Source organism: Pseudomonas sp. SW-3 (genome assembly GCF_016615645.1).
Classification (GTDB): Bacteria; Pseudomonadota; Gammaproteobacteria; order Pseudomonadales; family Pseudomonadaceae; genus Aquipseudomonas; species Aquipseudomonas mandelii.
Window position 1 is genome coordinate 458,049 of the sequence record NZ_CP067098.1, and the last position, 57,671, is coordinate 515,719.

A 57,671-nucleotide genomic window follows, 5' to 3' on the forward strand; every position below is an offset into this window, starting at 1 on the left:
TCCTCGGCGCTGAAAGCTTCGGCTTCGGCACCGCGCCAATGATCGCGTTGGGCTGCAAATACCTGCGCATCTGCCACCTGAACAACTGCGCCACCGGCGTTGCCACTCAGAACGAGAAGCTGCGCAAGGATCACTACATCGGGACCGTTGACATGGTGGTGAATTTCTTCACCTACGTCGCCGAAGAAACCCGCGAGTGGCTGGCCAAGCTGGGCGTGCGCTCCCTCGAAGAGCTGATCGGTCGTACCGATTTGCTGGATATCCTCGAAGGCCAGACCGCCAAGCAGCAACACCTGGACCTGACCCCGTTGCTCGGCAGCGATCACATCCCGGCAGACAAGCCCCAATTCTGCCAGGTCGACCGCAACCCGCCGTTCGACAAGGGCCTGCTGGCCGAGAAAATGGTCGACATGGCCACCTCGGCCATCAACGACATGAGCGGCGCTGATTTCGCCCTGGATATCTGCAACTGCGACCGTTCGATCGGCGCGCGGATCTCCGGTGAAATCGCCCGCAAACACGGCAACCAAGGCATGGCGAACGCGCCGATCACCTTCCGCTTCAAAGGGACGGCCGGTCAGAGCTTCGGCGTGTGGAACGCCGGCGGCCTGAACATGTACCTGGAAGGCGACGCCAACGACTACGTCGGCAAAGGCATGACTGGCGGCAAGCTGGTTATCGTTCCGCCGAAGGGCAGCGTCTACAAGACTCAGGACAGTGCCATCATCGGCAACACCTGCCTGTACGGCGCCACGGGCGGCAAGTTGTTTGCCGCCGGCACCGCGGGTGAGCGGTTTGCCGTGCGTAACTCCGGTGCTCACACCGTGGTCGAAGGCACGGGCGATCACTGCTGCGAGTACATGACCGGTGGTTTCGTCTGCGTCCTGGGCAAGACCGGCTACAACTTCGGCTCAGGCATGACCGGTGGTTTCGCCTACGTGCTCGACCAGGACAACAGCTTCGTTGACCGGGTCAACCACGAACTGGTGGAAATCCAGCGGATCAGCGGTGAGGCGATGGAAGCCTATCGCAGCCACCTGCAACGCGTGCTGAACGAATACGTCGAGGAAACCGACAGCGAGTGGGGTCGTAACCTCGCTGAAAACCTCGATGACTATTTGCGTCGTTTCTGGCTCGTCAAACCTAAGGCGGCGAGTCTGAAATCTCTGCTCTCAAGTACTCGTGCGAGTCCGCAATAAACGACGCAGCGGCAAGTCGCAAGCTTCAAGCGCCAAGCTTGAAGCTTGCGCGGTGTGGCGGATTAATTTGATTTTCTTGCAGCTTGAAGCTTGTAGCTTGAAGCTGTCGTGTACGAGGTTTTGAAGATGGCCGAACGTCTCAGCAACGACTTCCAATTCATCGATGTCGGGCGCAAAGATCCGAAGAAGAAACTGTTGCGTCAACGCAAGAAAGAGTTCGTGGAGATCTACGAACCCTTCAAACCCCAGCATTCGGCCGATCAGGCCCACCGCTGCCTGGGTTGCGGTAACCCGTATTGCGAATGGAAGTGCCCGGTGCACAACTTCATTCCGAACTGGCTGAAACTGGTGGCCGAGGGCAACATCCTCCAGGCCGCCGAGCTGTCGCACCAGACCAACACCCTGCCGGAAGTCTGCGGCCGGGTGTGCCCGCAGGATCGTCTGTGCGAGGGTGCCTGCACCCTCAACGACGGCTTCGGCGCGGTGACCATTGGTTCGGTCGAGAAGTACATCACCGATACCGCGTTCGCCATGGGCTGGCGCCCGGACATGTCCAAGGTTATACCGACCGGCAAGCGTGTTGCGGTGATCGGTGCGGGCCCGGCAGGTTTGGGTTGTGCCGACGTGCTGGTACGCGGCGGTGTGACCCCGGTGGTGTTCGACAAGAACCCGGAAATCGGCGGTCTGCTGACCTTCGGTATCCCCGAGTTCAAGCTGGAAAAGACCGTGCTGAGCAATCGTCGCGAAGTCTTCACCGGCATGGGCATCGAGTTTCGCCTGAACACCGAAGTGGGCAAGGACGTGACGATCGAGCAGTTGCTCGAAGAGTACGATGCCGTGTTCATGGGCATGGGCACCTACACCTACATGAAGGGCGGCTTTGCCGGTGAGGATCTGCCGGGCGTGCATGACGCGCTCGACTTCCTGATCGCCAACGTCAACCGCAACCTGGGCTTTGAAAAGTCGCCGGAAGATTTCGTCGACATGAAAGGCAAGAAGGTTGTGGTGCTGGGCGGCGGCGACACGGCGATGGACTGCAACCGTACTTCGATCCGCCAGGGCGCCAAGTCGGTGACCTGCGCTTATCGTCGTGACGAAGCGAACATGCCGGGCTCGCGCAAAGAGGTGAAGAACGCCAAGGAAGAAGGGGTGAAATTCCTCTACAACCGCCAGCCGATCGCCATCGTCGGTGAAGACCGCGTCGAAGGCGTGAAGGTGGTCGAGACCCGTCTCGGCGAACCTGACGCCCGTGGCCGTCGCAGCCCCGAGCCGATCCCGGGCTCCGAAGAGATCATCCCGGCCGACGCCGTGGTCATCGCATTTGGTTTCCGTCCGAGCCCGGCGTCGTGGTTCGAGCAGTTCAGCATCCAGACCGACAGCCAGGGCCGCGTGGTGGCCCCGGAACAAGGTCAGTACAAGCACCAGACCAGCAACCCGAAAATCTTCGCCGGTGGCGATATGGTTCGCGGATCTGATCTCGTGGTAACGGCGATCTTCGAAGGCCGTAATGCGGCCGAAGGGATCCTGGATTACTTGGGCGTCTGACGACGCCAGCGACAAGTTTCAAGAGTTTAGCTGCAAGCTCAAAGCCACGGCGCTTGCGGCTTGCAGCTTGAAACTTACCGCTGCATCTGTGCGACAAATTGACCCGATAGACAAAAGGCTGACCTGCAACCGTGCCTTTTGTGTCGAGCTCTGAGAAAATGCCCGCACTTTTTTTCCGGATGCCGACATGACTGCCCTGAAGAACGACCGTTTCCTTCGCGCCCTGCTCAAGCAACCCGTAGACGTCACGCCGGTATGGATGATGCGTCAGGCCGGTCGCTACCTGCCGGAATACCGCGCCAGCCGTGCCAAGGCCGGTGACTTCATGAGCCTGTGCATGAACCCGGAGTTCGCTTGCGAAGTCACGATGCAGCCACTCGACCGCTATCCGCAACTGGACGCGGCGATCCTGTTCTCCGACATCCTCACCATCCCGGACGCCATGGGCCAAGGCCTGTACTTCGAAACCGGCGAAGGTCCACGCTTCAAGAAAGTCGTCAGCACGATGGCCGATATCGAAGCCCTACCGATTCCTGATCCGCACAAAGACCTTGGCTACGTCATGGACGCGGTCAGCACCATCCGCCGCGAACTCAACGGCCGCGTGCCGCTGATCGGCTTCTCCGGCAGCCCGTGGACCCTGGCCACTTACATGGTCGAAGGCGGTTCGTCGAAAGACTTCCGCAAGACCAAGGCCATGCTCTACGACAACCCGCAAGCCATGCACCTGCTGCTGGACAAGCTCGCGCAGTCGGTCACCAGCTACCTCAATGGCCAGATCATGGCCGGCGCGCAAGCGGTGCAGATTTTCGACACCTGGGGCGGTAACCTCTCGGCGGCGGCGTACCAGGAGTTTTCCCTGGCCTACATGCGCAAAATCGTCAGCGGCCTGATCCGCGAACACGAAGGCCGCAAAGTGCCGGTCATCCTGTTCACCAAGAACGGCGGCCTGTGGCTGGAAAGCATCGCCGACGCTGGCGCTGATGCGTTGGGCCTGGACTGGACCTGCGACATTGGCGAAGCCCGCCGACGCGTCGGCAACAAAGTCGCCCTGCAAGGCAACATGGACCCGACTGTGCTGTACGCCAAGCCAGAAGCCATCCGCACCGAAGTCGGTCGGATTCTCGCCAGCTACGGCAAAGGCAGTGGTCATGTGTTCAACCTCGGCCATGGCATCACACCGGAAGTTGATCCGGAACATGCGGGTGCGTTCATGCGCGCGGTACATGAGCTGTCGGCGCAATATCACGAGTGATCGTCGTCCAATAAAAAACGCCCGGCTTATGCCGGGCGTTTTTGTATAGAGATCTCAGGTCACACTCGGCCCCTGTGGGAGCGAGCCTGCTCGCGAAGAGGCCGGCACATCCAACAGTGATGTCTGTTGAAAGACCGCTTTCGCGAGCAGGCTCGCTCCCACACGGAGCGGTGTCAGGCTTTGACTCCGCCCAACGGCGGTAACTTCGCCAGCTTCAACGCCACCAGCAGCGCAATCACCAGCAACGCACCAATGAACAACCCGATCCCGTTCCACCCGCCCAGGTGCCAGAACACCCCGCCCGCGGTCCCTGCAATACTCGACCCGGCGTAATAGCTGAACAGGTACAGCGACGAAGCCTGCCCCTTGGCTTTCACCGCTCGCCGCCCTATCCAACTGCTGGCCACGGAATGCGCGCCAAAGAAGCCGAAGGTGAAGATCAACATGCCGATAATCACCAACGGCAGCGGCGTGAACATGGTCAGCGCAAGGCCTGCGAGCATCAGCACAATCGTCGCCCACAGCACTTTGCGCCGGCCCAGTTGGTCGGCCAATGAGCCGATTTTTGCCGAGCTGTAGATGCCCGACAGGTACACCACCGACAGCAGACCGACGAAGACCTGGTCCATGTGGTACGGCTCGGCCAGCAAGCGATAGCCGATGTAGTTGAATAGGGTGACAAACGCACCCATCAGCACGAAAGCTTCAAGGAACAGCAGCGGCAGGCCAGCGTCGCGAAAGTGCATGGTGAAGCCATCGAGCAGACTGCGCGGGTGCAGCGAGCGGGGGCGGAAGTTGCGTGATTCGGGGAGAATTTTCCAGAACACCGTCGCCGCGATCAGCGCCAGCCCGCCAATCACCAGCATTGCCGTGTGCCAGCTGACGAAGTCGATCAACACGCCGGTGATCAAGCGGCCGCTCATCCCGCCAATCGCATTGCCGGCGATGTACAAACCCATCGCCAGCCCGATGTGCTGCGGGTGGATCTCTTCGCTCAGATACGTCATGGCGACCGCCGCCAGGCCGCTCAACGACAAGCCGATCAACGCACGCATCACCAGCACGCCTTGCCAGCTCGGCATCATCGCGCTGGCCATGGTGCACAGTGCGGCGGCGAACAAGGCCGCGACCATCACCGGTTTGCGTCCGACACGGTCGGAGATCGGGCCGGTGATCAACAAGCCAATGGCGAGCATGCCGGTGGCCACCGAGAGGATCAGGCTGCTCTGCGCCGCATTGATCGAATACTCGTGGGACAGCAGCGGCATCATCGGCTGTACGCAGTAGAGCAGGGCGAAGGTCGCAAAGCCGCCGGAGAACAGCGCCAGTACCGTGCGCATGAACATCGGCGTGCCTTTCTCGATGTAGATCTCTTTCAATTCGCCGACAACATCGTCCACCGAGGTGGGCGGAACTTCGTGGGCAAGGGGGGCGACAGCAGTTTTCACTTCGGACCTCGGAGGGCGCAGCCGGTCAGGCAATGAAAAAAGCATATAGCTGCCTAATGATTCAATCCAATATATTGTTCGACCTGTTTGATAGGTTTTACGACCTAATGGAGTTTTCATGGAATTGCGTCACCTGCGCTACTTCATCGCCGTCGCCGAAGAATTGCACTTCGGCCGCGCCGCTCAGGTGCTGGGGATCTCGCAACCGCCGCTGAGCCAGCAGATTCAGGCGCTGGAACAGGAAGTCGGAGCACGGCTGTTCGAGAGAACCAATCGTCGGGTCGAGCTTAGCGAGGCCGGTCGGCTGTTTCTGGAAGAAGCGCGACTGGTGCTGGCGCAGGTGGACAAAGCGGCCGACGTGGCACGGCGTGCGCAGCTGGGTGAGTTGGGCGAACTGAAAATTGGTTTCACCTCATCGGCGCCGTTCAACTCGACCATTCCCCAGGCGATTTTCTCGTTCCGCCAGCGTTTCCCGGCGGTGCATTTGAATCTGCGGGAGATGAGCAGCACCCAAGTGGCCGACGCGCTGGTCGATGAGTCGATCGAAGTCGGCATCATGCGACCGCTTGGGCTGCCGGATTCCCTCAGCGTCGTGGAGTTGATGCGTGAGCCGCTGGTCGCGGTGCTCAGCTCCAAACATCCGCTAGTGAACGACAGCGAAGAGGGTTTGTTCCTCTCGGCATTGGCCCTCGAACCGTTCGTTTTCTTCCCACGCAGCTATGGCAGCGGCCTGTATGCACAGTTGCTCAGCCTGGCCCGCGATGCCGGTTTCAGCCCGCACTTCGCGCAAGAGGCAGGCGAGGCAATGACCATTATCGGGTTGGTGGCGGCGGGGCTGGGCGTGTCGGTGCTGCCGGCCTCTTATCAGCGGATGCGCATTGACGGCGTGGTCTACCGGCCGTTGCTTGATCCGGAAGCGGTGTCGGCTGTGTGGCTGGTGCAGCGCAAGGACCAGAAGTCGCCGATGGCCAAGGCGTTTGTGGATTTGTTGACGAGGAAGGTTGAGGGGACTTGAGCGCAGGGACACTTAAAGTAACGGATCCTGTTTAGTGATTTGCGCGATTGTTGAGCAAAATCGATTTCTTTCGATGAGTGCCATGGATGCCACTTCTATATCAACCGAAGGAAGGCAGTGTGCTGATTTGTGATTTCAGGGGGTATGAAATCCCCGAAATGATCAAAGTCAGACCTGTTGTCGTGATACGAAAACACAAAACCAACAGCTTACTGGTGACAGTTGTGCCGCTCAGTACTACCGCTCCGGATCGCATACTTGATCACCACCTGGAACTTCAAAGTCATCTACAGGGTGCCAGTCCTGTTTGCTGGGCGAAATGCGATATGGTTGCGACAGTAAGCCTCTCCAGGCTGGACCGGATCAAAAGTCGAGACCGACATGGAAAGCGTGTTTATGTTATTTCACACCTTGAAACAGATGAGTTTTACGCAATCAAAGTCGCGGTACGTAGTGCGCTTGGCCTGTGATGGCATCGGAAGTGGCGCAGTCAGGCGAATGGCCAGTCGTTGCCCTTGATCCTGTTTCGGGCAATACTCCCCCCGTTCCCGTAAGGGGCTTGTGAGACTCTGAGGATCCTGGGCAACCAGCCATCGCAGAGCCAGACAGGTACAGGGCGATGACAAGCCGACCTGTTTGTGAAGGGGCGCCGAAAGGCGCCCTTTGTCGTTCTCGAGGTGCTCGCCTCAGTCAACCCGTACCAGATCCCCGCGCAACGCCACCCCGGACACCACGGCCTTGAGCGCTTCCAGCCCAGGTATTTCCTCGTCGTCACTGCACTGGTATTTCCCGGTGTCCTGGCTCAGGTCGCGCTTGTTGATGCCGGCGATGTTGATCACGGCGTTAGCACCAGCCTTCTTGGCCTTGCTTTGCAACGTCGCCAAGGTCGATTGCAACGCCCAGTAGCAGGTGTCTTCAGCGGATTTGTCTTCGTTGTCGTCGGCTCTTCGGCTGCTGCTCACCGCCTTCAGTTTGTGCACCTGGGTCGGCAGTGCTTCTCCCGCCAGGTAGAACTTGACGCTGCCATCCAGCAGACCAACTTCGGTGGCGCGTTTCACGCCTTCCTGAAAGTCCTGGTAGGTGGGTTCGTAGGCGCCTTGCGAGGCGAAGACTTGATCAGCGTCCGGGTCGGTGGCCAGTTGTTTGACCACGTCGTCGCGCAGGTAATTGATCCAGCGGTTGTAGGTGCCGTGGATCCTGCCGTCCTTGTAGTCCAGGCCGCGGCTGTCGCGGTAGTCCATTTCGAACGAGGTGGAGGTATAGGGAATGTCGATTTCGGCGTGGTGCCGGTCGCGCACGGTGATTGCCGCTTTGATCATGCCGGGGCGCGCCGACTGCACGATCCATTGGCGCTCGATCAGTGCGGTGACGATGGCGCGGCTCATCCGATCGTCGCTCAGGCCCTTGTCGCCGGGAAAGTGTTCCTTGGCGGTGTACACCGGGCTGGTGCAGCCGCTCAGCGCAACAGCCATGGTGAATACTGCGCCGATGCGCTGAAACAGAGTCATTCCCCTCACTCCAGACGTTTTTTCAGATCAGTGCCAGCGACGGAAAATCAGCGAAGTGTTGACGCCACCAAACGCAAAATTGTTGTTCATCACGTACTCATTACTCATCTGGCGGAACTCGCCGCGCAGGTAGTCGAGCTTGCCGCAGTGCGGATCGACCTCGTCGAGGTTGAACGTGTGCACGTACAGGTCGCGGTTCATCATTTCGATGCTGAACCAGGATTCCAGCGCACCGCAGGCGCCCAAGGTGTGCCCGAGGAAGCTCTTCTGCGAACTGATCGGCATGTGCTCGCCGAACAACGCGCTGGTGGCCAGTGTTTCGGCAATGTCGCCCTGCTCTGTCGCTGTGCCGTGGCCGTTTACGTAGCCGATGTCTGACGGTTGCAGCCCGGCGTCTTCCAGCGCCAGTTCCATGGCCCGGCGCATGGTGACTTGCTCTGGGCGGGTGGTGTGCTGGCCGTCGGCGTTGCTGCCGAAACCGACGAGTTCGGCATGGATGTGCGCGCCGCGTGCCAACGCATGTTCAAGCTCTTCGAGCACCAGCATGCCGCCGCCCTCACCGATCACCAGGCCATCGCGGTCTTTGTCATACGGACGTGGGCTGGTTTGCGGGGCGTCGTTTTTCAGGCTGGTGGCGTAGAGTGCGTCGAAGACCATGGCTTCGGTGGGGCACAGTTCTTCAGCACCGCCGGCGAGCATCAGCGGCAGGCGCCCGAATTTGATCGACTCGTAGGCGTAGCCGATGCCCTGGCTGCCGCTGGTGCAGGCGCTGGACGTCGGGATCAGCCGGCCGGTGAGGCCGAAGAAGATGCTGATGTTCGCCGCAGTGGTGTGCGGCATCATCCGCACGTAGGAGTTGGCATTAAGGCCCTCCGCCACCGAGTTGAGCAGCATATTGCCGAACGCCTTGATCTCGTCGGTGCTGCCGGTGGAGGAGCCGCAGGCGACGCCCATGCGCCCATCCTTGATGATCGGGTTACCCAACAGTCCGGCATCGGCCAGCGCCTGCTCCGACGCGCCGACCGCCAGGCGCGAGACTCGGCCCATGCTGCGCAGCTGCTTGCGGGTCCAGTGGCTCGGGACTTTGAAGTCGTCGATAGGCCCGGCCAGGCGCGTGTTGAGTTCGGTGAACCGATCCCACTCGTCCATCCGGCGTATGCCGCTGCGGTTGGCCGCGAAGTTGCCAGCGATGGTCTCCCAGTCGCTGCCCAGTGAAGTGATGCCGGCCATGCCGGTGACGACGACGCGCTTCATCAGCACAGGCCTCCGTTGACGGCCAGAACCTGCCGGGTGATGTACGACGCTTCCGCCGACATCAGGAAATTCACCGCGCCGGCCACCTCTTGCGGAGTGCCCATGCGTTGTGCGGGGATCATTTTCATCAGTTCTTCCACCGGCACGTTTTCGTCGAGCATGGCCGTGTCGATCAGGCCGGGTGCGACACAGTTGACGGTGATTTTGCGCTTGCCCAGTTCGATCGCCAACGCTTTCGCCGCGCCGATCAAACCGGCCTTGGAGGCGCTGTAGTTGACCTGGCCACGGTTACCGATCAACCCGGAAACCGAGGTGATGCAGACAATCCGCCCGGCCGCGCGACGCCGAATCATCGGCATCATCACCGGGTGCAGCACGTTGTAGAAACCGTCGAGGTTGGTGCGCATCACCACATCCCAATCATCCTCGCTCAGCGCCGGAAAAGCACCGTCACGCGTCAGGCCGGCGTTCAGCACTACGCCGTAATAGGCGCCATGAGCTTCCACGTCGGCTTCGAGGATGGCCTTGCAGCTGGCGCGATCTGAGACGTCGAACTGCAAAACGCGAGCATTGCGTCCCAGCGCCTGGATTTCGCCCTGGACGGCGATGGCGTCGGCCAGGCCGCTGCGGCAATGCAGCACGATGTCGTGCCCGGCCTGGGCCAGACGCAACGCAATGGCACGGCCGATACCACGGCTGGAACCGGTGACCAGTACGGATTCAGTCATGGCTGGCTCCTTGGGATTCATGAAGGTATTGAGCGGCCTGAGGCGGGCGGAACACGTTCAGGCGGGCGGTGGCGTGAATGCCGGGGGCGTTGATGTGGCATTCGAACACGCCCATGCCGTTGTCGTCTTCCAGCGAGCGCAGTCCATGGATGGTCAGCTCGGTGCCCGCGGGGAAGTGCTCCACGTTGCATTCGAATTTCCGGGTGCCGAGCAGAAAACCCAGCGCCACCGCATCACCGCGCTGGCGCGCATGGCAACCGGCGTAGGCGGCAACACTCTGGGCCATCAGTTCGATACCGACCCACGCCGGCAGGCTGCCGTCGGGACGATTGAACAGGCCCCCGGGCTTGACGGTGAGGCGGGTGTGAATCTGCTCGTCATCGAACGCCAGGATCTGCTCGATGAGGATCATGTCGCCAGCGTGCGGCAGCAGCTCGGCGAGCGGCCAGTCAATCATGGGGCATCTCCGATAATCAGGCTGACGTTGTTGCCACCGAAGGCAAAGGAATTGCTCATCAGGTAGCGAGGTGCAATGGACGTCAGGCGATGGTCCGGGGTCACCCACTGCAAGGCCGGCAAGTCGGGGTCGGGCTGACCGTCCCACACGTGGGGCGGCAGGAGGTTTTCCCGATTGTTCGTGCTCAGGCTCAACCAGCAGAACGCCGCTTCCAGGGCGCCGGCCGCGCCGAGCGTGTGTCCGGTCATCGGCTTGGTGGAGGAGCAGGGCACGCCGTGCGGGAACAGGGCCGAGACCGCCAGGCTTTCCATCGCGTCGTTGTGTTGGGTCGCGGTGCCGTGCAGGTTCAGGTAGCCGATTTGCTCGGGCTGCACCTTCGCGTGGTTCAGGGCTTTGCTCATCGCTTGCAGGGCGCCCCGGCCGGTCGGTTCCGGCGCCGAGATATGGTGCGCATCGGAACTGGCGCCGCTCCCGAGCAGGGCAATCGGTTGGCTCGCGCCGGCTTTTTTGCTCATCAGAAACAGCACGGCGGCTTCGCCGATATTGATGCCGTTGCGGTTGGCCGAAAACGGATTGCAGCGCTGCTCGGACACCGCTTCCAGGGCCGAAAAGCCGTTGAGGGTCAGTTTGCACAAACTGTCGACGCCGCCGCACAGTACGGCATCGCACACACCCAGATCGAGCAGCCGCTGGGCACTCATCAGCGCCCGGGCGCTGGAGGTGCAAGCCGTGGAGATCACATACGCCGGGCCGCTCAATTGCAGCCAGTCGGCGAGGAAGTTGGCCGGCGCGCCGAGTTCCTGCTGCTGATAATCGTAGTCGGCAGGGAATTCATGTTCGCGAATGTAATGGGCCAGGCCACGGCTGGCTTCATCGATGCCGGAAGTGCTGGTGCCGAGGATCACGCCGATTCGATCGCGGCCGTAAGTCTGGATCACTTGATCAATGTCATCGCGAATTTGCAGCGCGGCTTCCAGCAGCAGTTGGTTGTTGCGGCTGCTTTGCTCGGCCAGTTCCGGCGGGATCGGCGCCAGCTCACCACGCACCGCCGCCACTGGCAACGACCGCTCCGGCACCCAGCCGGATTCGCTGCGCATGCCGGAGCAATCGCCAGCAAACAGGTTGCGGGCGACTTCCTGTTTGTCGCGACCCAGGGCGCAGATCACCCCGAGAGCATTCAGGTAAGCGGTCATGGCGTCTCCCCGCTCAAGGGCGTTACCAGGTACTTCGGACCTTTAGGCAGGTTCAACTCAAATCTCAGTGGCGGCGAGTAACGTACGTCCCAGCGAGTGGGCAGGGAACGTTGGGAGCCGTGTTGCCAGGCCTCGGGGTAGTTGGCCTGCAATTCGTCTTGCGGGGTCAACGCGAACAGTAACGCTGCGAACAATTCCCGGGCTTCCGGATTCGGCGGCAGCAGGCCGTCAGCTTGCCACTGGCCATCGATCAGTTTCTGGCGTGCCTGCGGAATGCCCAACAAATCCATCATCGACCAGCGAATGCCCGGGCCTTCGCGCGCAATTACTAACACCCAGTCCTGACGCTGATCAGCCAGCAAGCGCTGAATGTGCAGTTGCTGCGGCAGCGGCAGGTTTTCGGTTTGCCCGGGCAGCGGCGCCTGGCTGGCGCAAGCGCTCAGCAGCAGGAGGCAACCCAGAAGCAGGTAACGGATCATGTGGCATCTCTAGCGCAAAGTTCCGACAGCACGCGCAGCCGACGCTTGGGTTCGCTGACGAACGGATTACGCTCGTCCCAGGCATAACCGGCGAGGATTGCACTGATCATACGGCGGATATCCGCTGAGCTGCCTGGATGATAAATCACATCCTGGAAAGTCCCGGCGTACCAGCCTTCGACGTAGCAGCGGAACGTGTCGACGCCGCGCTTGAGCGGTGCGGCGAACTCGGTCTGCCAGTCGACGCTTTCACCTTGCAGCTGGCGATGCAACACGCCGGCGGCCATGCTGGCCGAGCGCATGGCGATGGTCACGCCGGAGGAGAACACCGGATCGAGGAATTCTGCCGCGTTGCCGAGCAACGCAAAGCCCGGACCGTGCAAGGTTTTGACGTTGGCCGAGTAGCCGCCGATGGTGCGGGCTGGCGTGTCCCAGACCGCGTTTTCCAGGACACAGGCCAGGCTTGGAGTTTCAGCGATGAAGCCGCGCAGGCACTCGTCCAGGTTGTCCATGCGGCCTTCGAAGTGCTCGGCGGCAGCGACCACGCCCACCGAGCAGCGACCGTTGCTGAACGGAATGGTCCAGAACCAGATGTCGCGATGGGTCGGATGGGTGGTGATAAGGATTTTTTCCCGTTCGAAGGTCGGGCTGTCGATATGGTCTTCGATGTGGGTGAACACCGCCTGGCGCACCGGGAAATTCGACGGTGCTTCAAGGTCCAGCAAGCGTGGCAACACGCGGCCGTAGCCGCTGGCATCCATTACAAAATCAGCTTCGACGCGGTACTGGCTGCCATCCTCACGAAGCACATCGAGCTGCGGCTTGGGCAGGTCGAAATCGGCACTGACGATGGCTTCGCCATAACGAACGTCGACGCCTTGCAGCGCGGCCTGATCGGCCAGCAGTTTGTCGAAATCGGCGCGCTGGACCTGGAAGGTGGTCGGCTTGCCGTTGCTGAACGTGTCGCCGAAATCAAAGGCGCTGTAGTGCTCGCCCCAGGCGAACGCGGCGCCGTTTTTCATCTGGAACCCGGCGGCGTTCACGGCGTCGAGCATGCCGGCTTCTTCGACGAAATCCAGGCAGTGCGACAACAGGCTTTCACCGATGGAAAACCGTGGAAAATGCTGGCGTTCAATCATCAGCACGTCGTGGCCTTTGCGCTTGAGCAGCGCGGCGGCAATGGCGCCCGAAGGACCCGCGCCAATGACAACAACCTGGCGACGTTCCATTTCAACTGTTGGCACGGGGGCTCCTTGCCGGGGCGGCGATATTCAAAGGGGATTGGTGCATGCCGGCAAGTGCCGGCAGCAGTGTGGCGATCAGGCCCATCACCATCAGCGCGAAGTACAACGCCGGGCTGATGAGCTGTTGTTGCAGCAGCAGGTTGAGAAAGACGATCTCGCTCAAACCGCGAATATTGAGCAGCAGGCTTTCGCGCCAGCGACTGGCGCCTTCAAATGAAGCGCCGGCCCAGCCGAGACCGAGCCAGTTACCCAGCAGTTTGCTGGCAATCGGCAACAGCAGCAGCGCCGCCAACTGCACCCAGCCGAGACTGGCCATGGCGGCGTGGACATTGATCTGCACGATACCGAAGGTGAGGATCAGCGGGATGGCGATCCAGGTTTGCAAACGGTTCATCCAGATCGCCGGCAACGGCAACACCAGCGGCATTTTCAGCGCGGCCATGCACAGCAGATAACCGATGCCGAAAATCAGAGCATTGAGCTTGAAGTGTTCGGCGACCACCAGCAGCGCAAAAAAGCAGCCGCTGTGCAGTAGCGGTTGGCGCAAACCCAGCAAATGCAGAAGCACCGGAAGGCAGGCGCCGACCAGCGGCAGCAGCAGACTGCTCAGGTGCAGACTGCCTTGGGCGAAGCCGAACAGGGTCCAGCATGCCAGGTCGATGAGGATCGCGGTTTGCACCAGCCGCCGGGTTGCGGCGGGCGGGTAATTGATGTGTCGCAGGTAGAGGTACAACACCGGGATCGCGGTGATGGCGAACACCAGGCCCACTGCCAATGAACTGATCCACGGCTGTGCGGGTAACAACCAGACCGCAGTCGCCACACCGCAGACAAATGGAATGCAAAAACTCGGCAGGGCGATTTTCAGGCTCTGGCGATCGAGTCGCAGGTCGATCACATCGCTGAGGATGTTTCCCAGCAACAAGGCAAAACCGAGGCTGTAGAGGTTTTTCAGCCATACCGGCGAGATCAGCTCGGCGCCGCTGAGTTGCCAGCCCGGCTCGATCCAGAAGTACATCAGCAGCGGTAGACCGAAGGTCGCCAGCAGCAACTGACTGACGATCGGGATCAGGCCGAAGTGACGACCCACACGGGTGGCCACGGCGAACATCGTCAGGGCCATCAGCCAAAACAGGGCGATCATCATGCGGCTGGCTCCACGACGGCGGCGGCATGCACTTGGCGTCCGGCCCAGGGCGCAAGGATGAAACTGAACGCCAGCCCGAGGCTCACGGACAGGCCGAAGTTGCTCACCGCCGGTGTGCTGGACACGGCCAGCAAACCGAATGACAGCCATGTGGTCACCGCTGCCAGCAAGGTGCCCAGCAGGCTCACGGCGGCGCCGCCGACCTGTTCGCGCATGAGGATTGCGTAATCGACGCTGATCGCCGTCACCAGTAACAGGCCGAACAGGCTGAACAGGGTCAGGGGTTGGCCCATCCAGCCGAGGCTGGCCAGGCTGCACAGCGCGGCCAGCAAGGGCAGTGAGACGATGCGCAACGCACCACCGAAGCCAAACGGCAGGATCAGCACCAGCACGATCAACACGCAGGAGGCGAGTTTGAGCTGCGCCGCGCTGATCTGTGTCGCGGCGAAAACGCTGTTCAGTTCACCGAGACGGTCGACCAGTTCGACCCCCGGCAAGTCCAGCGCCTGAATGCGCAACAGCGAAGGATTATTCAGGCCTTGCAGGCTGACCATCGCCGCCACGCCTTCATCGGTCGGCCCCAGCCATAGGGTGCGATAAGGTTCCGCCAGCGGACCGACCAGCGAGGCGTCGATGTCTTCGGCGGGCAGCGCCAGCAACGTTGCAAGCTCCGCTTGCAGCGCTTCTGCCGGCACGCCGAGGTCGAGCAAGGGTTGCCAGAACTGCGGCAACTTGCTCAACGCTTCGCGCACTTTGTGCTGCTCGCTCGGCTGGCTGACCAGTTGATTTAGAGACAGGTAACCCTGGAGTTTTTCCAGGTTGACCAACTGATCCAGGCGCTCGCTCAGTGCAGTCTGGCGTTCGAGCAGTTCCTGTTGATTGGCCGCGCGCACCAGGAAGAACTGGCTGGTCGGCTGATAGCCGGTGATGCGCGCAATGGCCTGGGCTTCGTCGGTCAATTGCTGCGGTGCGCCGATCCACTGGCGGATATCGTTTTTGCTTTCCAGTTGCAACAGGCCGCCGACGCAGAAGGCAATCAGCAGTGCGAATAACACGGGCGTACTGACGTGTTTGAGCAGCGCTTCGCGCAGGTTCAGCAAACACTCGCAGATACGCAGCGGCCAATGCGCCGGACGCAGGTTCACGCCCTTGAGCAACGCTGGCAGCAGGCACACGGCCGACAAGTAGGCGCCGAGCAGGCCGGCGGCGGAGAACACGGCAATCTGGGTCAGGGCCGGGAAAGGCGTCCAGGCCAGGGCCAGGTAGCCGATGCAACTGGTGATCAGGCTCAGCGTCAGGCCCGGCAGGGTCAGGCGTAACGCCGGCCAGCTGTTCCAGGGTTTCAGGCTCCAGCTTTTCGACAGGTAATGCAGCGGGTAATCGACGGCCACGCCGATCAGGCTCGAGCCCAGCACCAGCGTCATCACATGCATGTGTCCGAACAGCGCCACACACGCCACCGCACCAAACAGCATGCCCACCAGCACTGGAACGAAAGCGAGCAAGACACGCCAGCGCCGGAAGGCCAGCAACAGCAGCAACAAAATGCCCACGGTGGCACCGCCGCCGACCCATGTCATTTCGCGGGTGGCTTGTTGCTGACCGTTGGCCGCGTACAGCAGACCGCTGGCAGCGAGCAGTTGCACGTCGGCCTGGGCGGCTTCTTTTCGGCTGCGTTCAAGCAGGTCAGCCACTTGCAGCGGCAGGCTCATGTCGAAGGCATTGCCGGTGGTTTTTGCCCGCAGCAACACCCAGCTCTTGCCGTCGGCATCGGCGACCAGCGCTCCGCTGCCGATGTCCAGTTGCACGGCGCCGTGTTGTGGTTGGCTGTTCTGGATGCGCCCGGTCAGGCCCAGCCAGTCATCCTGGCTCGGCACCAGGCTGAAACCGGTGAACGGGTCGAACAGCGCTTGCACCCGCTGCTGGATAAAGGCGTCGGGGTGTTCGATCAACTGCTGCCGATCCATCGCCGAAAGCATCGACAGCCGGCCTTGCAGCAATTGCGTGCGCAGCGCCGGCAAGTCGGCTTGCAGGTTCCACTGAACCTTCTCGAACAAACCGCTGGCCTGCCACTGCTCGCCGAGTTTCTGCGCCATGGCAATGGCTTGCGGGCGATCTTTATGGCCTACCAGCACCAGCATTTCCCGGTTCAACGGTTCTTGTATGCGTTGTTCGGCACGCAGTTCCAGCGCGTCCGGCGCCGTGCCCGGCACCAGTTCCATCAGGTTGGCCGACAGCGGTGCACCGTCGCGCCATTGCCAACCGGCGAGCGCAAGCACCGCCAACAGCAGGATCAGAAACAGCCACGGAAGTCTGCGTTCACTCGGCAAAGTCATGTTGCTCCGCGTCGCTCAACGGTTGGGTGCTGGTGCTGTCCTGCATGCGCAAAAGGGTGCTGTCGCCCTGGGTTTCCAGCAGCTCGATGCTGTTCACCAATTCGCTGCCGGTGATGTTGATCTGATTGAACACCTGCTTGAGCAGCATTGAGCGCGGGATCAGCGTCAGTTTCCAGTTCTGTGCGTCGCCGCTCAAAGACAATTCGAAGTCCCGTTGCAGACCGCTGCTGTCACCTTGCAACACGGCGAGGAACAAGCGGTTCTGCTCGGCGCCGGCGCTCTTGCCCGGGAGCATTTGCCAGCCGCTGGCGTCGCGGCGGGCGATGCCTTTGTTGGTGATGCGGTAATCCTGTTGCAGCGGGGTTTTCAACAACCAGAGCAATCCGTGGTTTTTAGCGAGGATAAAAGTGCCCTTGCTGGTCAGCGGCTGGGGCAATGCGCGCAGGTGTTTTTCCTGGATGAAATGGCCGTGGATCACATCAGGCTTGGCCAGTTGATCGCTCAACTGCTGCAAATCGAAGGCATGAGCCATCGATGACAGCCCGAGCAACGCCAACGCACCGAGGTATTTGAAAAACGGGGTCATGCGAGCATCCTTTCTACGGCATCGGTGAAGATCTTCGGTGAGGCCAGCTGCATCTCGCGGCTGCTCATGTCGACAGCGACCTGTACGGAACTGGCGCGGGTCAAACGCTCACCGGTTTTCACATCGCTGATCAGGTAATTGATCTTCAGACGGTTCTCCCACTCCACCAGATTGGCCCGCACGTTCAGCTTTTGACCGAACACGGCGCCGCGCACATAGCGCAATTGCAGGTCGATCACCGGCCAGGCATAACCCGACTCGACCATGGCGGTGTAGTTGTGACCGATCTTGTCCAGCAGCGCACAACGGGCGACTTCCAGGTATTTGACGTAATGGCCGTGCCAGACCACGTTCATGGTGTCGACGTCAAAGAACGGCACGAGGATTTCCGTATCGGTGTGAAGCACTCCCTTGCTACGCATGCAGCCTCCAGTGTTGCTTGGCGATACGTTTCAGGCACAGGCGCAATTCGCCTTCCAGCGCGCGATCTTCGATGACCGGCGGGAAGTCTTTGGCCAGCTCTTCGTGCATGGCCGCCAGGGCTGGCGGTAACGGGCGCGCGTCCTCGGCTTTGCTGCGCAGCCAAACACCCTGGTTGGCGGCGAGCAAGGTGGCGGCGGCGACCTGTTCGGTCAGCTCCAGCACACGGATCGCATCGCGGGCGGCAATGGTGCCCATGCTCACCTTGTCCTGGTTGTGGCACTCGGTGGAGCGCGAGAAGACGCTGGCCGGCATGGTGTTTTTCAGCGCTTCGGCGGTCCAGGCGCTGGTGCCGATCTGCACCGCCTTGAAGCCGTGATTGAGCATCGCGCGGTCAGCCGTGGCGCCGGAAAGGTTGCTTGGCAAGCCATGGTTGTAACGCTCGTCCACCAGCAGGGCGAGTTGCCGGTCCAGCAGATCGGCCACGTTGGCCACCAGGTTTTTCAGGCTGTCCATGGCGAACGCAATATGCCCGCCGTAGAAGTGCCCGCCGTGCAGCACGCGTTCGGCTTCGGCGTCGATGATCGGGTTGTCGTTGGCGCTGTTGAGTTCGATCTCGATGAACGAACGCAGCCAGTTCAGGCTGTCGGCCAGGACGCCGAGGACATGCGGCGCGCAGCGCAGTGAATAGCGGTCTTGCAGGCGGTGCAGCGGTGCGGTCGGCGCATCGATTGCCAGATCCTTGCGCAACCACGCGGCGACTTGCATCTGCCCCGGATGCGGTTTGGCGGCGAACAGGCGCTCGTCGAAGTGCTCGGGATTGCCTTGCAGCGCGACCACGTTCAGCGCGGTGATACGGGTCGCCAGTTGCAGCAGGTAATCGGCGCGGGCGTAGGCCAGGCAGGCGAGGCCGGTCATCACGGCGGTGCCGTTCATCAGCGCCAACGCTTCTTTCGGGCGCAGCACCAGCGGTGTCCAGCCCAGTTCGCGATGGACGTCGGCGGCTTGTCGGCGCTCGCCCCGGAACATTACTTCGCGCTCGCCGGACAAGGTTGCGGCGACGTACGACAGCGGCGTCAGATCACCGCTGGCGCCCACCGACCCTTCTTCCGGGATCAGCGGCAGGATGTCGTGTTCGAGGAAGGCCTGGAGACGCTCCAGCAGTTCCACGCGCACCCCGGACACGCCGTGGCACAACGACTGCAAACGCGCCGCCAATACAGCCCGAGTGGCCTGGGCGTCGAGCAGTTTGCCCAGTCCGCAGCCGTGGAAGGTGTACAGATGACGGGGCAATGCCTCGACGTGATGCAGCGGCACCGCGACCACGCACGAGTCGCCGTAACCGGTGGTCACGCCATAGATCACGCCTTCCTTGTCCAGCAGGGAATCGAGAAATCGCGCGCCCTTGGCGATGCGCTCACGGTACGCAGGGTCGCTTTGCAACTGCGTCGGCACCTGACGGTTGGCCGCGGCCAGCACGTCTTCGATGCGCAAAGGGAGTTCGCCGAAGGTTACCGGCTCAAGCGTTGGCGTCGTCATCGGTCTTCCAGAAAGGGTAAAAGTTGAACCATTGTTGGGGCGCTTCAAGGCAATAGTGACCCAGGCGTTCGGCGTAGCGGGAAGCCCACTGATGAATGACCTGCTCGCGGTCGCTGCGTTTCCACACTACGGCCTCGGCAAACGGTTCGAGGGTCACGCGATATTGGCCCGTCGGTTTCTTCAGGCACATCAGCAAATTGATCGGGCATTTCAGCAAGCCGGCCAGCAGCCACGGCCCCTGGGGCAATGCAGCCTGATGACCGAGGAAGTCCACGGTCACGCTGCGCCCGCCATGCAGCGGCACGCGGTCGCCGGCAATCGCCAGCCACTCGCCACGCTCCAGTCGTTCATGCAGTTGCAGCATGATCACCGGGTCCAGTTCACTGACCTGAATCAGCCGCAGATTGGTCGCGCCGGCCTCGCCCAGTAATCGGTTGAACTGCTCGGCGTGCTTGGTGTGCACCAGCACATTCATGGTGACCTTCTCGCCGATCTCCGCGAGTGCGCGGCAGACTTCGAGATTGCCCAGGTGCGCGCCCACCAGCATCTGCCCGCGAGTGCCACGCAGCTGACTGCGCAGCAGCGCCGGGTCGACGATTTCGATGTGATCGATGCTCAACTTTCCGTTCCATACGTCGAGTTTGTCGAGCATCGAATCGGCGAAGGCCATGAACTGGCTGAACACTCGCCAGTGGGTCGGTCGCAATTGCGGGCGTGCGCTCCAGTCCGCGAGGCGTTGCTGGTATTGCCAGGCACTGCGGCGGGCACTGCGACCGAACAGGAAAAAGTACAGGACGATGCCGTACAGCAACGGACTCAGCAGCCGTCGGCCCAGCACTTTGGCGCAGAGCGCGGTGAATTTCATCAGCCAGAAGCTGCCGCGCTCCTGGCGGTCGGCCCAGTGCTGTTTGTCTGCGTTACTGCTCATGCTCGCCACCGTCGCCAGAGGATCACCGGGGCCCGCAGCAACATGCCGAAGAACAGCCGGGTGTGCATGCTCGAAATCAGCACATTGTCGTGGAACATACGGAAATGCGAGACACCGTCCAGCGGGTAATGGACCTTGGTCGGCAGCCACTGCATCGGCTGATTGCGCCAGGCCAGGCGCACGAGGATGTCCGAGTCGAAATCCATGCGCTTGCCGATCTTCGCCGAGTCGATCAGTGCCAGGGTCGGCGGCAACGGGTAGACGCGGAAACCGCACATGGAATCGCGGATCTGCAAGGAAAGCGTGTTGATCCAGACCATGACGTGGGTCAGGTAGCGGGCGTACAGACGGCCCTTCGGCACGCTGGCGTCGTATTGCGGATAGCCGCAGATCACCGCGTCGGGATGAGCGCGCGATTGTGCGATGAAGGTCGTGACATCCTGCAGGTCGTGCTGGCCGTCGGCGTCCACCTGCAAGGCATGGCTGAAACCCAGGCGCGAGGCTTCGCGCAGGCCGGTCATGACCGCGCCGCCCTTGCCTTGATTGGCGGCGAGGCGGATCAGGTTGACCATTTCACGCTGGGCCAGTTGGTCGAGCACCCTGGCGCAGGATGGATCGCTGGCATCGTCCACCAGAATGCACGGCAGGCCACTGGCGATCAGCGCGTCGACCACCGTGGTGATCGCGGTTTCGTGGTTGTAGACCGGGATGATTGCGCATGGTTTATACATCACCTGCAACCTCCAGCAGAATCCGCCCACTGGAGCAGGTCGCGGTTTCATTGCGGTAGGCGAAATACAATTTGCCGCGTTCCGGATCGAAGCGCAGGTGCAGTTGGACTTCATCGCCGGGGCGCACCAGTTGCTGGAACTTCAGCACTTCCATGCCAGCGAATTTAGCCGGCAGGTCCATCAATTGCTGGCCGAGGCTCAGCGCCCAATCCACCTGCACCACACCGGGCAATACCGGCGTTTGCGGGAAGTGTCCGCTGAAGTAGGCGAGGTCCGGCGGAACGGCCAGTTGCAGGCTCCATTCGCCATCGACCTCGACTTGTTCCAACACTTCCGGCGCTTTCGGGCGGGGGGCCAACAGCAAGGCTTCGACGTCGGCTTGAGGCAGTTTGCCTTGAGCGTTCAGGGGCAATTGCCGCAGTAACCGCCAGCGTCTTGGCAGGGCCAGGGCTTCGCAGTGCTGGCTCAAGTGCTGACGCAATTCTTGCGTGACGGTGCGTCGGCCCTGATTGCGCAAGGCATGCAGGCCGGCGTCGGTCAGCACCAGCAGCGCGCCCAGCGAGGCGCGGTTTTCCCGGACCACGCCGAGGCGTGCTTCTGCGACCCAGTCATGCTCCATCAACGCCTTTTCCAGCATCGGCAGCGAGATACGTTTTTCTTCCAGTTTGACGATCCGGTCCAGCCGTCCGAGCAGTTCGAATCGGCCGTCGGCAGCGATTCTGGCGGCATCAGCGGTGTTTTCAATATGACCGGCGGGCAAGTAGGGAGAGGCGATCAGCAGCGCGCCCTCGCTGTCCTGACTCAGTTCGACTTCAGCAAACGGCTGCCAGAGATCGTGACCCTGACGCCAGGCGATGCCACCGGTTTCCGAGCTGCCAAGGATTTCCGTCGGCCATTGCTGCAAGCGATCGTAGAGGCTTTGCGCAGCCTCGGCCGGTAGCGCTCCACCCGAGGAAAACACCCGGCGAACCGCGCTCAAGGCCGGCCAGTCGAGGTTGTCGCCCATGCGCTTGAGCAGCGCCGGGCTGGCGACCCAGGCAAACGCCATGTGTTCGCGACTGGCTCGCTGCAAGTCTTCCGGGAAGGCCAGTTGCTTGCGCACAAACGAGCGCCCGGCACACAGCGGCCACAGCACCCGAAACAGCAGGCCGTAGATGTGTTGGGCGGCGACGCTGCCGATGATGCACGCCTGGCCCAGATCGGCACCCCAGAGCTGCTCCAGCGCCTGCACTTCATTGGCTATCTGGCGCAGGGTCTTGTCGATGCGCTTGGGTTCGCCGCTGGAACCGGACGTGCACAGGCTCAGGCGACAGGCGTCCAGATCCAGTGCGGCGTGGGGCAGGGGCGGTTGCCGATAGTCGGTGAGGTGCGCGTCATCGGCCAGGTCGGTCAGCCACAGATCGACTTCGCTCGACCAGCGTTGGCGAGTCTGCGGTTGCAGGTCGGCAGGCAGCAGCACACTAACCCCGGCACGCCAGGCGCCGAGCAGGGCAATCGCCAGGTCAGCAGCATCTTCAAGGTGCACGGCGATGCGCTGCACGCCTTGGGATTGCAGGCCGGCTGCCAGGCTTAGCGCCTGTTCGCACAGCTGTGCGTGATTCAACGCCGGTTCTGCCGTAACGGCACGCTCCGGCTGTGCCTTGAGCAACAGCTGCTCAAGTGATATCCAATTCATGGGTGGCCTCGTACCCGTTGTCGTATGAGCCATTCAATGGCAAACAGCAGGCCCATCAATCCATAGGAAATCAGGCCGGTGTACAACATCCACCAACTCAGCGGCGCCCACAGGGTCAAGGCGGCGGCAAGCAAACCGTTACAGAGGAAAAACACACACCAGACGACGGTCACCTGGCGGGTGTAAACAATCGCCTTGGGCGGCAAGTGCGGCTCACGCAGGCGCGCCAGGCGCTCAACCATCGGCGGCCCGATTTTCAGGCTCAGGCCAAACAGCCCCAGCATGAAAGCGCTGATCAGCACCGGGTACCAACGCAGCAACAACGGGCTGTCGAACAGCGCCAGCAACAGGCAAAAGCCGATCGCAGTGAGCGCCATCCACAGGCTGCCGGGGCGACGGGGACCCAGCAGCGCCCGCGCCAGCCACAGGCTGCCCAGCAGCAGACCGAACTGCCACGGAGCAAAGTGTTCCATGCCGAAATACACCGCAAAGGGGTACAACAGGCCCGCCAGCAGCAGGCCAAGGCCGATCAGTCGACTCATGCGGCCGGTTGAACCAGACGGTAGACCGCCTCGACCACGTCACTGACGGTGCGCACCGATTTGAATTCTTCGGCGGCGATTTTCTTGCCGGTCTGACGCTTGATGTGATCAATCAGGTCGACGGCGTCGATGCTGTCGATTTCCAGATCCTGATACAGGTTGGATTCGAGGCTCACGCGCTCAGGGTCCAGCTCGAAGAGTTCTACCAAGGCATCGCGCAGGGTGTTGAAAATGTCATCACGAGTTTGCATGGTCCGGTCTCAAGCTGCCTGTTTTGCGGTGACGAACGCCGCAAGGCTCGCCACGTTGCTGAAGTGATTGCGGGTGTCCTTGGCGTCGGCGTCGATTTTGATGCCGTACTTTTTCTGGATGGCCAGGCCGAGTTCCAGGGCGTCTACCGAATCCAGGCCCAGGCCTTCGCCGAACAGCGTCTGGTCATCGCCGATGTCTTGTGCGCTGATGTCTTCAAGGCCCAGGGCGTCGATGATCAGTTCTTTGATTTCACGGTGTAGATCGCTCATCTTCGGCGAGCTCCTTAATAAAGTAAGAGTGCAAATAATCGTTGAGCTTGCGCGAAGCCTGAGGTGCAGGGCCACATGAAGCAAAGGCTTGTGGGTCTATATCGGCCCCGACACGGAAACTGAAGTGCACGCGACGTTTCGGGATGCGATACCAGGGTTCGGCCTTGGTCAATGTGGTCGGACTGACCTTAATAATCACCGGGGTCAGGATTCTCGCACCGCGCAGGGCGATTGCCGCGCCCCCCCGATGAAAGGCTGGCGGTTCGCCCGGCTGGGTGCGTGTGCCTTCGGGAAAGATGATCAGCGTCTGACCGCTTTTCAGTGCGTCAGCCGCGGCGTCGAGCATGTCCATGCTGCCGTCGTTGCTGATGTAGTCGGTGCGGCGTAGCGGGCCGCGGGTGAACGGGTTCTCCCAGAGGCTGTTTTTGACCACGCAGTTGGCGTGACGCACCAGGCCGATCAGAAATACCACGTCGATCAGCGACGGGTGATTGGCCATGATCATCTGGCCCGGGCGACCGAGTTTTTCCGCGCCCTGGATGTCATAAGTCAGTACCCCGGTACGGGCCATGAACCGGACGAAAAACCAAAAGCAGCGACTGACGGTTTGCCGTGCCCGTAACCGATGGGTCTGCGCATCGCCGGGCAGGCAGCCCAGCAACGGGAACACCACCAGCCGCAGGCACAGCCCGCCCAACCCGAACAGGGTGAAGCTTGCGGCAGTCGCCAGCAGACGCCAGTAATAGGCGTCGCGGTTTTTTTCGCTTACAGGTTGCGTTGCCAGGTCCATACACGATTTTTCCAGGCATGTTGGCAGGTAGTCTGCTGGCCGAGTAGGGTACGCAAGAGATTCAGGGCATGGGGCCAGTGGGCGTTGGACAACGTATCTGAAGTGCTGTTCAGGGACAGCTGCCAGTCGGTACCCGGTGTCAGCAACAGGCCAACTGCGTAGGGGAACGGCACGTCGTCGATCCAGGCCGAGTAGGCTTCGGGCGGTATTTCTTCAGTGACGATCAGCAGCACGGCAGGCGCGCCTTCGGAAAGTAGCGCCGCGGCCTCTAGCATGCCGTTTTCAAGGCCGTCACCCGCGGCGGCAAGGGCGGTCATCTCGCTGGTTTCACCGCGCATGATCGACCACAGGCCAATGACCGCGTTGTGCACCGACAAGCTGAATTGAGTTGGCGACAACGGTTGCCCGGCTGCCAGATCACTCAGGATCTCGAAGGTACGGGGTGTTTCGCCATGACGGGAAATAAAGACCAGCGGTAGGTCTTGGCGACCATCGGCCAGGGGCCAGCCGACGCTGAACGCCATCCGCGCCAGGCGACTGAGCCGTCGGCGCTGCATGGCGGGCAGAAAAGACACGTCGGGGGCGGCATCGCTGCTCTGAAGCACGACCGGTTGTCGGCTCCAGACCTGCCAATCGTCCACGCTTTCGAGCCCAGGGGCCCACGCGCGCCATTGGGCGATGTTGAAATTGATCACAGCCATTCATCCCGCCCCTGCGGGCTTTCTTGACACGGCGAATCGCAAAAAAAAGCGAACGGCCATACGTGGCGCTTAGCGCCGAGTGGCGCGCATTATCCCGTTGCGACGGGCGTGTAGCAAATGATGGTTACATTTTGCTCAGTGAAACGTACTGGTTGGTCCGTGAAAAAGCTGTCGTTTGGCCATTATCCACATCGGGGTGATCATGTCTGTCAGCTCTGTCGGTAATCAGTGGCGGGGTTGGCGGCTTTTTTATTAAGAGATTGCCGCTGACTGTGTAGTCCCCATGCCAGCGAGGTAGCTAAGCAGTGTCGTGGACTACTACACTCGGTCATTCTTTGATACACGGAGGTTTTTGACATGCGGCGCGTGGTGTTCAATCAGAAAGGTGGCGTGGGCAAATCCAGCATTGCCTGCAATCTGGCGGCGGTCAGTGCCAGCGAGGGTTATCGCACCCTGTTGGTGGATCTCGATGCCCAGGCCAACTCCACTCAGTACCTGACAGGCCTTACCGGTGATGACATCCCGATGGGCATCGCCGACTTCTTCAAGCAGACCCTGTCCTCAGGACCGTTCTCGAAGAAAAACAAGGTCGACATCTACGAAACGCCGTTCGAAAACCTCCATGTCATTACCGCGACCGCCGAGTTGGCTGACCTGCAGCCCAAACTTGAGGCCAAACACAAGATCAACAAGCTGCGCAAACTGCTTGAGGAACTGGGGGAAGATTACGACCGCATCTACCTTGATACCCCGCCTGCGCTGAACTTCTATGCGGTATCGGCATTGATCGCCGCTGACCGGGTGCTGATCCCCTTCGATTGCGACAGCTTCTCGCGCCAGGCGCTGTACGGTCTGCTGGCGGAAATCGAAGAGTTGAAGGACGACCACAACGAAGGCCTGGAGGTTGAAGGCATCGTGGTCAATCAGTTCCAGGCCCGTGCCAGCCTGCCGCAGCAAATTCTCGACGAGCTGATCGCCGAAGGATTGCCGGTGCTGCCGGTGTACCTGACCAGCTCGGTGCGCATGCGCGAATCCCACCAGGCCAATACGCCGCTGATTCACCTCGACCCACGGCACAAGTTGACGCAGCAATTCGTCGAGCTGCACAACCTGCTCGAAAACGCCTGACAGTCCCCTGTAGGAGCGAGGCTTGCCCGCGAAGAGGGCATAACATTCAACACTGCAGTTGACTGCCAGATCGTCTTCGCGGGCAAGCCTCGCTCCTACAGTTGCGGGGTGATGACGAGATCTCGTTCAGATCCCCTGGCTACGCAACCAGCTCATCAACTGCGGTAACGGAAACGCCCCGCTCTGACGCGCCACTTCCCGGCCGTTCTTGAACAGGATCAGACTCGGAATCGAGCGAATCCCCAACTGCGCCGACAATTGCTGATTCGCCTCGCTGTCCAGCTTGGCCAGCCGACACTTACCCGCCAATTGCCCCGCCGCCTGCTCGAACACCGGCGCAAACGACTTGCACGGCCCACACCACTGCGCCCACACGTCCACCAGCAGCGGCAGATCACCCTTGATCTGACTGGCGTAATCGCCTTGCTTCAATTCGAACGGCTTGCTCAGCAGGACCTGGGCCTTGCAGCGGCCGCACTTTGGATGGTCGTTGAGGCGTTCGGCGGGGATGCGGTTGAGGCCGTTGCAGTGGGGGCAGGGGATGAGGAGTGGGTCGGTCATGGTCGGAGCTCTGAATGTTTGGGCTGTCTAAAACTGATTTGGAGTCGCACGCTACGTTTATCAAGACAACACAACCGGGCAGGCACGGTGATGCTCACGTATTCGGGAGAAACAAACGGTGTCGCGGTTTGTAATCAGGTACGTAGTTTTGATATTGAGCAGCGTGTGCGCGACGGCTCAGCCAGGTTCATTGAGCGACTTGATGACGTTACGATGGCAGACATCGTTGCTCGCGTCGTCAGTGCCATTGATCCCCTGGACTGACCAACATCACGACGAACAACTGATCTCCAAATGCTTCCCCCACTCCGGCGGCCGCTCGGCGTAGCTTTCCATCCCCGCTTGCTCGTCGAACGGATTACTCAGCACCGTATGCAGTCGCCGAACCTCTGAATAGTCGCCGCTCTCTGCCGCATCGATGGCTTTCTGCGCCAGATAGTTGCGCAGGATGTACAGCGGATTGACGGCATGCATCCGCTTGCGCCGCTGCTCCTGATCTATCTCGCCTTCGCGGACAACCCGGGCGACATACAGTTCGGCCCAGGCATCGAAGCCTTTGATGTCGACGAAGTCATCGCGCAAGCGGGCGACGGCCAATTCCGGTGATTCATCCCCCAGGCGACGGAAGAACAAGGTGTAATCGACGCCGCTGTTCTGCATCAGTTGCAGCAGGTGTTCCAGCAGTTTCTGGTCATCATCTTCAGCGGTGGTGAGGCCGAGGCGGCGGCGCATCAGGTCCAGGTAGTGGGCCTGGTACAGCGGCAGGTACAGGCCAAGGGTTTCGCGCAGGGCGTCGACGCTGATGAACGGCGTCAGTGCCTGGGCGAGGGCGCTGAGGTTCCACTGGCCGATCGGCACCTGGTTGCTGAAGGAATACCGGCCCTGATCATCCGAGTGATTGCAGATGAAATGGGCGTCGAAGTCGTCGAGAAAGGCGAACGGTCCGAAGTCGAAGGTGATGCCAAGGATCGACATGTTGTCGGTGTTCATCACGCCGTGGCAGAAGCCATACGCCTGCCATTTGGCGATCAGCTCGGCATTGCGCTCGACGATTTCGCGGAACATCGCCAAGTACGGTTCCGGTTGTTCCAGGCACTCGGGGAAATGCATGGCCAATACGTGCTCGCCGAGTTCTTTCTGCTTCTCGGGGCGTTTGGTGTAGTAGAAATATTCGAAATGCCCGAAACGCACATGGCTCGGCGCCAGGCGCAGGACCATGGCCGCGCGTTCCTGCTTCTCGCGCCACACCGGGGTGTCGGAGCCGATCACGCACAGGGCGCGGGTAGTCGGGATGTTCAGGGCATTCAGTGCTTCGGAGGCGAGAAACTCGCGGATCGACGAGCGCAGTACCGCACGTCCATCGCCCATGCGCGAAAAGGGTGTCTGACCGGCGCCCTTGAGGTGCAGGTCCCAGTGTTCGCCGGCCTCGTTGTAGACCTCGCCCAGCAACAAACCGCGACCGTCGCCCAGCTGTGGGTTGTAAGAACCGAACTGATGCCCGGAATAAACCATCGCCCGAGGCACCGCGTCGGCCCAGAGCTTGTGGCCGCTGAACAGCTCGGCGAACTCCCGGGTGTCGGCCACGGCCGGGTCGAGGTCGAGCAACGCCATGGCTGCTGGGCTGGCCACCACCAGGCGCGGGTTGTCGATGGGCTCGGGCAGCACATGGGCGGAAAACGTATCGCCCAGGCGGGCGAAGCGATTATCGAAGGTCAGTTCGTCGAGAGGTTTCAACGGCCATCTCCAGCAGAATGTCCGAGCATTCTGCTAGGGATAGGGCCGTTAGTCGAGTTTGGTGGGCGGCGGCTCTTGCGGCGCCTTGCTATCCACCAGCGGCGCGATGGTTTTGGACTCGGGATCGATCGGCACCATTTTATATTCCTGGCCTTGAAGGTTCTTGAGGTAAACCTCCATCTGCCGGAACGAGATGTTGATGTGCTGCTTCTTGAATTCGCGATTGATGAAGCGGTTGACCTCGTCCAGCACCGGGTTGCGGTCACCGAGGTCACGCACGTGCATGCGCAACTCGTGGTCGAGGGTGCTTTCACCGAAGTTCAGGAAGTACACGTGGGGTTCCGGGTCTTTCAGGACTCGCGGGTTATCGCGCGCGGCTTTGAGCAGCAGCTCTTTCACCAGGTCCAGGTCCGAACCGTAATCGACGCCGAGCTTGAGGGTCACCCGGGTAATGGTGTCGGTCAGGGACCAGTTGATCAATTGCCCGGTGATGAACGTCTTGTTCGGGACAATGATGTCTTTGCGGTCGAAGTCGGTGATGGTTGTGGCGCGGATACGGATCTTGCTGACCGTTCCCGACAGGTTGCCGATGGTGATGGTGTCGCCGATCCGCACCGGGCGTTCGAACAGAATCATGATGCCGGAGATGAAGTTGGCGAAGATCTCCTGCATGCCAAAGCCGAGGCCGACCGACAACGCCGCCACCAGCCATTGCAACTTGTCCCAGCTCACGCCGAGGGTGGACAGGGTCGAGACGAAACCGATGCCGGCGATCGCATAGGACAGCAACGTGGTCGTGGCATAGGCGCTGCCCTGCGCCAGGTTCAACTTCGACAGCACCAGCACTTCCAGCAGCCCCGGCAAGTTGCGCGCCAGAGCGAATGTGATGCCGATGATGATCAGCGCGCCGAGCATGTCGCCGATGCTGATCGGCACCATGCTCATATTGGCGCCGGTGCCGCTGGTGTATTCGTAGAGGGTGACGTTGTCCAGGTACGAAAACACCGAAATCAGATCGGACCAGACCCAATACAGCGCCGCGATGAATCCGCCCAGCAGTGCCAGGCGAATCAGGCGCAGGGACTGTTCGTTGACCTTCTCGATGTCCAGCGTCGGCTCTTCGATCACCGCTTCGCCGTCGCCGGCCTCTTTCGCCGCCTGGCGTTTGGCCAGGGCGCGTTGGTAGGCCAGGCGTCGTGCCGCCACGCTGAGGCCACGAACGAACGTGGCTTCGATGACCAGCCAGAACATCAGCAGGTAAAGGGTGTTGATCAACCGGTCGCTGAGCTTCAGCGCGGTGTAGTAGTAGCCGAAGCACACCGCCACGAACAATGCCACGGGCAGGATGGTAAACAGGACCCCGACTGCTTTGCGGAACAGCGAAGCGTTCTGGTGCGTCGGGCTGCTGACCAGCAGGCGGCTGAGCAGCCAGGCCATCAAGGCGTAGCAGGTCAGCACCACGGGCATGCCGAGCACGTCATCCGCCAGCGTCGAGGGTTGCAGTTCGGCGACCGCCACCACGGCGACCAATGCCATCACCACCAACCCGAGTCGGCGGACCCAGCCCTGAAGGAATTCGACCTGGGGCTTTTCCCAGCGGAAATGCAGTTCAGCCACGCCGCCCGGCGCGAGAATCCGGTAAGCGGTGTAGAACACCAGCCAGGCCTGGGCCATTTGCAGCAGCGCCGCGCCCATGTTGGCGTTCTGCCCGCGGGCGTCGATCTGCAGGGCCAGGCCGCACAAGGCCAGGCCCAGCGAGACCGGCATCGCCAGCAGAATATTGATCAAGATGGCCTGCGGCGTGTGCCATTGGCTGTCACGCTTGAAGTGGCCGATGTCCTGGTGAACTTTGCTCAGTCGGGCGTACAGGCTTTTACGCCGCCACAGCAGGGCGCCGATCAGCAACACCAGGGGCAGGAACAACAACGGCCGCTGGATCAGGCCATCGCTCAATTCGCTCAGGCTGGAAGCCCACGGCAGCGTGGTGACCTGCCGTTGCAAACGCTCCGGTACGCCGTGCATCCATTCCAGATCCAGCGGCTTGTTGCTGGGGATCCAGAACATCTGCTCATCGAGCGTCGCCCGCAGGCTTTGCGTGGTACTGAGCAGTTGCTTCTGGTTGAGTTGCAGGGTGATGGATTGGTTGAGCACCGCGCTCAGTTCGCGGTTGAGGCGCTCCAGCAGGTCTGCGCGGGTGGTGGCCAGCTCCAGCAGGCTCTTGCGCAGCTGCGGGGTGACTTGCTCCGGCGGTTGGGTCGCCAACAGATTGTCAACGTAGGTTGCCGGGTTGTTGAGCAGCTCCCGTTGCTGGCTGACTTCGAATTGAAACAGGCGAATGTCGGCGATCTGGTCAGCGAGGTCGCGGTCGAGCTTGAGGCGCGGCAGGGCCGCCTTCTGTTTGTAGAGAATCTTGGAGAGCAGCAGGCTGCCCTTGAGTACGCTGATCTGCTCGTCCAGGGCCGAATCGCTTTGGGTCACGCTGTCCAGTTGCTGCTTGGTTTGCAGGTTTTGCTGGGTGATTGCGTTGAGGCGGTCGGTGTTTTTGAGCAGGTAGTCAGAGAGTTTCAGGTTCGCCGCGCTTTCGGTGGCCAGCAAGCTGCTGCTGCCGGATTTCTGCGCTTCGATGGATTGTTGGGTCACCGCCTCTTGGGAGTGGGCCAGGCGCTTCTGATTGATCAGGGTCTGCAACTCCTGGATTTCCTGATCCAGGCGATCGGTTTTTTCCGTGAGCAAATCATGCTGGCTGTTGCCCAGGTCCTGCAACTGGCTGTTACCGGCCAGTTCCTCGCGGCGCAGCGGGATCAAGGCATTCAGTGCCGCAAGCTCGGCGTTGAGCTGGTCACGCTGTTCGCCGCTCAAGGCTTTGCCGTTGTCTTTGCCGGCCTTGAGAATGTTGTTGATCTGCTGGATGCGCGTCTGGCTGGTGGAAATTTCAGCCTGGGCGCGCTCGGGTCGTGTCTGGGCGGTAATCACCAGACTGTTGGCGTCGGCCAGTGCTTTCTGCAGATCGCTTTGCTGGGTCGAACGCTCGGTGAGCACTTGCTCGAGCTGCTGGACCGACTGGTTGGCGTAGCGCTGCGCAACTGGCTGTGCCTTGCTGGCTTTCAGCCGCGCCAATTCCCGCTGGTTCTCGATGTTCTGCTTGGGAGCGGTGGCCAGTTGCTGCTTCAGATCGATCAATTTCTGATCGTAATCGCGCTTGTTATTGAGCTGAGTCAGCGTGTTTTGCAGGATGCCCTGCAACGCTTTTTGATCCGCTTCCGGCAGTTTGCGATCGGCGATCTTGTCCAGACTCGCCTGCACGGCTTCGCTGGTCGGCGGTCCAGCCGCTTGCAACGTACCGACAGAAAGACTCAAGCCCAACAGGGCCATGATGAAAAAAGTGCGCAGGGTTGGCATAGAGACCGATCGAAAACGAGACGAAGGTTGGAGTTTAGAGGAACAAGCCCGGGCCGGGGCGACTTCCTTCGGGGAATCTGACGCCCACTTTGCCGATCTTGTTCCCTTCCATGACCGCAACGGTCCAGATGGTGTTGTTCCACTCCACCTGGTCACCGACGACGGGAGCACCGCCGACTTTCTGGGCAATGAATCGACCCAGGGACATGTCTGGATCGATGCCTTCGACTTTCAACCCGTACAGTGCCGCAACCGCGGCCAGCTGGGCGTCTCCTTCGAGCACGAAGTCGCCGAAGAAGCGCAAATCGAGGCCGCGCTGCGGTGCCTGACTGAAGAGCTTTCCGAGGGCTGGAAGATTGTGCTCGTGGCCGATAACGCACAGCAAATCATCGACTTCGAGCACCGTACTACCCGACGGATGGAGCAGTTGCTGACCACGAAACAGAGCGGCGATACGCGTGCCGTCGGGCATTTTCAGCTCGCGAAGGGGCGAACCGATGCACCATTTCTCGGCGCCGAGGCGATAAACGAACAACTCCCACTCGCTGGTAACGTGCACTTCCAGCGCTGCGCGCGAGATCGGTGCCGGCTCCGGCGGAACGGTCACTTTCAAAAGTTTCGCCACCCACGGCAGGCTCGTGCCCTGCACCAGCAGCGACACCAGCACGATAAAGAAGGCAAGGTTGAAGTAGAGCTGGGCATCCGGCAGGCCGGCCATCAGCGGGAACACCGCCAGAATGATCGGGACCGCGCCGCGTAGGCCGACCCAGGAAATAAACGCCTTCTCGCGGCCATGGAACGCCTTGAACGGCAGCAGGCCGACCAGCACCGACAGCGGCCGTGCAAACAGAATCATCCACAGCGCCAGACCCAGCGCGGGCAGGGCGATCGGCAACAGGTCATGCGGCGTCACCAGCAGCCCCAGCACCAGGAACATGCCGATCTGTGCCAACCAGGCCATGCCATCGAGCATGTGGAGAATGCCGTGGCGGCTGCGCACCGGACGATTGCCGATCACCAGGCCGCAGAGGTAAACCGCCAGGAAGCCACTGCCATGCAAGGCGTTGGTCAGGGCGAAGACGGCCAGGCCGCCGGCAATCACCAGAATGGGGTAGAGGCCGTTGGCGAGGTTGATCCGGTTGACCAATTGCAGCATGACCCAGCCACCGCCGAGGCCGATCACGGCCCCGATGCCGAATTCACGCACGAAATGCCCGAGCAGGCTCCAATGCAGGCCCGTCTGGCCGCTGGCGAGCATGTCGATCAGGGTGACGGTGAGAAACACCGCCATCGGGTCGTTGCTGCCGGATTCGATTTCGAGGCTGGCAGTCACCCGTTCGTTCAGGCCTTTACCGCCCAGCAGCGAGAACACTGCCGCGGCGTCGGTCGAGCCGACGATGGCACCGATCAGCAAACCCTGGATCATGTTCAGGTTGAACAGCCAGGCGGCGGCCATGCCGGTCAGCGCGGTGGTGATCAACACCCCGACCGTGGCCAGCGACAACGCCGGCCACAACGCCACGCGAAAGCTGGATACGCGGGTGCGCAAACCGCCATCGAGCAGGATCACCGCGAGGGCGAGGTTGCCGACCAGATAAGCCGTGGGGTAGTTATCAAAGATAATGCCGCCGCCGTCGACGCCGGCGGCCATGCCCACGGCGAGGATGATCACCAGAATCGGGATGCCGAGACGCGAGGAAAGTGAACTCACCAGAATGCTCGCACCTACCAGCAACGCGCCGATCAAGAACAGGCTGTTGATGGTCGTCGCATTCAAAGGCAGTACTCCAGAAAGCTGAAAGGCGGGCACAAACTGACCATGCAGTCTGCGTGCCAGCGATTCTAACCTGTTGAAATGTGATGCTGTCAAAAAGCTTTTGCAGCAGCGACAACGTCACCCGGATTGAGCATGATCCCTGTGGCGAGGGAGCTTGCTCCCGTTGGATCGCGCAGCGACCCCGAAGAGGCGGCGCGGTGAATCAGATTCAACGCGCAGGCTGATTGGCGACTGCTTCGCAGCCGAACGGGAGCAAACTCCCTCGCCACAGAGAAGGTGTCGGCGGTTAGAGGCTGAACCGCCCAACCATGTTGTTCAGGTCCAGCGCCAATCGCGACAACTCATTGCTCGCCGCACTCGTCTGATTCGCCCCGGTCGCCGATTGCACCGACAAATCACGGATATTCACCAGGTTGCGATCCACTTCACGGGCGACCTGCGCCTGTTCTTCGGCCGCGCTGGCGATTACCAGGTTGCGCTCGTTGATCTCGACAATGGCACTGTTGATCGTATCCAGCGAAAGACCTGCACCGCGGGCGATGTTCAAGGTCGATTCAGCACGTTCGGTGCTGTTGCGCATCGAGTTCACCGCATGTTCGGTGCCGCTCTGAATGCTGCCGATCATGCGTTCGATCTCGCTGGTCGACTGCTGAGTACGATGCGCCAGTGCACGCACCTCATCCGCCACCACTGCGAAGCCACGTCCGGCTTCACCGGCACGCGCGGCTTCAATCGCTGCGTTCAACGCCAGCAGGTTGGTCTGGTCAGCCAGTCCACGGATCACGTCCAGCACCTTGCCGATGTCACGGGACTCGTTGGCCAGATCACCAATCAAGGTCGCGGTGCTCTGCACATCGGCGCTCATGCGCTCGATGGCGCTGACGGTTTCCTGCACCAGGTCACGGCCGTCACCGGCCGAGGTGGTGGCGTTCTTCGAGGCTTCGGACGTGCTCACGGCGTTACGCGCGACTTCTTCCACGGCGCTGGTCATTTCATTGACAGCGGTGGCGGCCTGTTCGATTTCGTTGTTCTGCTGGGTCAGACCACGGGCGCTTTCGTCGGTGACGCTGTTCAGCTCTTCAGCGGCGGACGCCAGTTGCGTGGCCGAGCCGGAAATCCGCTGTAGGGTGTCACGCAGCTTCTCCTGCATCTTCGACATGGCCAGCAGCAAGCGGCCGGCTTCGTCATCGCCATCGACATGAATCGGGCGAGTCAGGTTGCCTTCGGCGATTTCTTCGGCCGCGCTCAAGGCGTTGGCAATCGGTTTGGTGATGCTGTTGGTCAGGAGCCAGGCGAACAGCAAGGTCAGGCCGCTGGCAATGACCAACAAGGTGATGACCAGGTTGAGCGACGTTGAATACTGTTCGCCGGCCCGGGTGTCGGTGACTTCGATCTGTTGCGTATTGATCTCGAGCAACTTGCCCAGTGCCGCGTTGACGGCCTCGGAGTTGGAGAGCAATTCGCTATTGAGCATTGTGCGCAGTTCATCGACCTGATTGTTGCGCGAGAGGGTCTTCATGCGGTCTTCAAGTTGGCGGTATTGCGCCAGCAACTGCACGTACTGATCGTAGGCGGCACGCTCTTGCGGGCCCTCGATCAGCGGTTCGTAGACTTTCTGCGCGTCACGAATCTGCTGATTACGCAGATCGAACAGCTCGAAGGTTTTCTGCTGCACGTCTGGTTCGCGGTTCACCAGCAAGCGGTAGGACAGCACCCGCAGGCGCAGGGTCAGTTGAGTGAATTCGTCCAGGCTTTTGATGCTCGGCACGCTCATGGAGGCAATGTCTTCGCCGGCGCCGCGAATCTTGCTCATCTGGTTCAAGGCAAACACCCCCAGAACCAGCATCAAACCGCCAATCAGGGCGAAACCGAGGAACGCCCGCGGTGCGATATTCATATTACGAAGGGACATGGTGTTTACCAAAGTGAGCGCACCCGTGCGGCGCTGAAGCTGACGTATGGGTGACTTATCGGTCATACGACTAAAGTCTTGAGGGCCTGCGCGTTTTTGTCGCACAACCGCTCCGGCGACGAAGTGCAGGAACCAGATTCGCCAATCACAGTCTTTAAAGCTCGCGAGGAAGGTCGCCCGCCAGGAAAATCAAGGCCTTGCGTCCCAATAACCCTGGCATCGGTGGTGACTTTTCTTTATCGTACGCGCCCTTTGAAATGCTTGGAAAATCAAAATGTTGGAAGCATCCCTTAGTCAATTGGAACAGCTGGTCAGCGACCTGGTGCAACAGAACCAGACCCTGCTCGCCACCAACCAGACCCTGAGCACAGAACTGGCCCAGGCCAAGGATGAAAACGAAAGTCTGCAACTGAACCTGATGGAACAGGAAGAGAAACAAGGGGCCACCGCAGCCCGCATCCAGGCCCTGGTTGAGCGCGTCAGCGCCGGCCCGGTCAGCGCATGAATCACGGCGCCGCAGGGGTAAAAGTCGTCTCGATCCTGGGGGAGGACTATTCGATCAAGGCGCCGGCCGGGGAAGAGCAAACCCTGCTGGACGCCGCGATGATGTTGAAAGCTGCCTTGGCCGACACCAAAAGGAAGTACCCGACACTGATCGGTGACCGACTGCTGGTATTGGCTGCGATGAATCTGTGTTCCCAGCAGATCGAAATGCAAAAGCAGCACAAGCAGGAACTCGACCGTTACCAAGAGCAAGTCAGCGCCACGGTTGAAGTGATCTCCAAGACGATCAATCAAGCCTGATCGACTTTGCGCACAACCAAAGAATAGATTGTCGTTTGAGTTGTATACAATCGGCACGGCTGTTGCAGTGTTTCAGCCTCTTATTCTTTGGGGGTGCTCCATGCAGTTCTGGCGACGCAGTATTCAATGGCAGTTGATCCTCAGTATGGGCACCGCCCTGCTGGTCAGCATCCTGATCGTGGTTGGCATTTATACCCTCGTGGTCAACCGCCTTGCCCAGAGCTATCTGGTCGAACAGGCACTGCCTTCCAGCATCGAAGCGATGCGCAACGACATCGAACGAATCCTCGTCCAACCCCTCACCGCCGCCAAGGACATCGCCAGCAACAGCATGGTGCGCGACTGGTTGGCCGGGGGTGAAAACAGTGCCCAGACTGCCGCGTTCGTCCAGTATCTGGAAGGCATCCGTGCCGAACACAAAGCCTTTACCGCGCTGATCGTCGGCACGGCTTCAAACCATTACTTCACTGAAAAAGGCCTGGACCGGACCCTCAGTCGTACCAACCCCAAGGACGCCTGGTTCTACGCGTTCCTCGACAGTAACCAGCCACGCACCCTCAATATCGACAATGACACCGCGACCGGAGAATTGGCGCTGTTCATCGACCTCAAGGTCGAGCAGGCCGGTAAAGTCGTGGGCGTTGCCGGGCTTGGGTTGAGCATGAAAGAGCTGTCGGAGCTGATTCACAATTTCAACTTCGGTGAGCGCGGCAAGGTCTATCTCGTGCGTTCCGATGGTTTGATCCAGGTTCACCCTGAGGCGCAGTTCAGCGGCAAGCGCACGCTGGCCGAGCAAATCGGCGCGCCCGCCGCACAATCGGTCATGGGTCAAAAAGTTGCCACCAACAGCAGCTTTGTCCGCGATGGCGAAGATTATCTGGCGTTGAGCCTGCCGTTGCGGGATCTGGGCTGGACCCTGGTGGCCGAAGTGCCACAGTCGCAGATCTACGCCGAAGCCCGTCGCGCCATGTGGATGAGCAGCGGCATTGGTCTGGCGGTGGCGCTGGTGTGTCTGTTGCTTGTGGTATTACTGGCCCGTGGCCTGGTGCGACCGATCCGTCAGGTAACAGCGGCGCTGGTGGCCATTGGTAGCGGTGGTGGAGATTTGACCCACCGGTTAGATTCCAGCCGCGCCGATGAACTGGGTGACCTGGCGCGAGGCTTTAATCGATTCCTCGACAGTCAGCGCGAGATGATCGGTGAAGTGCTGACCACCAGCGAGCGTTTGCGCACGGCGGTCAGCCAAGTGGCGAAGGTCGTGGACAACACCGCCGATCGCTCCGGTCGTCAGCAGGATATGACCGACATGGTCGCCACCGCTGTTCATGAGATGGGCCTGACCGTGCAGGAAATCGCCCAGAACGCGGGTAACGCCGCGGTCGCTTCACAGAACGCTCGCGATGAAGCGATGCAGGCGCGGGAAGTGGTCGGTGGGTCGATCCGGCATATAGAAAGCATGTCCGACGAAATCGGCATCGCCGCCAGTGCCGTCGGCGAATTGGCCGATCAGGTCGCATCCATCGATCAGGTGCTGGCAGTGATTCGCGGAATTTCCGAGCAAACCAATTTACTGGCACTGAACGCGGCCATCGAAGCCGCACGGGCCGGAGACATGGGCCGTGGATTTGCGGTCGTGGCGGATGAAGTGCGCACGTTGGCGCGGCGCACGCAGTCGTCGACCGATGAGATCCAGCAGATGATCGGCAGCCTCAAGCAGGGCGCGGAGAATGCGGTTTCATCCATGCACTCCGGGCAGGCAGCAACAGGCACCGGCGTGGAATCGAGCCAGCGCACTGGCGCGTCGTTGACGGCGATTACCGGTCAGGTCGAGCGCATCAGCGACATGAACCATCAAGTGGCGACGGCCACGGAAGAGCAGTCGGCAGTGACGGAGGAGATCAACCGCAATGTGCAGGGCATTTCCGATTTGGCCCGGGCGACGGCGGGGGAAGTCAGGGCTTGTCGCGAAGACTGTCAGACATTGCAGCGCCTGGCGGATGATCTGGCGCGGCAGATGGGTGGGTTCAAGTTGAGCTGATAAATATGTTGTTTGTGCTGACGTCATCGCGAGCAGGCTCGCTCCCACATTGGATCTGTGAACACTTGACCCTGTGGGAGCGAGCCTGCTCGCGATTGGATTTCAGCAGCAGCAAAAAATTCTGATCAGAACCACTCATCCTGCATCATCAGGCAAACATCATCCCGAGCCTCAAGAATCGCCAGCTCATGGTGGCAACCCGGCACTTCCCAGGTCAGGAAATACCGCGCCGCCTGCAGCTTGCCTTTATAGAAGCTCACATCCGCCGCATTCCCCTTCGCCAACCCTTCCTCGGCGCGAATCGCCTGTTCCAGCCAGCGCCAGCCGATCACCGTGTGCCCGAACACTTTCAGGTACAGCGCCGAGTTCGCCAGGCTGCTGTTGACCTTGCCTTGGCCCAGATCCATCAGCAAGCCGATGGTCACCGCTTGCAGGCGCGCGACCAGCTTCTCCAGCGGTTCACGCAACGCAGTCAACGACTCATGTGCCTGCGAGCGTTCGGCAGTGTTGGCAATCAAGCGGATCAGCTGTTTGAGCCCTGCACCACCGTTCTGCGCCAGTTTGCGTCCCAGCAAATCCAGCGACTGAATACCGTGCGTGCCTTCATGGATCGGGTTCAAACGGTTGTCGCGGTAATACTGCTCCACCGGGTATTCGCGGGTGTAGCCGTGGCCGCCGAGAATCTGGATCGCCAGTTCGTTGGCCTTCAGGCAAAACTCCGAGGGCCAGGATTTGACGATGGGTGTCAGCAAATCCAGCAGTTCGTGCGCCTGTTTGCGCTGGTCTTCGGTCTCCAGCGTCGTGGTGTCATCGAACAGCCGCGCCGCATACAACCCAAGGTCGAACGAGCCTTCGACATAGGCTTTCTGCGTCAGCAGCATGCGCTTGACGTCGGCGTGCTGAATGATCGCCACTGGCGCGGTATTCGGATCCTTGCTGTCCGGCACGCGACCTTGCGGACGTTCGCGGGCGTACTCCAGGGAATACAGATACCCGGCATAACCGAGCATCACCGCGCCCATGCCGACGCCGATCCGCGCCTCGTTCATCATCTGGAACATGTAGCTCAAACCGTGGTGCGGCTTACCCACCAGGTAGCCGACGCACTCACCGTTATCGCCGAAGTTCAGCGCGGTGGAGGTGGTGCCGCGCCAGCCCATCTTGTGAAACAGGCCTGCCAGCAAGACGTCGTTGCGCTTGCCGAGGCTGCCGTCATCGTTGACCAGGAACTTGGGCACGATAAACAACGAAATCCCTTTCACCCCGGCCGGTGCATCCGGCAGTTTCGCCAGGACCATGTGCACGATGTTCTCCGAGAGCGGGTGATCGCCACCGGAGATGAAAATCTTGTTGCCCTTGAGTCGATAGGTGCCGTCAGACGCAGGCTCGGCGCGTGTACGAATATCCGACAGCGAAGAACCGGCGTGCGGTTCGGTCAGGGCCATGGTGCCGAAGAAACGACCGTCAATCATCGGTTGCAGGAAACGCTGCTTCTGCTCATCGGTGCCGAAGCTTTCAATCAGGTTCGCCGCGCCCATGGTCAGGAACGGGTACGAGGTCGATGCCGCGTTGGCCGACTGGAAATGCGCGAAGCAGGCCTGGGACAGCAGCGTAGGCAGTTGCATGCCGCCGGCGTCGAAGCTGCGCGCCGCGTTGAGGAAACCGGCTTCGAGAAACGCATCCACTGCCGGTTTCACTTCCGGAATCAGAATCGCCTGACCGTTCTCGTAGCGCGGCTCGTTCTCGTCGTTCTTGCGGTTGTGCGGCGCGAAGAACTTCTCGGCGATGCTTCGGGCCGTGCCGATGGCGGCATCGAAGGTTTCGCGGTTGTGCTCGGCGAAACGCTCACGCTGTGTCAGGCCCTCGGCATCGAGGACTTCGTACAGCTCGAAAGCCAGATTGCGGGAACTGAGCAGCGTCTCGGACATGGCGGCCTACCTTTTTTTGGAATGGACCGAGTCTAGGCGTGAGAATAAAAGCTGAACAGGATGATTGATGAGCGTGATGGTAGATCAGAGCACCGACTTACCAGACACCCCAAAACAACTGTAGGAGTGAGCCTGCTCGCGATAGCGGTGTGTCATCCAATAAATAGGTCGGATGACAGAGCGCTATCGCGAGCAGGCTCACTCCTACAGGATTTTGCATACCGGGCAGCCATTGCGGTTGCCCGGTTTTGTTGCGGTTTAGCCGATGGTCATCAAGCTGGCGTTACCACCCGCCGCAGCGGTGTTGACGCTCAACGCCCGCTCAATCACCAGACGCTCCAGCGCAATGCTGGTCTCGCCCTGCGACAGACCATGAACCCCGACAATCGCCCCGGCACGCTTGGCCACTTGCTGGCACACCGCACGCAGCTGGTCGGAATGGCCATGATGCAGAACCGCATCAAACACCACTTCGTCCTTGCTCCAGTCGGAAACAAGCTTGATTCGCGCCTGAACTTCCTTCGGCAGACGTGCGAACACCGCCTTGGTCAATTCAGCTTCCGGCCACACCGCCGAACCGCCGACAGCCAATACCGCCGCCAGCTGCGTCAGCAGATCGCCTTCGACTTCCGCCAGGCACAGCACGTGTTCACGCGGCAGGATGGCGTAGCTGTTGCGCTCGCCAGTCGGTCCCGCGAGGACACGGGTGATGCCGCTTTGCGACTGCGCCGCGAACTGCACACACAGCGTGCTCAGGTCTGCAAACGTGTTGCTGTCGGCCCACGCCTTCAGGGCGGTCAGTGGTTTGCTCATGGCATCACGCAAACGGACATCCGGTGCTGCGATGGCGTCGCCGCGAGCGAAGGATTGTTCGATGGCATCGGTAGGACGCGTCGACAGCAAACGGTACAGGTACAGCGGACCACCGGCCTTCGGGCCGGTGCCCGACAAGCCTTCGCCACCGAACGGCTGTACGCCAACCACGGCACCCACGATGTTGCGGTTCACGTAGACGTTACCGGCGTTGACGTTGTCGATCACCTTGGCGATGGTCTCGTCGATTCGGGTGTGCACACCCAAGGTCAGGCCATAACCCGAAGCGTTGATTTGACCGATCAGTTGATCGATGTCTTTGCGCTTGTAGCGAACCACGTGCAGCACCGGGCCGAAGATCTCCCGTTGCAGTTCGTCGAAGCTTTCCAGTTCGATCAGGGTCGGCATCACGAAGGTGCCGCGTTTGACTTCTTCGCTGTTGGCGATGGCCACCTGATACACGTTGCGACCTTTGTCGCGCATGGCCTGGATGTGCTTCTCGATGCCGGCCTTGGCTTCGGCGTCGATCACCGGGCCAATGTCCACGGACAGGCGCTCAGGGTTGCCGAGACGGCATTCAGCCATGGCGCCCTTGAGCATTTCGATCACACGGTCCGCGGAATCTTCCTGCAGGCACAGCACGCGCAGGGCCGAGCAACGTTGACCGGCGCTGTCGAAAGCCGACGACACCACATCGATCACCACCTGTTCGGTCAGTGCCGAAGAGTCGACGATCATCGCGTTCTGGCCACCGGTTTCGGCGATCAGCGGAATCGGACGACCCTGTGCATCCAGGCGACCGGCGACATTGCGTTGCAGCAAACGAGCGACTTCGGTGGAGCCGGTGAACATCACGCCTTTGACCCGATCGTCGCCGACCAGACGGGCGCCGACGGTTTCGCCACGGCCCGGCAGCAGTTGCAGCACACCTTCCGGAATCCCGGCTTCGAGCAGCAAACGCACGGCTTGAGCCGCTACCAGCGGGGTTTGTTCCGCAGGCTTGGCCAATACCGGGTTGCCTGCGGCCAGTGCAGCAGCTACCTGGCCACTGAAGATTGCCAGCGGGAAGTTCCACGGGCTGATGCAGACCACCGGACCCAATGGGCGGTGGGCGTCGTTGGTGAAATCGTTACGCGCCTGCACCGCGTAATAACGCAGGAAGTCCACGGCTTCACGCACTTCGGCGATGGCGTTGGCGAAGGTCTTGCCGGCTTCGCGAGCCAGCAAGCCCATCAGCGGCTGGATCTCGCCTTCCATCAAATCGGCGGCACGTTCCAGAATCGCAGCGCGTTCGGCGGGCGGAGTGGCCTGCCAGATCGGTGCAGCCTTCAGGGCGCACTGGATCGCGTTGTCGACGTCTTCGACGGTTGCTTCCTGTACGTGGCCGACGACGTCACGCAGATCCGACGGGTTCAGCACCGGAGCCGGGGTTTCAGTGCTGGACGCGCAACCTAGCATCGGCGCGGCTTTCCAGTGATTGTGAGCGGTGGCCAGCAAAGCACAGGACAGCGAAGCCAGACGATGTTCGTTGGCCATGTCGATGCCGCTGGAGTTGGCGCGCTCGGCACCATAAAGATCACGCGGCAGCGGGATACGCGGGTGCGGCAGGCCGAAGCCGCCTTCCAGCGTCGCCATCTGCTCGATGCTGGCCACTGGATCGGCCACCAGCTCCTGAATCGAAATGGATTGGTCGGCGATGCGGTTGACGAACGAAGTGTTCGCGCCGTTTTCCAGCAGACGACGCACCAGATACGCCAACAGCGTTTCGTGAGTACCGACCGGGGCGTACACGCGGCACGGGCGATTCAACTTGCCTTCGGAAACTTTGCCTACAACCTGTTCGTACAGCGGTTCACCCATGCCGTGCAGGCACTGGAACTCGTACTGACCCGGGTAATAGTTCTGACCGGCAATATGGTAAATAGCCGACAGGGTGTGGGCGTTGTGCGTGGCGAACTGCGGGTAGATGACTTCCGGCACCGACAGCAGCTTGCGTGCGCAAGCGATGTAGGAAACGTCGGTGTACACCTTGCGGGTGTAGACCGGATAGCCTTCCAGGCCCTCGACCTGGGCGCGCTTGATTTCGCTGTCCCAGTACGCGCCTTTTACCAGGCGGATCATCAGGCGATGACGGCTGCGACGAGCCAGGTCGATCACGTAGTCGATCACATACGGGCAACGCTTCTGATAAGCCTGGATCACGAAACCGATGCCGTTCCAGCCGGTCAGTTGTGGGTCGAAGCACAGGCGCTCCAGCAGATCCAGCGACAGTTCGAGGCGGTCGGCTTCTTCGGCGTCGATGTTCAGGCCGATGTCGTATTGCTTGGCCAGCAGGGTCAGCGACAGCAGGCGCGGGTACAACTCGTCCATCACGCGCTCGTACTGCGCACGGCTGTAACGCGGGTGCAGAGCCGAGAGCTTGATGGAAATGCCGGGACCTTCATAAATCCCACGACCGTGGGAGGCTTTGCCGATCGAGTGTATGGCTTGTTCGTACGAGGCCAGGTATTTCTGGGCATCGTGCTCGGTGAGTGCGGCTTCACCCAGCATGTCGTAGGAATAGCGGAAACCCTTGGCTTCGAACTTGCTCGCATTGGCCAGGGCTTCGGCGATGGTTTCGCCGGTGACGAACTGCTCGCCCATCAGGCGCATGGCCATGTCGACGCCCTTGCGGATCATCGGCTCGCCGCTCTTGCCGATGATGCGGCTCAAGGAGGAAGTCAGGCCCGCTTCATTGTGGGTGGCGACCAGTTTGCCGGTCAGCAACAAGCCCCAGGTCGCGGCGTTGACGAACAGCGACGGGCTGTTGCCCAAGTGCGGGTGCCAGTTGCCGGTGCTGATCTTGTCGCGGATCAGCGCGTCACGGGTGCCTTTGTCCGGGATGCGCAGCAGCGCTTCGGCGAGGCACATCAGCGCGACGCCTTCCTGGGACGACAGGGAAAATTCCTGCAACAGACCCTGAACAATTCCGGCACGGCCGCCGGCGCTCTTCTGATTGCGCAGTTTTTCGGCGATCGAGGAGGCGAGCTTGTTAGTGGCTTCGGCCATCGCCGCCGGCAGACGCGCCTGCTCGATCAGCATCGGCACCACTTCAGGTTCCGGGCGACGGTAAGCGGCAGTGATCGAGGCGCGCAGCACCGATTGCGGCAGGATGCTTTCGGCAAATTCGAGGAAGCACTGGTGGGCGTGATCCAGAGGCGCATCGACGGCTTCGTCGGAATCCTTGGTCAAACCGCTCAGCTCGGTCAGGGTTGCACCACCCTCGAGTTTTTCCAGGTAATTGAAAATTGCCTGCTTGATCAGCCAGTGCGGCGTGCGATCAATCGAGGTCGCGGCCGCCTTGAGGCGCTCGCGGGTCGGGTCGTCAAGTTTGACCCCAAGGGTGGTGGTAGCCATATTTTTATCCTCATGTTTGCCACGACCGCGTGGCATCAGCTGGCCGCAAGATTAGCTGGGCAACCTTTGAGGTGCAACCGGGTGCAACCCTTTTTTTGTCGGAATAATAAGCAGCTCGTCAGGAAATAAATTCCGGAACGAACGTACCGCGCTGACTTGGTGCTTTTCATTCTAGTAAACCGTCAGGACTGCCCTAAAAGGGAGCAAAAACAGGGGTTTTTCAGGTAAATCCGACTAGGTGCAACTTATTCTCGAAAAATGGGTTGCACCTTATTTGCTTTGTTGAATAGCATTCGCGGCCAAGGTGCAACCGGTCATAAAAGATTGGTGTACCGGCTGATGGCTTTCCTGGGGAAACATCAGTCATAAATGCGCGGGACCTGAAATCGTCTGTCAAACGTCGTCGTTTGCGCGCGGTTCACCAGCCGCCGCTACATAAAAACAAAGCCAGGGCGAAACTTAATGAGCGTTAGCAATCCAACTCTGATCACGTTCGTGATCTACATCGCAGCAATGGTGCTGATCGGCTTCATGGCCTATCGCTCCACCAACAACCTTTCTGACTACATTCTGGGCGGTCGTAGCCTGGGCAGCGTCGTGACGGCATTGTCCGCTGGCGCCTCCGACATGAGCGGCTGGTTGTTGATGGGCCTGCCGGGCGCCATCTACATGTCCGGTCTTTCCGAAAGCTGGATCGCCATCGGCCTGATCATCGGTGCTTACCTGAACTGGCTGTTCGTCGCCGGTCGTCTGCGCGTGCAGACTGAGCACAACGGCGATGCACTGACCCTGCCGGATTACTTCTCCAGCCGTTTCGAAGACAAAAGCGGCCTGCTGCGGATCATCTCCGCCGTCGTGATCCTGGTGTTCTTCACCATCTACTGCGCTTCCGGCATTGTGGCCGGCGCCCGTCTGTTCGAAAGCACCTTCGGCATGTCCTACGAGACCGCGCTGTGGGCCGGTGCTGCGGCGACGATTGCCTACACCTTCGTCGGCGGTTTCCTGGCCGTGAGCTGGACGGACACCGTACAAGCCACGCTGATGATCTTCGCCCTGTTGCTGACCCCGATCATCGTGCTGCTGGCCACCGGCGGCGTCGACACCACGTTCCTGGCCATCGAAGCGCAGGATCCAAGCAACTTCGACATGCTGAAAAACACCACCTTCATCGGCATCATCTCGCTGATGGGCTGGGGCCTGGGCTACTTCGGCCAGCCGCACATCCTCGCGCGTTTCATGGCGGCGGATTCGGTCAAGTCGATCGCCAAGGCACGTCGCATTTCCATGGCCTGGATGATCCTGTGCCTGGGCGGCACCGTCGCTGTAGGTTTCTTCGGTATCGCTTACTTCTCGGCACACCCCGAGCTGGCCGGCCCTGTGACCGAAAACCCAGAGCGCGTGTTCATCGAACTGGCGAAAATCCTCTTCAACCCTTGGGTTGCCGGTGTCCTGCTGTCGGCCATCCTGGCTGCGGTCATGAGCACCTTGAGCTGCCAACTGTTGGTGTGCTCGAGCGCCCTGACCGAAGACTTCTACAAAACCTTCCTGCGTAAAACCGCTTCCCAGGTTGAATTGGTCTGGGTCGGGCGCGCCATGGTGCTGCTGGTTGCCCTGATCGCCATCGCGTTGGCCGCTAACCCGGAAAACCGCGTACTGGGTCTGGTCAGCTACGCCTGGGCCGGTTTCGGTGCTGCGTTCGGTCCGGTGGTCCTGATCTCCGTGATCTGGAAAGACATGACTCGCAACGGCGCACTGGCCGGCATCCTGGTCGGCGCGATCACCGTGATCGTCTGGAAGCACTTCGAACTGCTGGGCCTGTACGAAATCATCCCGGGCTTCATCTTCGCCAGCCTGGCCATCTACATCGTCAGCAAGCTGGGCGCGCCGACTCTAGGCATGCTTCAGCGTTTCGCCGCTGCCGAGGCTGATTTCCGCCTGAACAAGTGATAGGGATGAGCTAAGGCTCTGAGCTTTCGCCGAACATGAAAACGGCCCGCTTCCTTTTGGAGGCGGGCCGTTTTTTTGTCTGCGGGAAAAGATTGGGTGTTTTTTATGGCCCTTTCGCGGGCAAGCCTCGCTCCTGCAGGGTTGGCGATTCGCCACAAAACTGTAGGAGCGAGGCTTGCCCGCGAAGAGGTCATCAGATGCAACACACTACTTTGCAGAGAATGTCTGTAGCCAAACATCCCAATTCTTGAAGGACAAATCCCTAAAAAAGTAGGGCAAATCTGATTTTCCTGTCCCTCCCTCAACACCCCTTGTCGCTCATGCAGAATCGCCCGCCCTCATTCTGCAGAGACACATCGGATGTTCGCTCCTGCCAATCAACCGCGTTTCACGTTGACGATCGACGGCGTCCAGATTGAGCTCAAGGTGCTTGAGTTCACAGGCACGGAAGCCATCAGCCAACCCTACCGCTTCGATCTGGAACTGGTCAGCGACCGGCCAGACATCGAGCTCGAAAACCTGCTGCATCGTCAGGCGTTTCTGAGTTTCGATGCACAAGGTTCTGGCGTACATGGTCAGATCTTTCGCGTAGGTCAAAGCGATTCCGGGAAACGTCTGACGGGCTATCAAATCAGTCTCGTACCGCGATTGGCTTACCTCGGTCAGCGCATCAACCAGCGGATTTTCCAGCACCAAAGCGTGCCAGCGATCATCGCGCAGGTCCTCAAGGACCATGGCATCCAGCGCGATGCCTTCGAGTTTCGGCTCGGCAGCGACTACTCACCGCGCGAATACTGCGTGCAATACGCCGAAAGCGACCTCGCGTTTATCCAGCGCCTGTGTGCCGAGATCGGCATTCATTACCACTTCCAGCACAGCCCCGACGAACATCTGCTGGTGTTTGGCGATGATCAGACGGTATTCCCGCGCCTGCCTGAGCCGACGCTGTACTTGCCGGGCAGTGGCATGGCGGCAGACGCGCCGGCCATCAAGCGTTTCAACGTGCGTCTGGAGACCCGCACCACGGCGGTCACCCGGCGCGATTACGACTTCCAGAAACCGCGTCTCTCCCTGGAAAACCGGGTCGACAGCGAACAGCGTCCGGTGCTGGAGGATTACCACTTTCCCGGCCAATTCACTGACCGCGAGCATGGCAAACAGCTGACACAGCGAGCGCTGGAACGGCACAACGCAGACTTTCGTCAGGCCGAAGGTCGTGGCGACGATTCTGCCTTGGTCAGCGGACATTTCCTGCACCTCGCCGAGCACCCGCGTCAGGTGTGGAACGACCTGTGGCTGATCACTGAAATCGAACACCGCGGCCGACAGCCGCAAGTGCTGGAGGAGTCGGCCACCAGTGATGACCCGGATGATTTCCAGGGTTATCGCAATACCTTTCTGGCGACGCCGTGGGATGTTTCATTTCGTCCACCACTGGGACCGGAAAAGCCGCGCATGCTCGGCTACCAACCTGCCGTGGTCACCGGTCCTGTCGACAGCGAAATCCATTGCGATGAGTTCGGCCGGGTAAAGGTCCAGCTCGCTTGGGACCGCGACGGTCAGCTCAATGAGCATTCCAGTTGCTGGTTGCGGGTCGCCACGGGCTGGGCCCACGACCATTACGGCAGCGTGCTGATCCCACGAGTGGGCATGGAAGTGCTGGTGGGTTTCATCGACGCCGATGCCGACAAACCGCTGGTGATGGGGTGCCTGCCCAACGCCGCAACACCGGTGCCGCTGGATTTGCCCGCCGAGAAGACCCGCAGCATTTTCCGCAGCCAAAGTAGTCCGGGCGGCGGCGGTTACAACGAATTGCGCATCGAGGATCGCAAAGGCGCCGAGGAAATCTACCTGCGCGCCCAGCGAAACTGGACCCAGCACGTGTTGAATGATCAGCAGGTGCAGGTCGATAACCAGCGCAGCATCGTCGTCACGGGGACCGCTCGCCATGAGCTGAAGGCTGACGAGCAACGCATCACCCACGGCCAGCGCCAGGCCGAAGTGAAGCTCGACGATCACTTGCTGGTGATGGGCGACCGGCACATCCGCGTGTCCAGTCAGGCGCTCAACGCCAGTCAGCAATTTCACGTCAGCGCCGGTCAGCAAGTGGTGATCGACGGCGGTGCCAGCGCGACGATTCAGGCGGGCGGGCAGTGGATCAACATCGGTCCTGGCGGGATTTTCAGCAGCGTTCCGATTCAGGTCGGGGGCGCGTTGATGCCGTCTATGGCCGCTACGCCCGTGTCGCCCAATACGCCGTTGAAACTCGTCGCCGCCCCAGCCGCCCTACTGAGCGCCGCACAGATCATGAGCCTGCAAAGCGACGCGCCGTTCTGTGAAGAATGCGAGCGCTGCAAGGACGGTGTCTGTGCCGCCTGATCGCATGTCACCCCACGACTGGCTGGAACGCCAACCGCTCAAACCCGGACAGCAGTTGTTCGCGATTTTCGGCAACGCCAGTGCGTCGCAGCCGATGAAAGCCTGGCAGCTCTCGACCCCGGCCCAAGCACCGAGCCCGATCTGGGCCGACACCACCTATGCCGAGTGGGAACCGGTGATGCCCTATGTAGGAATCGTTCCCGCAAGCAGTGAGTTTCTGCAGTGGGTCGCCACGACCGAGTCCCGTGATTGGGGTTGGCTGGCGGTTTCTTCTGCGTCTCAGGAAGCGCTGGTCGAACATCTGCGCAGCCTTACACAAGTGCTTTTGCCCAACGGCAGTGCGGTGTTTTTTCGGTTCTGGGATGGGCGTTATTTGCTGCCGATTCTTCAGTCTGCCGACGTTAACCCAACGCAGTTAATGCCTGTGCTTGACCGCTGTTTGATCAATGGGCAGCCGCTCGATATCGGCGGCAGCGCATTGAAAGTCTCCAGGGTTTTTCCGTGGTGGGAAGTGTCCGAATCGCTGCTCGACGACCTCGCCGCCGAGTCCGCGACAACCCGGATCAACAACTTGATGAAGTGGTTGAGCGAAGACCGTCCTGATCTTTTTGAGGCGTTTTCGGCGCGTGTATTGCGGCACAAGGTTGCGACCTTTCTGAAGACGCCGGACCTGCCTCAAGCACCGAAACAAGCCTTGGCGGATTACCTGATGGCGGAGCGGAACTGATGGACCAGATTGTGCGGATCGAGCAGGAGCTCGACGGTTTTAAAGACACGTTGGTTTTGTATCGCGAGCAGCTCGGCAGTTTCTTGAGTCGGAATGCGGACAAGATCAGCCGGTCGATGGACATGCCTTCGCTGATGGGCATGGAGCGGCTGATAAAGCTTGGCGATTCGACGACAGCGGTGAGCAGTCGCGACGATGATTTTCTCTCGGGCTTGGCACAGTGTCCTGCGAACGGAATTCTGGAGATCGAGAGCAAGTTTGAATCGGTTTATGACATCCCGTTGGGGAATATTCAGGTCGATGTGATCGCCATGGACGGGGGGGAAAGCACCGCGGTCCCGCTCGACGAAAACGGCAAGGGACAGTTCGAAGGCACGCCTGGCAAGTTCTATCGCGTTCATGTCCAGAGTGACGTTTCATCGGATCAAATTGAAGACCTGTTCTCCTCTTACGATGGCCTGACCCAAGAACTGGACAGTTGGCTGCGCAACGAGTGGGAAGGGTTCAAGCCGCAATGGTCGCAGTCGACATTTGCGGCCGCCGGTAATGGAATACTCGCGGGAAGTTGGGAGGCGATTACCGGTGTCTGGGACAGCATCAGCCTGCTCTCGGACATTCTCCAGGATCCCCGAAAGTTCGTTGGCCGCTTGGGCGATGGGGCCGACAAGCTTGCCGAACTGGCAGAGAAACTCCCGGCAACAATGGAAAAGGTCCAGCTGCTGTTCAGCGATGAAGCGGCCCTTTGTCTGTTGCTGCGCACGGCAAGCCTCTGGCTGGAGATGCTGCCCCCCAGTGAAATCGCCGGCAAAACTGCCGAAGCGCTTTCAACCGTGGTGGTGCAACTGCTCATCGATATTCTTATCGGGCTTGTTCTGACTTTTGCGGGCGCAGGCGCAGGCGTTGCCTATTTGGGGATGCGCCTTGCCAACTACGGCGCCCGAATCGTCGACGCTGTTGTGGGCTTCGTCAAAGCCATCTTCAACATCATTAACAGCTTCATTACCTACGTTGACCGCTACAAAAAAGTGGCCGCACGCGGTGTAGTGGCAGGCCTGAAAAAAGGCCGCATGCAACTGCGCTGGGACGCCAAACGCAACACCACACTCAAACAAGACGAACACCACGACAACGTCCCGGATCAGGCGAAAAACCCCAACGGCGACAGTGCCGATTCCGTCGATAAAACCGCCACCAACAAATGCCCGGTGTCGATGGTTACCGGCGAAGAACTGCTGACCCTCATCGACGGTTCGCTGGACGGCATTCTGCCGTTCGACTTTGTCCGGCTCTATCGCACCAGTGCCGCCGAGATTGATTGCGGCTTGGGCTTCGGCTGGAGCCACTCGCTCTCCCATCGACTGGAAGTCGACGGCGACACCGTCGTCTGGATCGACCACGAGAACCGTCGCACCACGTTCCCGCTGCCGTCCGCTGAACGCCCGGCGATTCATAACAGCCTGTCGCGCGCCGCGATTTACGTTGGCAATGAACCCGAAGAATTGATCCTCGCCGTCGCCGGCGACGAGTCACGTTTCTACCATTTTCGTAATGGTTTTCTCACAGCGATCAGCGACCGATACGACAACCGCCTGTGCATAACCCGCGATCGTCAGGGCCGCATTCGGCGCCTCGACAACGGTGCGGGCCGCGCCTTGTTGTTGCGTTATGAATGCAGTCACTTGGTCGCCGTCGATTATCAGGTTTTCGCCCCGGCCCAAACCCTGGACGAAGCCTGGAAGACCGAACAGACCCTGGTCGGTTACCGCTACGACGAACGCGGTCGACTCATCGAAGCCACCAATGCCGCCGGCGAAAGCGAGCGCTACGACTACGACGATCAGCACGTCATTCTCCAGCGGCAATTGGCCGGTGGGGCGAGTTTCTTCTGGGAGTGGGAAAGGTCCGGCAAGGCCGCCCGATGCATCCGCCACTGGGCGTCGTTTGCGCAGATGGACGCGCAATATGCCTGGGATGACCAGGGCAGCGTCACCGTCCACAACATCGACGGCAGCGAAGAGGTTTACGTCCACGACGACCGGGCGCGGCTGGTGCGCAAGGTCGAACTGGATGGCGGTGAACACCTCAAGGCCTACGACGACCAGGGGCGGCTGATTGCCGAGCAGGACCCGCTCGGCGCGGTCACCGAATACCGCTACGACGAAGTCGGACGCTTGGTGGCGCTGATTCCGCCAGAAGATGAGCCAACGGCCTACGAGTATCGCAACGGTTTCCTGCACGCACGCTATCGCGGCAAAGCGGTGTGGAAGTATCAGCGCAATGCGCAGGGGGATGTCACCGAAGCGACCGATCCCGATGGCCATGTCACCCACTATCACTACGACGAAAAAGGTCAGTTGCTGTCGATCCGCTACCCGGACACCAGCCGGCATGTCTTCGTCTGGAATGGCCTGGGGCAACTGGTCGAAGAGACGCTGCCGGACGGTGGCGTACGGCGGTTTTCCTACGATGCGCTCGGGCGGCAGATTACCCGTCAGGACGAAAACGGCGCGGTCACGAAGTCGCTATGGGACGCTGTTGGCCGACTGATCCAGACGATTCTTCCTACCGGTGCAAGTCGCGTCTACAGCTACAACGCCTACGGAAAAATCACCGCCGAACGCGACGAACTCGGCCGCGTCACCCGCTACGAATACCTCGACGACCTTCACCTGGTCAGCCGCCGGCTCAATGCCGACGGCACCCAGCTGAAGTATCGCTACGACAACGCGCAGCTGTTGCTCACGGAAATCGAAAACGAATCCGGCGAAAAATATCAGTTGGCCTACACCCCCGGCGGATTGATCCGACAGGAAACCGACTTCGACGGCCGACGCACGGCGTATGGCTACGACCTCAACGGCCATCTGCTGGAGAAAACCGAGTTTGGCGACGATGGTTCGCAGCTCGCCACCGCCTATGAACGAGACTCGGCAGGGCGCTTGCTGGTCAAAACGCTGCCCGACGGCGTCAAGGTCGAATACCGCTACGACAGCCTCGGTCGACTGATTGGCGTCGATGACGGGCACGAGCATCCGCTGGAATTCGAGTACGACCAACAGGATCGGCTGATCACCGAGCATCAGGGTTGGGGCACGCTGCGTTATGGCTACGATGCCTGCGGCCAACTCAATCGCCTGCGCCTGCCGGACGGCAGCAAACTCGATTATCACCACGCCAAGGGCGGCGCACTGACCGCCATCGATCTCAACGGCGCAAGGCTTTCCAGCCACCAATTTGCGTTTGGTCGCGAGCAGCAACGTCAGCAAGGCCAACTGCTCAGCGAATATGCCTACGACGATCAAGGCCGCTTGAAGGCCCACGCTGTCAGACAGCAGCACCAAACGCTGTATCGCCGCGACTATGCCTACAGCGCCAATGGCAATCTCGACAGCATCGCCGACACCCGTCACGGCCAACGCAACTACCAATACGACCCGCTCAACCGTCTGACCCGCGTCCGCCACACCCGCGACCACCCGCCGGAAAGCTTCGCCCACGACCCGGCCGGTAACCTGCTGATGCAGGATCGGCCTGGCTTGGCGACCGTTAAAGGCAATCGCCTGCTGATGCAGGGCGACCGCCATTACGACTACGACGCCTTCGGCAACCTGGTTCGTGAACGTCGCGGCACCGCGCAAAAACTCGTCACCGAATACCGCTACGACTGCCAGCACCGATTGCTCGGCGTTACCACCCCGGACGGCCGCAGCGCAAGCTACCGCTACGACGCCTTCGGCCGCCGCATCGCCAAAACCATCGACGGCAAAACCACCGAGCTCTTCTGGCAAGGCGACAACCTCATCGCCGAAAGCAGCCGCGAACACTACCGCAGCTACGTCTACGAACCCGGCAGCTTCCGCCCGCTGGCGATGCTCGACGGCAAAGGCCCACGCAAAGCCTGCCCGTTCTACTACCAACTCGACCACCTCGGCACACCGCAGGAACTGACCGATTTTGGTGGCGAGATCGTCTGGTCAGCGAAGTACAACGTCTACGGCAAAGTCACGCGCCAGACGTTCGGCGGGGGCGAGCAGCTTGAACAGCCGTTGCGGTTTCAGGGGCAGTATTTTGATGCCGAGAGCGGTCTGCACTACAACCGGCATCGGTACTATGATCCGGAGGTTGGACGGTACCTGACGCCGGACCCGGTCAAGTTGGCGGGTGGGCTGAACCAGTATCAGTACACGCCGAATCCGACGGGGTGGGTTGATCCGTTGGGGTTGAGTTCGACGGACTGTCCATCGCCGAAGAATAAAAAAAATGTAGGCTGTTCATCACCCGATGGCGTCAGCAAAGCTGCCATCAACGCCGGTGATCCGACTCTTCCGAAACCATTGCCCAAAGAACAGGCTAAACGCCAAGTGCTAGCGTGGGAAAAAGAATACGCGATGCATACTGTTGAGAAACATTCACCTGACATCCCAGATAAAGCCTTGAAACAGCGCACTATTGATGGGAGTCACCCAACAAAAAAAGGGGTTAAGGAAAAAATTAACTCAAGCACGCAATTTACTAGTTGGACTTTACAGTGCCAAGCGATCGGATATGCTATTGCAAAAATGAATAAAAAGATTCCTGAGCCTACCGGGTATGATAAAAACGGTAATCCGGTTGTTCGGGTGAAAATTCCAGGCGTGGGGAGAGGATATAAGCCTAATTATAAGGATCTGGATAATCCAAAGTTCGTAGAAGTTATGAATGAAGCAGAAATACGGTTTGATAAGGAAAATATTAAACGTCCCTTTACGGCATTTACTAGATAGAAACGAGGTATAGATAATTGAAATCACCATTTGAAAATGTAAATTTGCCTTGGGAGCCTCGTCTTTCGTATCTGCTGGCAGGCCTTGAAATATATGATCGGGAGGACACGGTAGGAGGTGTTATTCGTAAATATAATCCTAATGCTAGTCAGGATAGATGTGAAATTATTGAAAGGTTCGTACTTCGCAGTCTGGATTATCTTAGTTATAGGCACCGATTTGCTTTGTTGAAAGTACTTGAAATAGCCTTGGCTGATGATTGCTTTGATTTTTCGACGCAATTTGAAAGTGATTGTGAGGAATGTAGCACCATTGCGTGGGATGAAACGGAGATCGAAAATCCCCGTGGTTTTTTTGAAGATATATATCGATTGGCATGTGCAGAGTGGAAAGATGATCTTCAAAGAGCAGCGTTAGAAGATCAGTCCACTTGGTAGCGAACAAAAAGGTGCCGGATTTTTATTTTTACCACTTTGCTGCGCTTGCCTTGGTTACAGCAACAAAGGGGGCCAGCAAAGCAACAAAAGGGACGGGTTTGTTTTTCTGTCAGCTTCGAATGTGTTGGTAGTGTTGATAAGGGCAATAAATAAATTCGTCAACTTTTGCACTTTTTACACGTCCCATTTTTTCAGGGTATGCAGAATAATGAGTACAGGATTTCCGGCACTGTTCCAGTTTTTGGCAGACTATTTCCATGAAGATTGGTGCTGTGATCATGCGTCAGAAGATGATGTCGTCCGGGCGTTCGTTGCAGAATCATCTCAGGAACGAATTTCTCAAGTGAAGGATGAGTTGCAGGTGGTATTGCGAACTGTCCAGAGTGAAGAGGAGTTACAGACGTTTTTGATTGAAGAAATGGGATGTGCCTACTACTCCCCCTATGCGTGGTGCTCAGTAAAAACTTGGTTAGAGCATGTTTTTGACATGCTTTAGAAAGTGCCTTGCTTAATTTTCGGTACGAATGTCGAGGGTATGTGTAGAAAAAATAAATCTGCCCCTTCTTTGCGTTATCAAAGTCAAACCTGACGGTTATCAACTCGGTCACGGAACTGGCTTTGTTGCCGGTGAAGAATATCCAGGAATATCGAAATGATAGAGTTTCCAGTTTCAGACGGCACTATTGAAAAGATGATGTGTGAGCGCGAACGCGTTCTTATAGAGTTTCTTGATTGGCAGGAGGAACGTTGGGTAATTATTTTTGAGAATGTTTTAGGTTTCAATTCTGTTGGAGCAATAGGTGCGGAGGTGTCAGAATTTTTTGTGATGGATGAGACGCCGTTATCGAAGGAGTTAATTTTGATTGATTCTTCGGATGCTGGGCTAAGCTACTGTTTCACTTGTGCTCGCGAATGCAACATTGTTTTGATAGTGGTAGCGAGCGGATACACTGTTGAAAAGTGTGATTGAAGAATAATCAAAGTAAATCCGTCCCTTTTGCCCGGTTTGTGCGGCTGATGTCGGTTACGGAGATGAAGTGCATGAAGAAAGGAAATTATTATGATGGGTAAGCTTCTTAGGGGTGTTTTTAGTAAATATAAAAAGGGTGCCGAAGCGCCAATTGCGGATACGAATGGAGCGGAAAATTCGAGCTCCGCTGTTCAGCATCAACCTATGCAGTGCGAACCTGGTGGTGAAAGCAAGAGGTGGAGAGCCGTTCCAAGCTCTAGGTTTATAAGCCATAGAGCGCAGTTGAATGCTTATAATGAAGCGATGACAAGGGAGGCTAGAAAAATGTCTCGTTTTACGGGGGAGGATAGTAAAGGAAATTTGTTAGTAAGAATGGAGGCTGAAAATGTAGGTCAGGGATATGAGCCTAATCCTTTAAACCCAGAAAATCCGCGTTTCATTCCTCAGATGAATGCCTTTGAGATGAAATTCGACTTTGAGACATTGCAGCCTATAGCGCTTTATCCGATAGAGAAAGTTTAATGCTGATGCATCCGTATCTGAATATTCCATATAATCCAAGTGTAGAGCACTTTCTCGGTGGGTTCGATATATATGATCGCGAGGAGAGTCTTGGGGTTGAGTTGTCGGCGTACAATCCTGAGTGTCCCTCAGATAGAGAGTTTTTAATATCCCGGTTTATTGTAAAACGCTTCGCTGCGTTGAGTTATCGGCACAAGTTTGTTTTGTTCTTTGTGTTGGGAGAGGCTCTTGATGGTGACTCGAGTGTGTTTGCTGAAATTTTGGAACATGATTCGAGGTCTCATTCCTCGCTTCCTCTTGGGTGGAATGAAATGAAAGATCCAAAGGCGTTTTTTGAGGACGTGTACGTCAAATTGTCCGAAGCGTGGGTTGATGATCTGTATAAAGCGAGTCAGGAGGACTTTTCAACTTGGTGAGGACTGGTACTTAAGCTAAGGACCAGAATTCAGAATAATTAGCACTGGATTTTCCGCGTTATTCCAAGTCCTTGCTCAACAAATAAATACGTACCATGTATGTTGATGAGTGATATTTGACGGACTGCTGCTTTGAAGATAGTGAAATTTACTCGCTTTGATGATGTCGATCACGATGTTGGATATGCGTACCGCGGTTATAACTACGACATACAGAACGAAGAGGATGTGTTTCTGATCAGACTTTACGATGACGATCCCGGACAGGCAACGGTAGTAAGTCCGACTACGATGTCTAAAAACGGTAACCTAACAAAACTTGTTGAGTTCTTACAGGCCGAGTTAGGAGTTTCCAAGATCTGTCTCTACAAGGGCGATTTGGGGAGCTACGCCGAGATCGATCTTGATAGCTTGGCGTTCTGTTCCGTCTGAAGTCGGTGGCGAGAGAGTGGCAGGCGTTTTTACACACTCGGGGCCGAATTCTGTCGTTGCTGAGCGGCAGCTATAGGTGGTGGATTCAACAGGCGGCGAAATCAAGCCAAGCTTCAGTGAAGCCTTTCGCCACGTTTGCTTTTTTGAGCGAAATTTCTGGGCAAGCTCCTCGGAAGTTTCCTTCAACTCGTATCGGCTTCCATGAACTGGTTTGAAATGCATTCCATCGATAGTCTTTGGCAGTCACTGAAAATTCAGTGGCGGGGTGTAGGAGCCCTTCAAAGTCGTTGGAAATGTATTAGCGTCGAAGCTTGGTTTGCGGCCGTGAACGTGCGTCCGTAAGATCA

The 57,671-nt window shown here is 59.6% G+C and carries 47 protein-coding genes and 1 pseudogene (1 of these 48 only partly in view); 20 read left to right on the forward strand and 28 right to left on the reverse strand.

Annotated elements, in window-relative coordinates:
* The 3 genes from gltB to hemE all read left to right on the forward strand — a co-directional run.
* Positions 1-1,199, forward strand: the 3' end of a protein-coding gene (gltB, locus tag JIO00_RS02045) for a glutamate synthase large subunit (RefSeq protein ID WP_077747616.1). Its footprint begins 3,247 nt before the window's first position; 1,199 of the gene's 4,446 nt are visible here — the last part of the coding sequence; the start codon falls outside the window, past its left edge; it ends in the stop codon at positions 1,197-1,199.
* Positions 1,200-1,325: 126 nt separating this feature from the next.
* Positions 1,326-2,744: an FAD-dependent oxidoreductase gene (locus tag JIO00_RS02050; protein WP_010464413.1), complete on the forward strand. Its 1,419-nt coding sequence runs from the start codon at positions 1,326-1,328 to the stop codon at positions 2,742-2,744.
* A gap of 187 nt (positions 2,745-2,931) precedes the next feature.
* The gene (gene hemE / locus JIO00_RS02055) at positions 2,932-3,999 is read left to right on the forward strand and encodes a uroporphyrinogen decarboxylase (RefSeq protein WP_010464411.1); all 1,068 of its coding nucleotides are present in this window, start codon (positions 2,932-2,934) and stop codon (positions 3,997-3,999) included.
* A gap of 173 nt (positions 4,000-4,172) precedes the next feature.
* Here the strand turns inward: hemE and JIO00_RS02060 are convergent, their stop codons facing one another.
* Positions 4,173-5,399: an MFS transporter gene (locus JIO00_RS02060; RefSeq protein WP_442793947.1), complete on the reverse strand. Its 1,227-nt coding sequence runs from the start codon at positions 5,397-5,399 to the stop codon at positions 4,173-4,175.
* A gap of 166 nt (positions 5,400-5,565) precedes the next feature.
* Here JIO00_RS02060 and JIO00_RS02065 point away from each other — a divergent pair, with 166 nt between their 5' ends.
* The gene (locus tag JIO00_RS02065; protein ID WP_083375224.1) at positions 5,566-6,462 is read left to right on the forward strand and encodes a LysR family transcriptional regulator; all 897 of its coding nucleotides are present in this window, start codon (positions 5,566-5,568) and stop codon (positions 6,460-6,462) included.
* Positions 6,463-6,548: 86 nt separating this feature from the next.
* Entirely contained in the window at positions 6,549-6,932 is a 384-nt protein-coding gene (locus tag JIO00_RS02070; RefSeq protein ID WP_083375223.1) for a type II toxin-antitoxin system PemK/MazF family toxin, read from the forward strand.
* 216 nt (positions 6,933-7,148) lie between these two features.
* Here JIO00_RS02070 and JIO00_RS02075 read toward each other — a convergent pair whose 3' ends face one another.
* Genes JIO00_RS02075 through JIO00_RS02170 form a run of 20 tightly spaced genes read right to left on the reverse strand, consistent with a single transcriptional unit; the run spans position 7,149 to position 25,241 of the window.
* The gene (locus JIO00_RS02075; protein ID WP_083375222.1) at positions 7,149-7,970 is read right to left on the reverse strand and encodes a hypothetical protein; all 822 of its coding nucleotides are present in this window, start codon (positions 7,968-7,970) and stop codon (positions 7,149-7,151) included.
* A 27-nt stretch (positions 7,971-7,997) separates the two neighbouring features.
* Positions 7,998-9,224: a beta-ketoacyl-ACP synthase gene (locus JIO00_RS02080; RefSeq protein WP_010464400.1), complete on the reverse strand. Its 1,227-nt coding sequence runs from the start codon at positions 9,222-9,224 to the stop codon at positions 7,998-8,000.
* Positions 9,224-9,952, reverse strand: coding sequence for a 3-oxoacyl-ACP reductase FabG (gene fabG / locus JIO00_RS02085; RefSeq protein ID WP_010464399.1), 729 nt, complete (start codon positions 9,950-9,952; stop codon positions 9,224-9,226). Before fabG ends, JIO00_RS02080 begins: the two co-directional genes overlap by 1 nt.
* Entirely contained in the window at positions 9,945-10,409 is a 465-nt protein-coding gene (locus JIO00_RS02090) for a hotdog family protein (RefSeq protein ID WP_010464396.1), read from the reverse strand. The genes fabG and JIO00_RS02090 overlap by 8 nt, the downstream gene beginning before the upstream one ends.
* On the reverse strand, positions 10,406-11,602 hold the full coding sequence (locus tag JIO00_RS02095; RefSeq protein WP_200667513.1) for a beta-ketoacyl-[acyl-carrier-protein] synthase family protein: 1,197 nt from the start codon (positions 11,600-11,602) through the stop codon (positions 10,406-10,408). The genes JIO00_RS02090 and JIO00_RS02095 overlap by 4 nt, the downstream gene beginning before the upstream one ends.
* Complete coding sequence (locus tag JIO00_RS02100) at positions 11,599-12,081, reverse strand: hypothetical protein (protein WP_154502718.1); 483 nt, start codon at positions 12,079-12,081, stop codon at positions 11,599-11,601. Before JIO00_RS02100 ends, JIO00_RS02095 begins: the two co-directional genes overlap by 4 nt.
* Positions 12,078-13,325 (reverse strand): NAD(P)/FAD-dependent oxidoreductase, encoded by a 1,248-nt coding sequence (locus JIO00_RS02105; protein ID WP_154911974.1) that lies wholly within the window; start codon positions 13,323-13,325, stop codon positions 12,078-12,080. Before JIO00_RS02105 ends, JIO00_RS02100 begins: the two co-directional genes overlap by 4 nt.
* The gene (locus JIO00_RS02110; protein WP_200667515.1) at positions 13,312-14,472 is read right to left on the reverse strand and encodes a sodium:proton antiporter; all 1,161 of its coding nucleotides are present in this window, start codon (positions 14,470-14,472) and stop codon (positions 13,312-13,314) included. The genes JIO00_RS02105 and JIO00_RS02110 overlap by 14 nt, the downstream gene beginning before the upstream one ends.
* Positions 14,469-16,808 (reverse strand): MMPL family transporter, encoded by a 2,340-nt coding sequence (locus JIO00_RS02115; RefSeq protein ID WP_200667517.1) that lies wholly within the window; start codon positions 16,806-16,808, stop codon positions 14,469-14,471. Before JIO00_RS02115 ends, JIO00_RS02110 begins: the two co-directional genes overlap by 4 nt.
* Complete coding sequence (locus JIO00_RS02120; RefSeq protein ID WP_200667519.1) at positions 16,792-17,394, reverse strand: outer membrane lipoprotein carrier protein LolA; 603 nt, start codon at positions 17,392-17,394, stop codon at positions 16,792-16,794. Before JIO00_RS02120 ends, JIO00_RS02115 begins: the two co-directional genes overlap by 17 nt.
* Entirely contained in the window at positions 17,391-17,816 is a 426-nt protein-coding gene (locus JIO00_RS02125; RefSeq protein ID WP_010464383.1) for an acyl-CoA thioesterase, read from the reverse strand. The genes JIO00_RS02120 and JIO00_RS02125 overlap by 4 nt, the downstream gene beginning before the upstream one ends.
* Positions 17,809-19,353: an HAL/PAL/TAL family ammonia-lyase gene (locus tag JIO00_RS02130; RefSeq protein ID WP_083375215.1), complete on the reverse strand. Its 1,545-nt coding sequence runs from the start codon at positions 19,351-19,353 to the stop codon at positions 17,809-17,811. Before JIO00_RS02130 ends, JIO00_RS02125 begins: the two co-directional genes overlap by 8 nt.
* Positions 19,334-20,281, reverse strand: a complete 948-nt coding sequence (locus JIO00_RS02135) for an LpxL/LpxP family acyltransferase (RefSeq protein WP_010464379.1) — start codon at positions 20,279-20,281, stop codon at positions 19,334-19,336. The genes JIO00_RS02130 and JIO00_RS02135 overlap by 20 nt, the downstream gene beginning before the upstream one ends.
* The gene (locus JIO00_RS02140; RefSeq protein WP_102593635.1) at positions 20,278-21,012 is read right to left on the reverse strand and encodes a glycosyltransferase family 2 protein; all 735 of its coding nucleotides are present in this window, start codon (positions 21,010-21,012) and stop codon (positions 20,278-20,280) included. The genes JIO00_RS02135 and JIO00_RS02140 overlap by 4 nt, the downstream gene beginning before the upstream one ends.
* On the reverse strand, positions 21,005-22,687 hold the full coding sequence (locus JIO00_RS02145) for an acyl-CoA synthetase family protein (protein ID WP_200667521.1): 1,683 nt from the start codon (positions 22,685-22,687) through the stop codon (positions 21,005-21,007). Before JIO00_RS02145 ends, JIO00_RS02140 begins: the two co-directional genes overlap by 8 nt.
* Positions 22,684-23,229, reverse strand: coding sequence for a membrane protein (locus JIO00_RS02150; protein WP_010464373.1), 546 nt, complete (start codon positions 23,227-23,229; stop codon positions 22,684-22,686). Before JIO00_RS02150 ends, JIO00_RS02145 begins: the two co-directional genes overlap by 4 nt.
* Positions 23,226-23,480: an acyl carrier protein gene (locus tag JIO00_RS02155; RefSeq protein WP_007992314.1), complete on the reverse strand. Its 255-nt coding sequence runs from the start codon at positions 23,478-23,480 to the stop codon at positions 23,226-23,228. Before JIO00_RS02155 ends, JIO00_RS02150 begins: the two co-directional genes overlap by 4 nt.
* A gap of 9 nt (positions 23,481-23,489) precedes the next feature.
* Positions 23,490-23,750, reverse strand: a complete 261-nt coding sequence (locus JIO00_RS02160) for a phosphopantetheine-binding protein (RefSeq protein ID WP_008149626.1) — start codon at positions 23,748-23,750, stop codon at positions 23,490-23,492.
* The gene (locus JIO00_RS02165) at positions 23,731-24,540 is read right to left on the reverse strand and encodes a lysophospholipid acyltransferase family protein (RefSeq protein ID WP_010464361.1); all 810 of its coding nucleotides are present in this window, start codon (positions 24,538-24,540) and stop codon (positions 23,731-23,733) included. The genes JIO00_RS02160 and JIO00_RS02165 overlap by 20 nt, the downstream gene beginning before the upstream one ends.
* A complete protein-coding gene (locus JIO00_RS02170; RefSeq protein WP_200667523.1) occupies positions 24,516-25,241 on the reverse strand; it encodes a beta-ketoacyl synthase chain length factor in 726 nt (241 codons plus the stop codon). The genes JIO00_RS02165 and JIO00_RS02170 overlap by 25 nt, the downstream gene beginning before the upstream one ends.
* Before the next feature lie 357 nt (positions 25,242-25,598).
* Between JIO00_RS02170 and JIO00_RS02175 the strand changes: the two genes are divergently transcribed.
* Positions 25,599-26,369 carry a ParA family protein gene (locus JIO00_RS02175; RefSeq protein WP_010464357.1) on the forward strand — a complete coding sequence of 257 codons (771 nt, stop codon included), beginning with the start codon at positions 25,599-25,601 and terminating at the stop codon, positions 26,367-26,369.
* Positions 26,370-26,495: 126 nt separating this feature from the next.
* Here the strand turns inward: JIO00_RS02175 and trxC are convergent, their stop codons facing one another.
* The 5 genes from trxC to JIO00_RS02200 form a co-directional block, all read right to left on the reverse strand.
* A complete protein-coding gene (gene trxC, locus JIO00_RS02180) occupies positions 26,496-26,930 on the reverse strand; it encodes a thioredoxin TrxC (RefSeq protein WP_010464355.1) in 435 nt (144 codons plus the stop codon).
* A 270-nt stretch (positions 26,931-27,200) separates the two neighbouring features.
* On the reverse strand, positions 27,201-28,664 hold the full coding sequence (selO, locus tag JIO00_RS02185; protein ID WP_200667525.1) for a protein adenylyltransferase SelO: 1,464 nt from the start codon (positions 28,662-28,664) through the stop codon (positions 27,201-27,203).
* Between the two features lie 48 nt (positions 28,665-28,712).
* Positions 28,713-32,063, reverse strand: a complete 3,351-nt coding sequence (gene mscK, locus JIO00_RS02190) for a mechanosensitive channel MscK (RefSeq protein WP_010464350.1) — start codon at positions 32,061-32,063, stop codon at positions 28,713-28,715.
* 34 nt (positions 32,064-32,097) lie between these two features.
* Positions 32,098-33,840: a potassium/proton antiporter gene (locus JIO00_RS02195; RefSeq protein WP_010464348.1), complete on the reverse strand. Its 1,743-nt coding sequence runs from the start codon at positions 33,838-33,840 to the stop codon at positions 32,098-32,100.
* Positions 33,841-34,126: 286 nt separating this feature from the next.
* Positions 34,127-35,752, reverse strand: coding sequence for a methyl-accepting chemotaxis protein (locus JIO00_RS02200; RefSeq protein WP_200667526.1), 1,626 nt, complete (start codon positions 35,750-35,752; stop codon positions 34,127-34,129).
* A 274-nt stretch (positions 35,753-36,026) separates the two neighbouring features.
* Here JIO00_RS02200 and JIO00_RS02205 point away from each other — a divergent pair, with 274 nt between their 5' ends.
* The 4 genes and pseudogenes from JIO00_RS02205 (at position 36,027) to JIO00_RS30065 (ending at position 38,594) form a co-directional block, all read left to right on the forward strand.
* Positions 36,027-36,257 (forward strand): hypothetical protein, encoded by a 231-nt coding sequence (locus tag JIO00_RS02205; protein WP_010464345.1) that lies wholly within the window; start codon positions 36,027-36,029, stop codon positions 36,255-36,257.
* Positions 36,254-36,556: a cell division protein ZapA gene (locus JIO00_RS02210; RefSeq protein WP_010464343.1), complete on the forward strand. Its 303-nt coding sequence runs from the start codon at positions 36,254-36,256 to the stop codon at positions 36,554-36,556. The genes JIO00_RS02205 and JIO00_RS02210 overlap by 4 nt, the downstream gene beginning before the upstream one ends.
* 262 nt (positions 36,557-36,818) lie before the next feature.
* Positions 36,819-37,682: pseudogene (locus JIO00_RS30060) on the forward strand (cache domain-containing protein); the annotation flags it as partial.
* Between the two features lie 204 nt (positions 37,683-37,886).
* A complete protein-coding gene (locus JIO00_RS30065) occupies positions 37,887-38,594 on the forward strand; it encodes a methyl-accepting chemotaxis protein (RefSeq protein WP_409201929.1) in 708 nt (235 codons plus the stop codon).
* Positions 38,595-38,719: 125 nt separating this feature from the next.
* Here JIO00_RS30065 and JIO00_RS02220 read toward each other — a convergent pair whose 3' ends face one another.
* Both JIO00_RS02220 and putA read right to left on the reverse strand, forming a co-directional pair.
* On the reverse strand, positions 38,720-40,522 hold the full coding sequence (locus tag JIO00_RS02220) for an acyl-CoA dehydrogenase (RefSeq protein ID WP_200667528.1): 1,803 nt from the start codon (positions 40,520-40,522) through the stop codon (positions 38,720-38,722).
* Between the two features lie 258 nt (positions 40,523-40,780).
* Positions 40,781-44,731 carry a trifunctional transcriptional regulator/proline dehydrogenase/L-glutamate gamma-semialdehyde dehydrogenase gene (gene putA, locus JIO00_RS02225; RefSeq protein WP_200667529.1) on the reverse strand — a complete coding sequence of 1,317 codons (3,951 nt, stop codon included), beginning with the start codon at positions 44,729-44,731 and terminating at the stop codon, positions 40,781-40,783.
* 462 nt (positions 44,732-45,193) lie between these two features.
* Between putA and putP the strand changes: the two genes are divergently transcribed.
* From putP to JIO00_RS02275, 10 genes are all read left to right on the forward strand, one after another.
* Positions 45,194-46,678 (forward strand): sodium/proline symporter PutP, encoded by a 1,485-nt coding sequence (gene putP / locus JIO00_RS02230; protein ID WP_200667530.1) that lies wholly within the window; start codon positions 45,194-45,196, stop codon positions 46,676-46,678.
* A 360-nt stretch (positions 46,679-47,038) separates the two neighbouring features.
* On the forward strand, positions 47,039-49,057 hold the full coding sequence (locus JIO00_RS02235; RefSeq protein ID WP_200667531.1) for a type VI secretion system Vgr family protein: 2,019 nt from the start codon (positions 47,039-47,041) through the stop codon (positions 49,055-49,057).
* Positions 49,047-49,784, forward strand: coding sequence for a DUF4123 domain-containing protein (locus tag JIO00_RS02240; RefSeq protein WP_200667532.1), 738 nt, complete (start codon positions 49,047-49,049; stop codon positions 49,782-49,784). The genes JIO00_RS02235 and JIO00_RS02240 overlap by 11 nt, the downstream gene beginning before the upstream one ends.
* The gene (locus JIO00_RS02245) at positions 49,784-54,547 is read left to right on the forward strand and encodes an RHS repeat-associated core domain-containing protein (protein WP_200667534.1); all 4,764 of its coding nucleotides are present in this window, start codon (positions 49,784-49,786) and stop codon (positions 54,545-54,547) included. Before JIO00_RS02240 ends, JIO00_RS02245 begins: the two co-directional genes overlap by 1 nt.
* A 17-nt stretch (positions 54,548-54,564) precedes the next feature.
* A complete protein-coding gene (locus JIO00_RS02250) occupies positions 54,565-54,984 on the forward strand; it encodes a hypothetical protein (protein ID WP_200667535.1) in 420 nt (139 codons plus the stop codon).
* Between the two features lie 208 nt (positions 54,985-55,192).
* Positions 55,193-55,480, forward strand: a complete 288-nt coding sequence (locus JIO00_RS02255; RefSeq protein ID WP_200667537.1) for a contact-dependent growth inhibition system immunity protein — start codon at positions 55,193-55,195, stop codon at positions 55,478-55,480.
* A gap of 156 nt (positions 55,481-55,636) precedes the next feature.
* Positions 55,637-55,954: a hypothetical protein gene (locus JIO00_RS02260; protein WP_200667538.1), complete on the forward strand. Its 318-nt coding sequence runs from the start codon at positions 55,637-55,639 to the stop codon at positions 55,952-55,954.
* Between the two features lie 90 nt (positions 55,955-56,044).
* The gene (locus tag JIO00_RS29705; protein ID WP_234452923.1) at positions 56,045-56,476 is read left to right on the forward strand and encodes a hypothetical protein; all 432 of its coding nucleotides are present in this window, start codon (positions 56,045-56,047) and stop codon (positions 56,474-56,476) included.
* On the forward strand, positions 56,476-56,892 hold the full coding sequence (locus tag JIO00_RS02270) for a hypothetical protein (RefSeq protein WP_200667539.1): 417 nt from the start codon (positions 56,476-56,478) through the stop codon (positions 56,890-56,892). Before JIO00_RS29705 ends, JIO00_RS02270 begins: the two co-directional genes overlap by 1 nt.
* A 141-nt stretch (positions 56,893-57,033) precedes the next feature.
* Positions 57,034-57,324: a hypothetical protein gene (locus tag JIO00_RS02275; protein ID WP_234452962.1), complete on the forward strand. Its 291-nt coding sequence runs from the start codon at positions 57,034-57,036 to the stop codon at positions 57,322-57,324.
* Positions 57,325-57,671 lie beyond the last annotated feature (347 nt).

What these genes read in the sequence shown, in the direction of transcription:
- JIO00_RS02270 (WP_200667539.1), top strand. Translation starts at nt 56,476, where the DNA reads ATGCTGATGCATCCGTATCTGAATATTCCATATAATCCAAGTGTAGAG.
- JIO00_RS02110 (WP_200667515.1), bottom strand. Translation starts at nt 14,472, where the DNA reads ATGATGATCGCCCTGTTTTGGCTGATGGCCCTGACGATGTTCGCCGTG.
- JIO00_RS30065 (WP_409201929.1), top strand. Translation starts at nt 37,887, where the DNA reads ATGGGCCTGACCGTGCAGGAAATCGCCCAGAACGCGGGTAACGCCGCG.
- JIO00_RS02080 (WP_010464400.1), bottom strand. Translation starts at nt 9,224, where the DNA reads ATGAAGCGCGTCGTCGTCACCGGCATGGCCGGCATCACTTCACTGGGC.
- JIO00_RS02075 (WP_083375222.1), bottom strand. Translation starts at nt 7,970, where the DNA reads ATGACTCTGTTTCAGCGCATCGGCGCAGTATTCACCATGGCTGTTGCG.
- trxC (WP_010464355.1), bottom strand. Translation starts at nt 26,930, where the DNA reads ATGACCGACCCACTCCTCATCCCCTGCCCCCACTGCAACGGCCTCAAC.
- JIO00_RS02090 (WP_010464396.1), bottom strand. Translation starts at nt 10,409, where the DNA reads ATGATTGACTGGCCGCTCGCCGAGCTGCTGCCGCACGCTGGCGACATG.
- JIO00_RS02245 (WP_200667534.1), top strand. Translation starts at nt 49,784, where the DNA reads ATGGACCAGATTGTGCGGATCGAGCAGGAGCTCGACGGTTTTAAAGAC.
- JIO00_RS02260 (WP_200667538.1), top strand. Translation starts at nt 55,637, where the DNA reads ATGATAGAGTTTCCAGTTTCAGACGGCACTATTGAAAAGATGATGTGT.
- JIO00_RS02175 (WP_010464357.1), top strand. Translation starts at nt 25,599, where the DNA reads ATGCGGCGCGTGGTGTTCAATCAGAAAGGTGGCGTGGGCAAATCCAGC.
- JIO00_RS02100 (WP_154502718.1), bottom strand. Translation starts at nt 12,081, where the DNA reads ATGATCCGTTACCTGCTTCTGGGTTGCCTCCTGCTGCTGAGCGCTTGC.
- JIO00_RS02115 (WP_200667517.1), bottom strand. Translation starts at nt 16,808, where the DNA reads ATGACTTTGCCGAGTGAACGCAGACTTCCGTGGCTGTTTCTGATCCTG.
- fabG (WP_010464399.1), bottom strand. Translation starts at nt 9,952, where the DNA reads ATGACTGAATCCGTACTGGTCACCGGTTCCAGCCGTGGTATCGGCCGT.
- putP (WP_200667530.1), top strand. Translation starts at nt 45,194, where the DNA reads ATGAGCGTTAGCAATCCAACTCTGATCACGTTCGTGATCTACATCGCA.
- hemE (WP_010464411.1), top strand. Translation starts at nt 2,932, where the DNA reads ATGACTGCCCTGAAGAACGACCGTTTCCTTCGCGCCCTGCTCAAGCAA.
- JIO00_RS02210 (WP_010464343.1), top strand. Translation starts at nt 36,254, where the DNA reads ATGAATCACGGCGCCGCAGGGGTAAAAGTCGTCTCGATCCTGGGGGAG.
- JIO00_RS02135 (WP_010464379.1), bottom strand. Translation starts at nt 20,281, where the DNA reads ATGAGCAGTAACGCAGACAAACAGCACTGGGCCGACCGCCAGGAGCGC.
- JIO00_RS29705 (WP_234452923.1), top strand. Translation starts at nt 56,045, where the DNA reads ATGATGGGTAAGCTTCTTAGGGGTGTTTTTAGTAAATATAAAAAGGGT.
- JIO00_RS02125 (WP_010464383.1), bottom strand. Translation starts at nt 17,816, where the DNA reads ATGCGTAGCAAGGGAGTGCTTCACACCGATACGGAAATCCTCGTGCCG.
- putA (WP_200667529.1), bottom strand. Translation starts at nt 44,731, where the DNA reads ATGGCTACCACCACCCTTGGGGTCAAACTTGACGACCCGACCCGCGAG.
- JIO00_RS02050 (WP_010464413.1), top strand. Translation starts at nt 1,326, where the DNA reads ATGGCCGAACGTCTCAGCAACGACTTCCAATTCATCGATGTCGGGCGC.
- JIO00_RS02200 (WP_200667526.1), bottom strand. Translation starts at nt 35,752, where the DNA reads ATGTCCCTTCGTAATATGAATATCGCACCGCGGGCGTTCCTCGGTTTC.
- JIO00_RS02065 (WP_083375224.1), top strand. Translation starts at nt 5,566, where the DNA reads ATGGAATTGCGTCACCTGCGCTACTTCATCGCCGTCGCCGAAGAATTG.
- JIO00_RS02150 (WP_010464373.1), bottom strand. Translation starts at nt 23,229, where the DNA reads ATGAGTCGACTGATCGGCCTTGGCCTGCTGCTGGCGGGCCTGTTGTAC.
- JIO00_RS02070 (WP_083375223.1), top strand. Translation starts at nt 6,549, where the DNA reads ATGCCACTTCTATATCAACCGAAGGAAGGCAGTGTGCTGATTTGTGAT.
- mscK (WP_010464350.1), bottom strand. Translation starts at nt 32,063, where the DNA reads ATGCCAACCCTGCGCACTTTTTTCATCATGGCCCTGTTGGGCTTGAGT.
- JIO00_RS02145 (WP_200667521.1), bottom strand. Translation starts at nt 22,687, where the DNA reads ATGAATTGGATATCACTTGAGCAGCTGTTGCTCAAGGCACAGCCGGAG.
- JIO00_RS02205 (WP_010464345.1), top strand. Translation starts at nt 36,027, where the DNA reads ATGTTGGAAGCATCCCTTAGTCAATTGGAACAGCTGGTCAGCGACCTG.
- JIO00_RS02140 (WP_102593635.1), bottom strand. Translation starts at nt 21,012, where the DNA reads ATGTATAAACCATGCGCAATCATCCCGGTCTACAACCACGAAACCGCG.
- JIO00_RS02130 (WP_083375215.1), bottom strand. Translation starts at nt 19,353, where the DNA reads ATGACGACGCCAACGCTTGAGCCGGTAACCTTCGGCGAACTCCCTTTG.
- JIO00_RS02170 (WP_200667523.1), bottom strand. Translation starts at nt 25,241, where the DNA reads ATGGCTGTGATCAATTTCAACATCGCCCAATGGCGCGCGTGGGCCCCT.
- JIO00_RS02155 (WP_007992314.1), bottom strand. Translation starts at nt 23,480, where the DNA reads ATGCAAACTCGTGATGACATTTTCAACACCCTGCGCGATGCCTTGGTA.
- JIO00_RS02120 (WP_200667519.1), bottom strand. Translation starts at nt 17,394, where the DNA reads ATGACCCCGTTTTTCAAATACCTCGGTGCGTTGGCGTTGCTCGGGCTG.
- JIO00_RS02235 (WP_200667531.1), top strand. Translation starts at nt 47,039, where the DNA reads ATGTTCGCTCCTGCCAATCAACCGCGTTTCACGTTGACGATCGACGGC.
- JIO00_RS02255 (WP_200667537.1), top strand. Translation starts at nt 55,193, where the DNA reads ATGAGTACAGGATTTCCGGCACTGTTCCAGTTTTTGGCAGACTATTTC.
- JIO00_RS02160 (WP_008149626.1), bottom strand. Translation starts at nt 23,750, where the DNA reads ATGAGCGATCTACACCGTGAAATCAAAGAACTGATCATCGACGCCCTG.
- JIO00_RS02165 (WP_010464361.1), bottom strand. Translation starts at nt 24,540, where the DNA reads ATGGACCTGGCAACGCAACCTGTAAGCGAAAAAAACCGCGACGCCTAT.
- JIO00_RS02095 (WP_200667513.1), bottom strand. Translation starts at nt 11,602, where the DNA reads ATGACCGCTTACCTGAATGCTCTCGGGGTGATCTGCGCCCTGGGTCGC.
- JIO00_RS02220 (WP_200667528.1), bottom strand. Translation starts at nt 40,522, where the DNA reads ATGTCCGAGACGCTGCTCAGTTCCCGCAATCTGGCTTTCGAGCTGTAC.